At 36.7% G+C, this 57,671-nt stretch carries 46 protein-coding genes, 5 rRNA genes and 1 other annotated feature (2 of these 52 running past the window's edge); of the genes, 4 read left to right on the forward strand and 47 right to left on the reverse strand.

What is annotated here, in order from left to right:
* From JN168_RS11860 to JN168_RS11910, 11 genes are all read right to left on the reverse strand, one after another.
* Window positions 1-914: the 5' portion of a nucleotide sugar dehydrogenase gene (locus JN168_RS11860; RefSeq protein WP_279525924.1), read on the reverse strand. It extends 361 nt beyond the left edge of the window; 914 of the gene's 1,275 nt are visible here — the first part of the coding sequence; it begins with the start codon at window positions 912-914; its stop codon lies beyond the left edge, outside the window.
* A gap of 19 nt (window positions 915-933) precedes the next feature.
* Window positions 934-1,935, reverse strand: a complete 1,002-nt coding sequence (locus JN168_RS11865) for an NAD-dependent epimerase (RefSeq protein WP_279525925.1) — start codon at window positions 1,933-1,935, stop codon at window positions 934-936.
* 3 nt (window positions 1,936-1,938) lie between these two features.
* Entirely contained in the window at window positions 1,939-2,496 is a 558-nt protein-coding gene (locus JN168_RS11870) for an acyltransferase (RefSeq protein WP_042737981.1), read from the reverse strand.
* Window positions 2,486-3,703 (reverse strand): glycosyltransferase family protein, encoded by a 1,218-nt coding sequence (locus JN168_RS11875; protein WP_279525926.1) that lies wholly within the window; start codon window positions 3,701-3,703, stop codon window positions 2,486-2,488. Before JN168_RS11875 ends, JN168_RS11870 begins: the two co-directional genes overlap by 11 nt.
* Window positions 3,693-4,886, reverse strand: coding sequence for a lipopolysaccharide biosynthesis protein (locus tag JN168_RS11880; protein WP_232165286.1), 1,194 nt, complete (start codon window positions 4,884-4,886; stop codon window positions 3,693-3,695). Before JN168_RS11880 ends, JN168_RS11875 begins: the two co-directional genes overlap by 11 nt.
* The gene (locus tag JN168_RS11885) at window positions 4,876-6,690 is read right to left on the reverse strand and encodes a polysaccharide biosynthesis protein (RefSeq protein ID WP_279525927.1); all 1,815 of its coding nucleotides are present in this window, start codon (window positions 6,688-6,690) and stop codon (window positions 4,876-4,878) included. The genes JN168_RS11880 and JN168_RS11885 overlap by 11 nt, the downstream gene beginning before the upstream one ends.
* Before the next feature lie 28 nt (window positions 6,691-6,718).
* Entirely contained in the window at window positions 6,719-7,486 is a 768-nt protein-coding gene (locus tag JN168_RS11890; protein WP_107641624.1) for a tyrosine-protein phosphatase, read from the reverse strand.
* Complete coding sequence (locus JN168_RS11895; RefSeq protein WP_229366925.1) at window positions 7,479-8,183, reverse strand: polysaccharide biosynthesis tyrosine autokinase; 705 nt, start codon at window positions 8,181-8,183, stop codon at window positions 7,479-7,481. The genes JN168_RS11890 and JN168_RS11895 overlap by 8 nt, the downstream gene beginning before the upstream one ends.
* A 14-nt stretch (window positions 8,184-8,197) precedes the next feature.
* Window positions 8,198-8,863 (reverse strand): Wzz/FepE/Etk N-terminal domain-containing protein, encoded by a 666-nt coding sequence (locus JN168_RS11900; protein ID WP_107589876.1) that lies wholly within the window; start codon window positions 8,861-8,863, stop codon window positions 8,198-8,200.
* A 231-nt stretch (window positions 8,864-9,094) separates the two neighbouring features.
* Entirely contained in the window at window positions 9,095-9,601 is a 507-nt protein-coding gene (locus tag JN168_RS11905; RefSeq protein ID WP_042737976.1) for a GNAT family N-acetyltransferase, read from the reverse strand.
* A gap of 22 nt (window positions 9,602-9,623) precedes the next feature.
* On the reverse strand, window positions 9,624-10,199 hold the full coding sequence (locus tag JN168_RS11910; protein WP_279525928.1) for a GNAT family N-acetyltransferase: 576 nt from the start codon (window positions 10,197-10,199) through the stop codon (window positions 9,624-9,626).
* A 268-nt stretch (window positions 10,200-10,467) separates the two neighbouring features.
* On the opposite strand from JN168_RS11910, the gene JN168_RS11915 reads away from it, so the two are divergent.
* Window positions 10,468-10,929, forward strand: coding sequence for a hypothetical protein (locus JN168_RS11915; RefSeq protein ID WP_232154755.1), 462 nt, complete (start codon window positions 10,468-10,470; stop codon window positions 10,927-10,929).
* A gap of 98 nt (window positions 10,930-11,027) precedes the next feature.
* Here JN168_RS11915 and JN168_RS11920 read toward each other — a convergent pair whose 3' ends face one another.
* Window positions 11,028-12,218 (reverse strand): glycine C-acetyltransferase, encoded by a 1,191-nt coding sequence (locus JN168_RS11920; RefSeq protein WP_042737973.1) that lies wholly within the window; start codon window positions 12,216-12,218, stop codon window positions 11,028-11,030.
* A 187-nt stretch (window positions 12,219-12,405) separates the two neighbouring features.
* Between JN168_RS11920 and JN168_RS11925 the strand changes: the two genes are divergently transcribed.
* The gene (locus JN168_RS11925; RefSeq protein ID WP_042737972.1) at window positions 12,406-13,581 is read left to right on the forward strand and encodes a M20 family metallopeptidase; all 1,176 of its coding nucleotides are present in this window, start codon (window positions 12,406-12,408) and stop codon (window positions 13,579-13,581) included.
* A 171-nt stretch (window positions 13,582-13,752) separates the two neighbouring features.
* On the opposite strand, the gene tuf is transcribed toward JN168_RS11925, so the two are convergent.
* From tuf to JN168_RS12065, 28 genes are all read right to left on the reverse strand, one after another.
* Entirely contained in the window at window positions 13,753-14,940 is a 1,188-nt protein-coding gene (gene tuf, locus JN168_RS11930) for an elongation factor Tu (RefSeq protein WP_042737971.1), read from the reverse strand.
* Between the two features lie 223 nt (window positions 14,941-15,163).
* Window positions 15,164-17,254 (reverse strand): elongation factor G, encoded by a 2,091-nt coding sequence (fusA, locus tag JN168_RS11935; protein WP_042737970.1) that lies wholly within the window; start codon window positions 17,252-17,254, stop codon window positions 15,164-15,166.
* Between the two features lie 119 nt (window positions 17,255-17,373).
* Entirely contained in the window at window positions 17,374-17,844 is a 471-nt protein-coding gene (gene rpsG / locus JN168_RS11940; protein WP_042737969.1) for a 30S ribosomal protein S7, read from the reverse strand.
* 70 nt (window positions 17,845-17,914) lie between these two features.
* Window positions 17,915-18,328, reverse strand: a complete 414-nt coding sequence (rpsL, locus tag JN168_RS11945; protein WP_042737968.1) for a 30S ribosomal protein S12 — start codon at window positions 18,326-18,328, stop codon at window positions 17,915-17,917.
* 94 nt (window positions 18,329-18,422) lie between these two features.
* A complete protein-coding gene (locus JN168_RS11950; protein ID WP_042737967.1) occupies window positions 18,423-18,677 on the reverse strand; it encodes a ribosomal L7Ae/L30e/S12e/Gadd45 family protein in 255 nt (84 codons plus the stop codon).
* A gap of 162 nt (window positions 18,678-18,839) precedes the next feature.
* Window positions 18,840-22,436: a DNA-directed RNA polymerase subunit beta' gene (gene rpoC / locus JN168_RS11955; protein ID WP_229367372.1), complete on the reverse strand. Its 3,597-nt coding sequence runs from the start codon at window positions 22,434-22,436 to the stop codon at window positions 18,840-18,842.
* Window positions 22,437-22,596: 160 nt separating this feature from the next.
* The gene (gene rpoB / locus JN168_RS11960; protein WP_279525929.1) at window positions 22,597-26,148 is read right to left on the reverse strand and encodes a DNA-directed RNA polymerase subunit beta; all 3,552 of its coding nucleotides are present in this window, start codon (window positions 26,146-26,148) and stop codon (window positions 22,597-22,599) included.
* Window positions 26,149-26,347: 199 nt separating this feature from the next.
* Window positions 26,348-26,956 (reverse strand): class I SAM-dependent methyltransferase, encoded by a 609-nt coding sequence (locus JN168_RS11965; protein WP_042737964.1) that lies wholly within the window; start codon window positions 26,954-26,956, stop codon window positions 26,348-26,350.
* Window positions 26,957-27,214: 258 nt separating this feature from the next.
* On the reverse strand, window positions 27,215-27,583 hold the full coding sequence (gene rplL / locus JN168_RS11970; protein ID WP_042737963.1) for a 50S ribosomal protein L7/L12: 369 nt from the start codon (window positions 27,581-27,583) through the stop codon (window positions 27,215-27,217).
* A 37-nt stretch (window positions 27,584-27,620) separates the two neighbouring features.
* Window positions 27,621-28,127 (reverse strand): 50S ribosomal protein L10, encoded by a 507-nt coding sequence (gene rplJ / locus JN168_RS11975; protein WP_042737962.1) that lies wholly within the window; start codon window positions 28,125-28,127, stop codon window positions 27,621-27,623.
* Between the two features lie 70 nt (window positions 28,128-28,197).
* Window positions 28,198-28,345 (reverse strand) — a sequence feature (ribosomal protein L10 leader region).
* A gap of 98 nt (window positions 28,346-28,443) precedes the next feature.
* Entirely contained in the window at window positions 28,444-29,133 is a 690-nt protein-coding gene (rplA, locus tag JN168_RS11980) for a 50S ribosomal protein L1 (RefSeq protein ID WP_042737961.1), read from the reverse strand.
* A gap of 228 nt (window positions 29,134-29,361) precedes the next feature.
* The gene (gene rplK, locus JN168_RS11985) at window positions 29,362-29,784 is read right to left on the reverse strand and encodes a 50S ribosomal protein L11 (protein WP_042737960.1); all 423 of its coding nucleotides are present in this window, start codon (window positions 29,782-29,784) and stop codon (window positions 29,362-29,364) included.
* Window positions 29,785-30,012: 228 nt separating this feature from the next.
* Window positions 30,013-30,561: a transcription termination/antitermination protein NusG gene (gene nusG, locus JN168_RS11990; protein WP_042737959.1), complete on the reverse strand. Its 549-nt coding sequence runs from the start codon at window positions 30,559-30,561 to the stop codon at window positions 30,013-30,015.
* Window positions 30,562-30,575: 14 nt separating this feature from the next.
* Window positions 30,576-30,755 carry a preprotein translocase subunit SecE gene (gene secE / locus JN168_RS11995; protein ID WP_042737958.1) on the reverse strand — a complete coding sequence of 60 codons (180 nt, stop codon included), beginning with the start codon at window positions 30,753-30,755 and terminating at the stop codon, window positions 30,576-30,578.
* A 128-nt stretch (window positions 30,756-30,883) separates the two neighbouring features.
* The gene (gene rpmG / locus JN168_RS12000; protein ID WP_082039164.1) at window positions 30,884-31,027 is read right to left on the reverse strand and encodes a 50S ribosomal protein L33; all 144 of its coding nucleotides are present in this window, start codon (window positions 31,025-31,027) and stop codon (window positions 30,884-30,886) included.
* Window positions 31,028-31,161: 134 nt separating this feature from the next.
* The gene (locus JN168_RS12005; protein ID WP_232139112.1) at window positions 31,162-31,650 is read right to left on the reverse strand and encodes a sigma-70 family RNA polymerase sigma factor; all 489 of its coding nucleotides are present in this window, start codon (window positions 31,648-31,650) and stop codon (window positions 31,162-31,164) included.
* Window positions 31,651-31,802: 152 nt separating this feature from the next.
* Complete coding sequence (locus JN168_RS12010; RefSeq protein ID WP_107526762.1) at window positions 31,803-32,330, reverse strand: NYN domain-containing protein; 528 nt, start codon at window positions 32,328-32,330, stop codon at window positions 31,803-31,805.
* A complete protein-coding gene (gene rlmB / locus JN168_RS12015; RefSeq protein WP_042737956.1) occupies window positions 32,327-33,076 on the reverse strand; it encodes a 23S rRNA (guanosine(2251)-2'-O)-methyltransferase RlmB in 750 nt (249 codons plus the stop codon). Before rlmB ends, JN168_RS12010 begins: the two co-directional genes overlap by 4 nt.
* 4 nt (window positions 33,077-33,080) lie before the next feature.
* Window positions 33,081-33,470, reverse strand: coding sequence for a Mini-ribonuclease 3 (locus JN168_RS12020; protein ID WP_042737955.1), 390 nt, complete (start codon window positions 33,468-33,470; stop codon window positions 33,081-33,083).
* 1 nt (window position 33,471) lies between these two features.
* The gene (gene cysS / locus JN168_RS12025) at window positions 33,472-34,872 is read right to left on the reverse strand and encodes a cysteine--tRNA ligase (protein ID WP_042737954.1); all 1,401 of its coding nucleotides are present in this window, start codon (window positions 34,870-34,872) and stop codon (window positions 33,472-33,474) included.
* Entirely contained in the window at window positions 34,856-35,497 is a 642-nt protein-coding gene (gene cysE, locus JN168_RS12030) for a serine O-acetyltransferase (RefSeq protein ID WP_042738251.1), read from the reverse strand. The genes cysS and cysE overlap by 17 nt, the downstream gene beginning before the upstream one ends.
* 349 nt (window positions 35,498-35,846) lie before the next feature.
* A complete protein-coding gene (gene gltX / locus JN168_RS12035; protein ID WP_042737953.1) occupies window positions 35,847-37,301 on the reverse strand; it encodes a glutamate--tRNA ligase in 1,455 nt (484 codons plus the stop codon).
* Window positions 37,302-37,726: 425 nt separating this feature from the next.
* Window positions 37,727-38,785 (reverse strand): PIN/TRAM domain-containing protein, encoded by a 1,059-nt coding sequence (locus tag JN168_RS12040; RefSeq protein WP_042737952.1) that lies wholly within the window; start codon window positions 38,783-38,785, stop codon window positions 37,727-37,729.
* 67 nt (window positions 38,786-38,852) lie between these two features.
* Complete coding sequence (gene radA / locus JN168_RS12045) at window positions 38,853-40,223, reverse strand: DNA repair protein RadA (protein WP_042737951.1); 1,371 nt, start codon at window positions 40,221-40,223, stop codon at window positions 38,853-38,855.
* A 446-nt stretch (window positions 40,224-40,669) separates the two neighbouring features.
* Complete coding sequence (locus JN168_RS12050) at window positions 40,670-43,132, reverse strand: ATP-dependent Clp protease ATP-binding subunit (RefSeq protein WP_042737950.1); 2,463 nt, start codon at window positions 43,130-43,132, stop codon at window positions 40,670-40,672.
* A gap of 13 nt (window positions 43,133-43,145) precedes the next feature.
* Entirely contained in the window at window positions 43,146-44,156 is a 1,011-nt protein-coding gene (locus tag JN168_RS12055; protein WP_042737949.1) for a protein arginine kinase, read from the reverse strand.
* The gene (locus JN168_RS12060) at window positions 44,149-44,700 is read right to left on the reverse strand and encodes a UvrB/UvrC motif-containing protein (protein ID WP_042737948.1); all 552 of its coding nucleotides are present in this window, start codon (window positions 44,698-44,700) and stop codon (window positions 44,149-44,151) included. The genes JN168_RS12055 and JN168_RS12060 overlap by 8 nt, the downstream gene beginning before the upstream one ends.
* A 21-nt stretch (window positions 44,701-44,721) precedes the next feature.
* A complete protein-coding gene (locus tag JN168_RS12065) occupies window positions 44,722-45,183 on the reverse strand; it encodes a CtsR family transcriptional regulator (protein WP_042737947.1) in 462 nt (153 codons plus the stop codon).
* 157 nt (window positions 45,184-45,340) lie between these two features.
* Here JN168_RS12065 and JN168_RS12070 point away from each other — a divergent pair, with 157 nt between their 5' ends.
* Window positions 45,341-46,555, forward strand: a complete 1,215-nt coding sequence (locus JN168_RS12070) for a NupC/NupG family nucleoside CNT transporter (protein WP_042737946.1) — start codon at window positions 45,341-45,343, stop codon at window positions 46,553-46,555.
* 48 nt (window positions 46,556-46,603) lie between these two features.
* Here JN168_RS12070 and pdxT read toward each other — a convergent pair whose 3' ends face one another.
* Together pdxT and pdxS are read right to left on the reverse strand one after the other, a co-directional pair.
* Window positions 46,604-47,179, reverse strand: a complete 576-nt coding sequence (pdxT, locus tag JN168_RS12075) for a pyridoxal 5'-phosphate synthase glutaminase subunit PdxT (protein ID WP_042737945.1) — start codon at window positions 47,177-47,179, stop codon at window positions 46,604-46,606.
* Between the two features lies 1 nt (window position 47,180).
* A complete protein-coding gene (gene pdxS, locus JN168_RS12080; RefSeq protein ID WP_042737944.1) occupies window positions 47,181-48,068 on the reverse strand; it encodes a pyridoxal 5'-phosphate synthase lyase subunit PdxS in 888 nt (295 codons plus the stop codon).
* A gap of 99 nt (window positions 48,069-48,167) precedes the next feature.
* Between pdxS and pdxR the strand changes: the two genes are divergently transcribed.
* The gene (gene pdxR, locus JN168_RS12085) at window positions 48,168-49,565 is read left to right on the forward strand and encodes a MocR-like pyridoxine biosynthesis transcription factor PdxR (RefSeq protein ID WP_107641623.1); all 1,398 of its coding nucleotides are present in this window, start codon (window positions 48,168-48,170) and stop codon (window positions 49,563-49,565) included.
* Between the two features lie 836 nt (window positions 49,566-50,401).
* Here the strand turns inward: pdxR and rrf (JN168_RS12090) are convergent.
* From rrf (JN168_RS12090) to JN168_RS12110, 5 genes are all read right to left on the reverse strand, one after another.
* Window positions 50,402-50,516 (reverse strand): 5S ribosomal RNA (rrf, locus tag JN168_RS12090).
* A gap of 78 nt (window positions 50,517-50,594) precedes the next feature.
* Window positions 50,595-53,516, reverse strand: a 23S ribosomal RNA gene (locus tag JN168_RS12095).
* A gap of 281 nt (window positions 53,517-53,797) precedes the next feature.
* A 16S ribosomal RNA gene (locus tag JN168_RS12100) occupies window positions 53,798-55,350 on the reverse strand.
* Between the two features lie 249 nt (window positions 55,351-55,599).
* Window positions 55,600-55,714: ribosomal RNA gene (rrf, locus tag JN168_RS12105) — 5S ribosomal RNA — on the reverse strand.
* Between the two features lie 78 nt (window positions 55,715-55,792).
* Window positions 55,793-57,671, reverse strand: a 23S ribosomal RNA gene (locus JN168_RS12110); it runs 1,043 nt beyond the window's last position.
* The 16S, 23S and 5S rRNA genes sit together here, the layout of an rRNA operon.

The raw sequence follows: 57,671 nt of genomic DNA on the forward strand, positions 1-57,671 counted from the left end.
ATTCCATGTTTTAACATCTCTTTTATAACATTAGAAGCTATATGCTTTGCCATATTATCATTAATTCTTCTACCTGAGAGTATTACTTCTGGATGATGTCCTACCTCTTGTGCCTTATGAGTTAAATAATATGGATCAACTCCTATACAATGCCCACCTACTAATCCAGGCTTAAAGTTTAAGAAGTTCCATTTCGTACCTGAGGCTTTTAATACTTCGTTCGTATCAATGTTTAATTTATCAAAAATAATTGCTAATTCATTCATTAATGCAATATTTACATCTCTCTGTGTATTTTCAATTACCTTTGCAGCCTCTGCGACTTTAATTGATGAAGCTTTGTAAACACCCGCTTTAACTACTGAGTCATATACTTCAGCTACAATTTCTAGGACTTCTGGAGTTTGACCAGATACAACTTTTGTAATTGTTTCAAATGTATGTTCTTTATCACCAGGATTAATTCGCTCAGGTGAATAGCCAATAAAGAAATCCTTTCCACATTCTAGTCCTGAAAATTTCTCTAAGACAGGGACACACGCTTCTTCAGTTGCCCCAGGATAAACTGTTGATTCATAAACAATAATAGAGCCTTTTTTTAATGCACTACCAACTGTTTCACTTGCTTTAATCAGTGGTGTTAAGTTTGGCTTATTATGTTTATCAATTGGTGTTGGAACAGCCACAATAATAAAATCTGACTCACTTAATTTGTCTCTATCTGAAGTATATTCTACATTTGAAGCTTCAAGTTTTTCAGTTGTTACCTCATTCGTTCTATCATAATTATTTTTTAATTCGCTTATTCTACCTTCATTAATATCAAAACCGATAACCTTGTGTTTATTCCCAAATGATACAGCAACTGGTAAACCAACATATCCTAAACCTACAACAGCTATATTTCTATCCATTAATGATTTCTCCCTTATTTTATTTGTAATAATTTAAATACCAATCAATAAATTTGTTAACGCCATCTTGTATTGATGTTTCTGGTTTAAAATCAATATTATTGTATAAATCATCGACATTAGCATAAGTTTCAGGTACATCACCTGCTTGTAAATCCATATAATTCTTTTTAGCAGTTTTACCTAATTTATTTTCAATAGCCTCAACAAATTCCATTAATCTCACTGGACTGTTATTTCCGATATTATATACTTTGTATGGTGCATATGATGAAGATGGATCTGGATTAGCTCCTGACCATTCTGGGTTTGGTTCAGCTGGTTTCTCGATAAGTCTACTAATTGCTTCCACGATATCGTCCACATAGGTAAAATCACGCATCATATTTCCATGATTGTACACATCAATAGCTTCATCATTTACAATCGCTTTAGTAAATTTAAATAATGCCATATCAGGTCTACCCCATGGCCCATAAACTGTAAAGAATCTTAATCCTGTTGTTGGTAACTGATACAAGTGACTATATGTATGGGCCATAAGTTCATTTGATTTCTTCGTTGCAGCGTATAAACTTAATGGATGGTCAATATTGTCTGATGTACTAAATGGTTTAGATGTATTCGCACCATATACTGAACTTGAAGATGCATAAATTAAATGTTTCACGTCAAAGTGTCTTGAACATTCAAGTATATTCATAAACCCTACTACATTTGCATCAATGTATGCTCTTGGGTTTTCTAAGCTATATCTAACCCCTGCTTGTGCAGCTAAATTAACTACGACTTCTGGCTGTTCTTTAATAAATACTTCCTTCAAGTCTTCATAATCTTCTAAGTTCAATTTAAAAAATGTAAAGTTATTATCGCCTATTGACTTTAATCTATCTTCTTTCAACGACACAGAATAGTAGTCATTTATATTGTCTACACCGATAACTTCATGATGTTGTGCAATTAACTTTTTAGCTAAATGAGAGCCTATAAACCCAGCAGCACCTGTTATTAATATTTTCATAAATTATTCCTCCAATTTTTTAATCTTTTTCATTGGTACACCTGCACCTAACCATCCAGATTCCAAATCTTTCACAACAATCGAACCTGCTGCCACAACAGATCTTTGTTTGATAGTCACATTACTTAAAACTCTGACCCCACAACCAATCCAAACATCATCTTTAATAACAATTTTCCCTTTAGATACCTCATTATATTTAATTGGTATTGTAGTGTCGTTCCATGTATGGTTCGTTGTAATTAATGTAGAACTGTGCGCTATAGATACATTATCCCCAATTTCTAGTCCTCCATAGCCATCTATATAGCACATGTCATGGATACTGACGTTATCTCCAATAATCGTATTTTTCATATTTTTAAGGCTTACATTTTTACCAATATACACATTATTCCCAATTTGTTTTGCTATACTAGCCAAAATGATATAACGTATTGCAAGTTGAATTTTAAAATTAGTCCTCGTATTTATTTCATATAACGAAGTCCTTAACCTATATGGGAAAAAACGTAAAATTTTGCTAAATTTCTTCATTAAAGTATAAATTTTATTGTTCATTTAATTTTTTCCTCCCAAAATAATATTGGCAGATAAACATAATCAGTAATAATGATGTTTTATCGCGATGTCTTAATGCAGAACCATAGTTATAGGTACCTAAAGCGAACACCATAAATGATAATGCCACAATAATTAAGATGATTAAGACTTTTTGGTTCTTAGTTTTCCTATAAATTTTAATACCTAAAATAAATGAGATAACTATTAACAGAATATTAATAAATCCAATCATATCGGAGGCAGTTCTTACTTCCCACGGAAACGGTTTGAAGGCAAAGAATACTTCTTGCTTAACTTTAGTACTCAATCCGCCCCTTTCAGCAGGACTAATGTAGTCAGCTCTTGAACCTGTCATCTCATTTACTTCCACTGTTTCTCCTGTACCAAGACTATTCTGTATTTTTGTATTGTCTGTTTTTGTAATAAATAGTAGAAGTGCCAAAAGCGATACGATAACTACTATCGACTTAAATAAGAAATTCTGTTTTGAAAACAAACAAAAATAAACACCTAGTACAGCTAGAAGTCCTACCATACCCACATGGAAAACGCTACCTAAAACAATCGCCAATATACTGATAAATAGATATAAAATCCTTTTGCTATCATGATATTTTAAAATTGCTAAAGTAAAAATTAAGACAAATAATATTACATATATCTCTCTTAAAGTAATAACAGTGTTAATAAGTGTCAGTGGATATAAAACAAATAAATATGAACTAATAATTGCTACTTTTTGATTTCCAAATACATTCACAACAATTTTGTATAACAAAATAACACAAATTGTATGTACGGTGATATTGACTAATCCAGGCAAAATTTCAAAAGGTTTGCCTAGAAAATAAACAAAGGATAGCAATTTAGAGTAGGCAGTCGAGCTTTGAAATACATTCACATTCATGTTTAATGCCAAATGGTTATAATAGCCTATGGCCAATTTTTCAAATCTGACATCATCGTTACCAGAACCAGGCAGTTCAATAAAATATTTATGAGTAATTAATGCTGTAAGATAAATCAACCATTGAATTATTATTAATAAAAATAGTTTTATATTTAACTTACTAATTAATAAATACATTAAGATTAATAGATTTATAATCACAATTAAAAATATGTTAAACCACCCATACCAAAGCGCTAAAGCAAATAATAAAATTAAGGGGATGATTAATAAGAGCTCTTTCTTAAATTTCATTTTTTACTCCTTTGATTATTTTAAGACTCAAGATCAATTTCATAACAAATATGGAAATTGCAAAAATAGTGAATGTATATGTGGCGCCTAAAATCCCAAATAAATTAATCAGTATCAAACTTGATAATAAGACGATGACTACGCTTATCACCTGTATTCTAGTGTTATATTTATATTTATTATGCGCATTGATATAAAGGTCAAATAGAATACTCATATAAACCAATATTGCACTGAAAATAATAATTAAAATTTGTGATTTATAAGCTAAAAACTTTTGATTAAACATAATAACTATAATGTTATCTAGAATAGTAAAACTGACAATAATCACAATAATGTATGAAAAAATGCCACCTATAATAATTCCAACAAACAATTTTTTCAAATAATTAAAATTAAATTTATTTTCAACAGTCTTGGGTAACACGTAGTTGTATATCGAAAAGAAGAACGTATTACCCGCAGAATAAATTGTTAAAATACTACTAAATATACCAACTGCTGCAATACTTGAAGCATATTCTAAGACATACTTTGGTATATTGGTGTTTAATGATGATAAAAATAATGTAATGGATAATGGAATACCCAATGAAATTAACTTTTTATATTCACTTATGTTTAGTTTTTCTAAAACAAATGCCTGTTTATTAATAATAAAGAAGCAAACTATTGTTAGTAGACTGTATATAGTAAAAGGTAAAACTAAATTTCCTATTGTATAATATAAAGCTATAATTAACCCCATTTGTAAAAAAGATAATCCAAGTTTGAAATATCCAACAAATCTGTGCTTTTGTTCTTTTATATAATAAGCAAAATTAATATCTAATAAATTTTCAGCAACTTTACTTAATCCAACCATAAATAGTAAAAGGTACTGATTTGAATTTATGCTTGTAAAAAGCATGATAATAATCATATAGATAAGTAAAATAAGAACAGACATAATGAATCTTGCTTTAAAATAACGTTCTCTTTTGAATTCATCCGTTGTGACAATCAATGTATTAAATCCAAAAGATAGCAATAATACTAATGGAGCAATTAATGCCACACCATATGTGTATGCACCTAAATCATTTTGTGTACCTAGTTTTAAAATCAATAAAATAACTATCCATTGCATAAAGCCGAAGACAATATTCCCTAGAAGGTATACTAAAAAATTATGCTTCAAAGTAACTATCACTCCGATTTACAAAGTCTACAACGTCTATTTCTCCATTTGTTATTCTATTGACTTTTAGCAATAACTCGCTATTGGTATATACTTTCGATTTACCTCTATAAATTTTTTCATATACTTGATCAGGATGTATTTCATCTTCGTTAAGTAGTTCTTCAAATAATTTCTCTCCTGGTCTCACTCCCGAGAATTCAATACCAATATCTTCTTCTTTTTTACCACTTAGATGGATTAAATTTTTAGCTAAATCTACAATTTTAACTGGTTCACCCATGTCTAATACAAATATTTCTCCACCTTTTGCTAAGGCACCAGCTTGTAATACCAATCTAGAAGCTTCAGGTATCGTCATAAAGTAACGCGTCATATCAGGATGTGTAACAGTAACAGGTCCTCCCGCTTCAATTTGTTTCTTAAACAATGGAATCACTGATCCTCTTGAACCCAGTACATTACCAAAACGTACTGCTACAAAGCTTGTCTTACTTGATTCATCATTTAAACTCTGAATAATCATCTCAGCTACACGTTTAGTAGCACCCATTACGTTTGGTGGGTTAACTGCTTTGTCAGTAGAAATCATTACAAATTTATTTACGTTAGCTTCCCTTGCAGATTCTGCTGTATTTTTTGTTCCTAATATATTATTTCTAATAGCTTCTTTCGGATTATATTCCATCAACGGTACATGTTTATGCGCTGCCGCGTGGTATACCGCATATGGTTTATGTTCTTGCATAACTTCTAACATTCTTTGCTTATTTTGAATATCTGCTATTACTGGTACAATATCAATTTGATCTTTATATTTTTTTGTTAATTCCTGATGTATCAAGTAAATACTATTTTCACCGTGGCCTAATAATATAATGCGCTTTGGATTAAACTTACATACCTGTCGACAAATTTCTGATCCAATGGAACCACCTGCGCCCGTTACTAAAATGGTTTGATTCGTCAATTGTCTTGATATCATAGCCATATCCAGCTCTACAGGTTCTCTACCAAGTAAGTCCTCAATTTTGACTTTCTTTAATTGATTAACTTCAAGTGCACCTGAAAGTACATCATCAATATTAGGCATTTTAAAGATTTCAACGCCTTCAATATTACAAATATCATTAATTTCCTTCATTCGACCTGATGATAAAGTAGGTATTGCTATAATAATTTTTTTGATTTTATACTTGTTTACTAAATGTGGCACGTCCTTTATGTATCCTTGAACTTTCACACCTTCAGTAATTACAATTTTTTGCTTATTAATATCATCGTCAACTGCCAGTACAGGTTCCATGCCCATATTTGGACTTCTTAACATTTGTCTAATTAGTAATGAACCGCCCTGACCTGCACCAACAATTAATGTTGGTTTTTTCTTAACTGCTTTACCTACTACATATTTTCTATAAACTCTCCAAAATATTCTGGATCCCCCAATTAGTATGATGTGCATCATCCACGTAATAAAATATAATCTTAAGAATGGTGCTTGCCATGTAATTAGTGGTACAACAACAATTGTTGCTAATATAGAACATGTCACAGATTGAACAACAAGTAGCAATTCACTGACACTCGCATATTCCCATGCACGATGATATAAATTAAATATTGCTGCAAAGAGATGGTGAAATATCAATAAACTAATTGCTGAAATCATTAAAATTCTTATTGAATAACTCTCAAAAAACGGTTCTAAAATTAAATAGCCCAAAAAAACTGAAAATGTTACGATTAATGAATCTATAAATATGAGCAACATTAATCGCACTCTGATAGAAAGATGTGTCACCTAATCCCCTCATTCACTATAATTTATTCTAAAAAATGCCAAACCATTTCTTTTGTTTATAATCTTTAGTTGGACGTCCTTTTATAATCTTTTCATTCTTAATCAATTTTTCAGCATTGATAAAATAGCCTTCTATTTCATCTCTGTAATTTTTCAAACTTTTATCTTGCAATAATATATCCATTAAAAATGGCCTTTGGTCAACACTATGCGCATCTGATGCTATAAAATGGACTAAATCATTTTCAATCATTTTGAGCGAAGTCTTTTTAATATTCTTTCCAGAATCGCCTGCTAACGATCCAGAGGTCAATTGCGCCAAAGCACCACCATCGACCAACTCAAAAAGCACATCCAAATCTTGTACAATAGCTTTGTTTCTCTCTGGATGCGCGATGATTGGTATGTATCCCATTGTTTGAATTTCATAAAATAATTTATTCGTATAAACTGGTACTTCATTTGAAGGAAACTCAATTAATAAATAATTTGACCCATTTATTCCTGTTATTTTTCCTGCTTCAATATCTGTTAAAATTTGATCAGTAATCCTAATTTCTTGTCCATAATATAAATCAATATTCAACTCTTGATGTTTCAGTGCAGTATCCAATACAATAAGCTTTTCTTGAATACTATTGATATCATTTGAAAAGTTAGGGTGTAAATGATGTGGAGTTGCCACAATACCTGTTACACCCTCTGATATTGCCTGTCTAATAAGTTCAATGGCATCTTCAAGTGATTTTGGTCCATCATCGATGCCATATAAAATATGGTTATGTATATCAATCATCATTTCCATCCCCATAATAGTTGTAATAACTTGAAGAATTATCTTTAGCTGCTTTGTTTAAAACTGCACCAATAACTTTGCCGTTTGATTGTTCAATGAGTTCTTTTGCCTTTTTCACTTCATTTTTATCACTTTTTTCACTATCAATAACTAGAATGCAATCTCTCACAATTTGTGCATATAATTGTGCATCAGTCACTGTATTAACTGGTGGTGTATCAATAATGATAAAGTCATATTCAGTAGCTAATTTTTGATATAATTCACGGAACTTTCTAGTTGTTATCAATTCTGACGGGTTTGGTGGTACCGGTCCTGAAGTTAATACGTCAAGGTTTTCAATATGTGTCTCTTTAACTGCATCTATTTCTAGTGTTTTACCAATAATCAAATTTGAAAGACCACTATTGTTAGTTAAATTGAATACATAATGTTGAGTTGCTCTACGCATGTCTCCGTCAATAATTAAGGTTCTATAACCAGCTTGAGCATATGTAATTGCAATATTTGCAGAAATGGTACTTTTACCAGATGAAGCCTTTTCTGAAGTAATCAATATGCTACTGATTTCTTTATCTGCATTTGAAAACATAATATTCGAACGGATACCTCTGAATTTCTCACTTATAATGGACTTTGGTTTGTCATACGTAAAAAGTGGCGATATTTTTGATGCACCCTTATTCTTCTTTGCCATAATAAATTCCTTTCTTATTCAAATTTTTGAATTGATCCTAATACTGGAATATTAAACTCTTCTTTCACCTGTTCTTCGGTACGAATACGTTTATCGAATAGTTCTTTAAATATAATAATTAAAAATGCAATGAATAATCCTGCTAATAATCCAAGACCTAAATTAACGATTGTCTTCGGTTCAACTTTTGATGCAGTGCCATCTGCACTAGATAAAATAGATACATTATCGACACTCATAATATCTGGTACTTCTTTACTAAATACTTTTGCAATTTTATTAGCTACAATTTCAGAATCTCTCCTGCTATTACTTGTAACCCCTATTTCTAGTATTTGAGATCGATCTTGATTTGTAACAGTTAACATACTAGAAATTTCACTTGATGAATATTGATGTTTTACAGACTTAGAAACCTTATCTATAATTCGTGGACTCTTGATGATTTCAGAATATGTATTAACAAGCTCTATGTTACTTTGTACTTCTTGAGCCATCATTTGTTGATCTTTATTTTTTTCATTAACAAGAACCTGAGTGGTTGCTTGATATTTAGGCGTCATAAAAAAGAAAGTAATAATAGCACTAACTATTAAACAAATTAATGGTAACAAGATAAGTAACTTTAAATTCTTTTTGATAATACGTGTGATTTTAGATAAATCAAATGTATTTTCCATATAAACCTCCCAAAAAACAAAATTTAATTCTATTAAACCAAACATTTCTGTTTTGCACAATAGTCTTTTGTGCATTGATTAATTTACATTAATTAATTTTACAAAACTTTAAAATATTATTAATATCTATACATCTATAAAAAAGGCACAAAAAAAGCCTTTCAACATAAACACAGTTTTGCATTTATGCCCAAAGGCTTGAGTAAATTATTTTATATAGTAAGAATGACCTTAACTAATTTCAATTTGAAATCGACGTATGACTGTCCCATCATCTAACAATGCAGGTTCAATTTCTTCGCCACCATTATGCTTTATCACAGCAGCAGACGCTTTATTGGATTCGTCGCATGTCACTAATGCTTCTTGAACACCAATACGTGACAAATAATCTAATGATTTCTTTAATATCTTATTTCCATACCCTTTACCACGATGTTTCTTACGTACTCCATATCCAATATGACCGCCAACACGCTTCAAGTGATCGTTTAAATCATGACGAATATTTGCTGCTCCAATAATTTCATTTTCATCAATCAAAAATAAGGTCGTATTATCAATTTCTGAATTACGTGATTTATTATCTGCCAACTCATGAACTAATGTCTCAAAGTTATCATATTTAACAATATTCGTTGCTGCTGGCACAACTTGTTCGTCATGGTCAATCCATTCACTCATATAATCACAATACAAAGATTCATCACTCATTGTTAACTCTCTAAATTCCATCATGTCAACGCTCCTTTCTATTTCCTTAAATATTTATTGGATCATCGTGTAAATTCTGATAATAAACGTGTTGATCCGTCCATGCGCCATCTTGGAAAATAAATCCCTTTCTTAAACATTCATAGTGAAATCCTAGCTTTTCAATTAAATGTTGCGATGGTTTATTTCCAATATCAATATGTGCTTCTAGTCGGTGAAACTTAAAATTATCTTTAGCTTGTATAATTAATTCCGATATCGCTTCAAAGGCATAGCCTTGACGCCAATATTGATTATGAATAAAATAACCAATCTCTGCCCATTGAAATGCATCTCTACTCAAATTCTTCAAATCTAGCATGCCAATATGAGCAGCACTCACCTTATCGAAAATTGCAAAAATATATAAATCATCATCATTTCTCGCCTGGCGTTGACGTTCAACCAACTCAGCAAACCAGGGTTGAGTCGCATCAGACATATCAACTTGTCCCTCATCAAATTGATGTTGTGATGGTTTACGATTTATAAATCCAGAAAGCCAAATTTCATAGTCATTTTCTTCCAACGGTCTTATGATAAGCCGTTGAGTACTGAATTGCAACCTTAAATTTTGTTTCAATGATTAACAACCTTTATCTAATTTTATAGTGTAATTACGTTCAATTATCCAAATTAATGATAATGACTTTATACCTATCATAATACATCTGATACGCAAAGAGAAATAAAGCTATCTAAGCACTTTATCTGCGTTAAAATTTTATATTTTGGGTATATAATATAATGAAAACGCTAACATGATTTGCACAAAAAATGTCCCTTTAGCATACAACGACTGTCGCTTAAATTGTATACATGTGGTTGGTAGATAAAGGAGGGTGTTACTTATGAACAGTAATACATCTAAAATATTTTTCGTGTTTTTCGGCATATTATCTTGGTTATCTACGATGTTTTTATTTATTTTACCTATGTTGACGCCTTATCAAAAATATATTGAAAATCAAAATGGTATTTCAGCAGGATGGATTATTACGCTACTAGCCATTATTACGTTATTCTATATTGGTATATTGATATTAGATATATTTAGTACGACTGCTACACAAGTATTACAATTTGTACTACTCACTGTAGTTGTTGTTTCCGCTTTACCATCTATTACAGCATTTGTAATTGTTTCATTTATCGTAGATATAAGTATTATTGAAATATTTATACCGATTATTTTAATTATTTTGGCCAGTATGTTGCATATTTTATGGTTTGCTATCCCATTCTTACAAAATAAGCAACGCCGTGAAGAATTACTAGAAAAAAACAAAGCGATCTATGATAAATATAAATAGTAGCTAAAAAGCAACTTGTAACATCTAAAATGTGATGTACAAGTTGCTTCTTTCATTGAGACATGATATTAAATCAATCTTAATGTAAATTGACTATATTATTTAATAATACCGATTTCTTTGCCTACCTTTTCAAATGCAGCTAATGCATCATCTAGCATTTCCTTTGTATGGGCAGCTGTTGGCATGTTACGTACACGTCCAGTGCCTTTAGGAACAGTTGGGAAGACAATTGATTTAACATATACGCCTTCTTCTTTCAAACGACTACTGAATGCTTGTGTTTCCTTTTCATCACCGATAATAACAGGTGTAATAGGCGTTTCAGAATCCCCGATATTAAAGCCTAATTCCTTCAATCCTGCTTTTAGATAATTTCCATTATCCCAAAGTTTATCATGTAATTCAGTTGACGCCATTAACTTCTTCACAGCTTCAGTAATTGCTTTCGTGTCTCCAGGAGCTAATGATGTTGAGAATAAGAATGGTCTTGATTGAGCTTTCAACCAATCAATAAGCGATTGTGTCCCAGCAACATAACCACCGACTACACCAATAGCCTTTGATAATGTACCAATTTGGAAGTCAATCTTATCTTGTAAACCAAAGTGTTTCACAGTACCAGCACCGTTACCCATTACACCAGAACCATGTGCATCATCAACATAAGTAATCAAGCCGAATTCTTCAGCAATTTCCACAATTTCTGGCAATTTTGCAACATCGCCATCCATACTAAACACACCATCAGTAATATACATTACTTTATTATATTGACCAGATTCGACTGCTTCTTTTGCTTTAGCTCTTAAATCATCCATATCTGAATGATTAACGCGGATAATCTTTGCCTTAGATAAACGACAACCATCAATAATAGAAGCATGGTTTAATTCATCCGATAAAATCGCGTCATTTTTATTCATAACGGCAGAGATTGCTGCCATATTACAGTTAAATCCTGATTGGTACGCAACTGCAGCTTCTGTACCTTTAAACTTAGCTAACGTTGTTTCTAGCTCATCATGTAAATCTAACGTACCGTTGATTGAACGCACTGCACCTGCACCAACACCATGTGTATCAATTGCATCCTTTGCCGCTTGTTTCAAATCTGCGTCTGTTGCTAGTCCTAAATAGTTATTTGAAGACAAGTTAATATATGATTTCCCGTTGATCTTAATTTCAGGTCCATTTGCACCTTCAATTGTATCAATTTCATTATACAAACCGTTATCTTTCAAATACTGAATATTTTCATCTAAAAAGCCATGTAGTGACTGTACCACTGCAAGTCCCCCTTTGAATTGTCTTTGTGTTAAGTTAATCATAACCTATTTTAAAGTTTGAGGGAAGTAGAACAATGCCCACGACAACTGTGTTTTAAGCAATATACTTTACATTAATTAATTGTACCTATTGATTATCGTGTTGAAATGGTATACTAGATAAAAAGTTATGGAAGAAGGGTTGAAGTTGTTTGATTGGTTTCAACTAGCAAATGAAAAAGAAAATAGAATGGTTCAAGTACGTCGCTATCTCCATCAGTACCCTGAATTATCTTTTGAGGAATATCACACGCATGATTTCATTATGAATCAATTAAGCCAATTATCTTGTGAAATTCAAACACCTGTAGGACGCAATGGCATTGTTGCTCGCTTTAAAGGAAATGGTGACGGTCCTACAATCGCTCTAAGAGCAGACTTTGATGCTTTGCCGATTGATGAATTAACGGATGTCGATTATAAGTCAAAGAATCCAGGTGCAATGCATGCATGTGGCCATGATGGTCATACAGCAATATTACTGGCTGTTGCTGAAATATTAGAGAGTCATTTAAATCAATTAAATGGTACAGTTGTCTTAATTTTTCAATATGGTGAAGAAATTATGCCGGGTGGATCTCAAGAGATGATTGATGATGGATGCTTGCAAGGTGTCGATAGAATTTATGGTAACCATCTTTGGAGTGGTTATCCTACAGGTACGATATATTCACGTCCAGGCGCTATGATGGCATCTCCTGATGAATTTAATATTACAATTCATGGTAGAGGCGGACATGGTGCCAAGCCACATGAAACAATTGATCCTGTAGTAATTATGGCTGAATTTATTATGAGTTCACAAAAAATAATCTCTCGTACAATTGACCCTGTAAAGCAAGCAGTACTTAGCTTTGGCATGATTCAAGCTGGCTCAGCCGATAATGTCATACCCGATTCAGCATACTGCAGAGGTACCGTTCGCACATTTGATACAGATATTCAAGATCACGTTATTAATAAAATGGACAAATTATTACAGGGATTAGCTGTTGCAAATGATATAGAATATTCATTAGATTATATTAAAGGATACTTACCTGTTCATAATAATGCAAATTGCTACGAAGTTGTTAAACAGGCCGCTAATGATATTAATTTAAGATACAATGAATCTGATTTAATGATGGTCGGAGAGGACTTTTCACACTATTTAAAAGTACGTCCAGGCGCTTTCTTTTTAACTGGATGTGGTAACCCAGAAAAGAACTCTGATTACCCTCATCATAGCCCATATTTTAATATTGATGAAAAGGCCATGAAATATGCAGTAAGTGAGTTTTTAAAAATTCTAGAATTAGAAAATATATTTAAACAACTATAAATCATCTTATGTAAAAAGCGCTATTAATAGCGCTTTTTTTATAACCCATTGTCTCTTTTGCTATTACATCTAATAATACTTATAGCATTTATTTTTTATAAAAAGCTATATATTATGCCACAAAAAAAGAGAGTCTCCCTAAGGAGACTCTCAAATCATTATAAATAATGATTATTCGTTAATTTCAGTAACAACGCCTGATCCTACAGTACGTCCACCTTCACGGATAGAGAAACGAGTACCGTCTTCGATAGCGATTGGAGAAATTAATTCAACGATCATTTCAACGTTATCGCCAGGCATAACCATTTCAGTACCTTCTGGTAAGTTAACAACACCAGTTACGTCAGTAGTACGGAAATAGAATTGTGGGCGGTAGTTAGTGAAGAATGGAGTATGACGTCCACCTTCGTCTTTAGATAAAACGTAAACTTCCGCTTTGAATTTTGTATGTGGTGTAATAGTACCAGGAGCAGCTAAAACTTGACCACGTTGAACATCTTCACGTGAAACACCACGTAATAATGCACCAATGTTGTCACCAGCTTCAGCGTAGTCTAATAACTTACGGAACATTTCTACACCAGTAACAGTTGTTTTGCTTGATTCTTCTTGCATACCGATGATTTCGATTTCTTCACCGACTTTGATTTGACCACGTTCAACACGGCCTGTAGCAACAGTACCACGACCAGTGATTGAGAATACGTCCTCAACTGGCATCATGAATGGTTTGTCAGAATCACGTTCTGGAGTTGGAATGTAAGTGTCAACAGCTTCCATTAGGTCTAAGATTTTTTGCTCATAGTCAGCGTCGCCTTCTAAAGCTTTTAATGCTGAACCAGAGATAACTGGTACATCGTCACCAGGGAAGTCGTATTCGCTTAATAAGTCACGAACTTCCATTTCAACTAATTCTAATAATTCTTCATCGTCAACCATGTCAACTTTGTTTAAGAATACAACTAATGCTGGAACACCAACGTTACGTGATAAAAGAATGTGTTCACGAGTTTGTGGCATTGGACCGTCAGCAGCAGATACTACTAAGATAGCTCCGTCCATTTGTGCAGCACCAGTGATCATGTTTTTAACATAGTCAGCGTGTCCTGGGCAGTCAACGTGAGCATAGTGACGTTTTTCAGTAGTGTACTCGATGTGTGCAGTATTGATTGTAATACCACGTTCTTTTTCTTCTGGAGCATTGTCAATCATGTCGTATGATTGTGCAATAGTGTCACCATTTTTTGCTAATACAGTTGCGATAGCAGCTGTTAAAGTTGTTTTACCATGGTCAACGTGACCGATAGTACCAATATTGGCATGTTCTTTTGAGCGATCAAATTTTTCTTTAGCCATTATAAAATCTCTCCTATTCTGTTAGAAAATTAATATTAAAATTTATCTCTCATGACAGTTTCTCACCATCATGAGAAGACAATTTATCTTTTAGGGATAAGTACTATCCATATAGTACCTTTATAATGCATTTTTCCCAAAAAATCAATTGATAAAACCATAGGGTACGAATTGCACCTTAATTAGTCAAAGTGACTATAAAAGACACTTATAAACTAATCAATTATTCAGCGTTGTTACCACTGTTTTTCTTGATGATTTCTTCAGCGATTGATTTAGGAACTTCTGCATAGTGATCGAAGTACATAGTGTAAGTACCGCGACCTTGAGTGTTTGAACGTAATGATGTTGCATAACCGAACATTTCTGAAAGTGGTACATAAGCATTAACAACTTGTGCATTACCACGAGGTTCCATACCATCAACACGTCCACGACGAGATGTTACGTCACCCATGATGTCACCCATGTATTCTTCAGGCATTTCGATTGTTACTTTCATCATTGGTTCTAAGATAACTGGATCACATTTTTTAGCAGCTTCTTTAAGTGCTAAAGATGCAGCGATTTTGAAGGCCATTTCAGATGAATCGACATCATGGTATGAACCGTCAAATAATTTCGCTTTAACGTCGATTAATGGGTAACCAGCTAATACACCGTTATCCATTGCATCAACAAGACCAGCTTCTACTGATGGAATGTATTCACGAGGAACTACACCACCAACGATAGCGTTTTCGAATTCAAATCCAGCACCAGTTTCGTTTGGTGAGAATTCAATCTTAACGTCACCGTATTGTCCACGTCCACCTGATTGACGAGCGAATTTACCTTGAACTTGAGCTGATGTTTTGAAAGTTTCACGATAAGAAACCATTGGTGCACCAACATTACATTCAACGTTAAATTCTTTCTTCATACGGTCAACAAGGATATCTAAGTGAAGTTCACCCATACCACCGATGATAACTTGTCCAGTTTCTTCGTTAGTAGAAGCATGGAAAGTTGGGTCTTCTTCTTGTAACTTAACTAAAGCTGTAGTCATTTTATCTTGGTCAGCTTTAGATTTAGGTTCTACTGATAAGTGAATAACTGGTTCTGGGAATTCCATTGATTCCAAGATGATGTCATTCTTCTCACCACATAGAGTATCACCTGTACCAGTGTCTTTAAGACCAACTGCTGCAGCGATATCTCCAGCGTATACAGTGTTAAGCTCTTCACGAGAGTTAGCGTGCATTTGTAGTAAACGACCTACACGTTCACGCTTACCTTTAGTAGAGTTCTTAACGTAAGAACCTGAAGTTAATGTACCAGAATAAACACGGAAGAAAGTTAATTTACCAACATAAGGGTCAGTCATAACTTTAAATGCTAAAGCAGCAAACTCAGCATTGTCATCAGCTTTTGCAATAACTTCTTCGTCTGGTGTGTCAGCACGGTGACCAACAATAGGCTTAACATCTAATGGAGATGGTAAGTAGTCAATTACTGCGTTAAGCATTAATTGAACACCTTTGTTTTTGAATGCTGTACCAACAAGTACTGGGTAGAATTCTACGTCAGTAGTTGCTTGACGGATTGCAGCTTTCAATTCGTCGTTACTGATTTCTTCATCACCAAGATATTTTTCCATTAATTCGTCGTTTGTTTCAGCAACAGCTTCGATTAATGTTGAACGAGCTTCTTCAGCTCTTTCTTGATGATCTGCAGGAATTTCAATTTCTTCAATTTCAGTTCCTAAGTCATTTGTATATTTGAAACATTTCATTTCAACTAAGTCAATGATTGCTTCAAATTCATCTTCTGCACCAATTGGTAATTGGATTGGTTGCGCGTTTGCTTGTAAACGGTCATGAATAGTACTTACTGAATATTCAAAGTTAGCACCTAATTTGTCCATTTTGTTTACAAATACAATACGAGGAACACCATATGTTGTAGCTTGACGCCAAACTGTTTCAGTTTGTGGTTCAACACCTGATTGAGCATCAAGTACTGTTACCGCACCGTCAAGTACACGTAATGAACGTTCAACTTCTACTGTGAAGTCTACGTGTCCTGGTGTATCGATAATGTTAACACGGTGGTCATTCCATTGAGCTGTTGTTGCAGCTGATGTAATTGTGATACCACGATCTTGCTCTTGTTCCATCCAGTCCATTTGTGAAGCACCTTCGTGAGTTTCACCAATTTTATGGATACGTCCAGTATAGTAAAGAATACGTTCAGTCGTAGTTGTTTTACCAGCGTCGATATGAGCCATGATACCAATATTACGAGTTTTTTCTAAACTAAAATCTCTAGCCATGTATTTTTCTCCTTCCAGTATTACTGCGAATAAATACTATAAATATGGCGATGCCCTAAGCACGCACCACTGATGGTAAACCATCCTTTTGGAACATACTCAGGGAGAAAGCTTCTATCCTACCAACGATAGTGAGCGAATGCTTTGTTTGCTTCAGCCATTTTGTGAGTGTCTTCACGTTTCTTAACTGCGCCACCTGTGTTGTTAGCTGCATCTAAGATTTCGTTAGCTAAACGCTCTTCCATAGTTTTTTCACCACGAAGACGTGCATAGTTTACTAACCAACGTAAACCTAAAGTAGTACGACGTTCTGGACGAACTTCTACTGGTACTTGATAGTTAGAACCACCAACACGACGAGCTTTAACTTCTAATACAGGCATGATGTTGTCGATAGCTTCTTCGAATACTTCAACAGCTTCACGACCACTACGTTCTTGAACTAGGTCGAAAGCAGAATAAAGAATTCTTTGAGCTGTTCCACGTTTACCATCTAACATGATTTTGTTGATCAATTTTGTAACTAATTTTGAGTTATGAATTGGATCTGGTAATACGTCTCTTTTTGGTACTGATCCTTTACGAGGCATAATGTAAGTCCTCCCTTCCTATTATAGTATATTTTCAAATTGTGTTGCGAAAATTTACGCAATCTTAAAATTAATTTTTAGGTTTTTTAGTTCCGTATAATGAACGTCCTTGTCTACGTCCATCAACACCTGAAGTATCAAGTGCACCACGAACGATGTGGTAACGTACACCAGGTAAGTCTTTTACTCGTCCACCACGTACAAGTACTACACTGTGTTCTTGTAAGTTATGTCCGATACCAGGGATATACGCATTGATTTCGATGTTGTTAGATAAACGAACACGAGCATATTTACGTAACGCTGAGTTAGGTTTTTTAGGTGTCATTGTACCTACACGAGTACAAACGCCACGTTTTTGTGGAGAATTTAAGTCAGTAAATTTCTTTTGTTTACTGTTAAAGTTTCTGTTTAATGCTGGTGAATCAGATTTCTTTGATTTACTTTGTCTTGGTTTGCGTACCAATTGATTAATAGTTGGCATTGAATGTTTCCTCCTCTCCTGTTTTATAATCCCACACATCCAGGTGGTTCATTTTAAGGGTAAATAAAATTTAGTAAGATAAATCTTACTAATCTCATTTCAGACATGCAACAATCGTTGCACTCACACTGATACCTACATATTCTCCTAAAGCACGTTTGCCTTCGAAAAATGAGACAGGTATTGATTTGTGATTGATTTGGCTTAACACGCGAGTCAATAAATGAACTTCTACGTCTTGAGCAATTATCAATGATGTAACTTGATCTTTATTCAAAGCTTTAAGCGTTTGTTTAAGACCAACAACATATTGTTGTTTGTTAAAGCGTGCAACTTTTTCATTAGACATTTAGATATCCTCCAAAGTTCTGCTTGCATCAACCTTTACAATAATAACATCTCCTATATGATTCAGTCAACGTTTTATCGCATAATTTATTAAAAAAATAAATAAAAAACAAGTGACCGAAATAAAGAATTCCGATCACCTTGTTTATATTAAATCAGTGAATTAAATTTCAGTAGTTTGAACTTCTTCCACTTCTTCTTGTGCTGGTACAGCTTTGTCATATTGAACATCTCTATAACGTCTCATACCAGTACCTGCTGGAATTAATTTACCGATGATAACATTCTCTTTAAGACCAAGTAAGTTATCACGTTTACCTTTAATTGCAGCATCTGTAAGTACACGAGTTGTTTCTTGGAATGAAGCTGCTGATAAGAAGCTTTCAGTTTCAAGAGACGCTTTAGTGATACCTAATAATACTGGTTTAGCTGTTGCAGGTCGTTTACGCTCTTTAAATGCGTCACGGTTAGCATCAGTAAAGTTGTGAATATCAACTAATGAACCTGGTAATAACTTAGTATCTCCAGCTTCGATGATACGTACTTTACGCAACATTTGTCTTACCATAACCTCAACGTGTTTATCATCAATTTCTACACCTTGCATACGGTAAACTTTTTGAACTTCTTTTAATAAGTAGCTCTCAGTTGCATTTAAACCTGATACTGATAAGTAGTTCTTAGGCTCGATAGAACCTTCTGTTAATACTTCACCGCGTTCAACGCTTTGACCGATTTCAACTTTCAATCTAGATGTACCTGATGCAAGATAAGATCTTGTTTCATTTGCACCTTTAATTACGATTTCTTGTTGACGGTCCTTAGCAAGTTTGATGTCATCCACAACACCTTCGATTTCCGTAATAATCGCTTGTCCTTTTGGATTACGCGCTTCGAAAATCTCTTGGATACGAGGAAGACCTTGTGTAATATCACTACCTGCTACCCCACCTGTATGGAATGTACGCATTGTAAGCTGTGTACCTGGCTCACCGATAGATTGGGCTGCAATTGTACCAACTGCTTCACCAACTTCAACTTTTTCACCAGTAGCAAGGTTTTTACCGTAACATTTTTCACATACACCGTGACGTGTGTTACAAGTAAATGCAGAACGGATATACATTTTTTCAAATCCAGCGTCTACGATTTGTTTTGCGATATCTGCAGTAATTAATTCGTCTGGACGGATAATAATCTCATCTGTTTCTGGGTGACGAACTGTTTCTTTAGAATAACGACCTTCTATACGCTCGATAAATGGTTCAATCATTTCTGTACCTTCTTTAATATCAGAAACAAGTAAACCTCTGTCCGTACCACAATCTTCTTCACGAACGATAACATCTTGTGCAACGTCAACAAGACGACGAGTAAGATAACCTGAATCGGCAGTCTTAAGTGCTGTATCGGCAAGTCCTTTACGCGCACCGTGTGTAGAGATAAAGTACTCTAATACTGTTAAACCTTCACGGAATGAAGATGTGATCGGTAACTCGATAATCTTACCTGATGGAGCGGCCATTAATCCACGCATACCGGCTAACTGTGTAAAGTTAGACGCGTTACCACGGGCACCAGAGTCACTCATCATAAAGATTGGGTTAGTCTTATCAAGTGATTGCATTAATTCACCTTGAATTTGATCTTTAGCATCTGTCCAAATTTCAACGACAGAATTATAACGTTCATATTCAGTGATTAAACCACGGTTGAATTGTTTTGTAACTCTTTCAACTAATTTTTCATGCTCATCTAAGATATCTTTCTTGTCTGGTAATACCACGATGTCTGATACACCAACTGTGATACCTGCTTTAGAAGAGAATTTGAAACCTAAGTCTTTCATTCTATCTAACATCATAGATGTGTCTGTAATGCTGAAACGGTTGAACACTTCTGCGATGATGTTACCTAAGAATTTTTTATTGAAAGGTTCAATTAATTCTTCATTTTCAAAGTAAGCTTTTAGTCCACCTTCACCTAATTCAGTTGCTGACACGAAATATTTATTAGGTGTTTCACCTTCTAAATTGGCTTGTGATGGTTCATTGATGTAAGCAAATGAATCCGGAATAATTTCATTGAAGATTACCTTACCAACAGAAGTTGTTAAGATTTTATTATTTTGCTCTTCAGTGAATGTTGGATTGTTAAATGATTTAGCGTGAACACCAATACGCGTGTGTAGGTGTACGTAACCATTAGCATAAGCTTTTAATACTTCATTTGTATCATTGTAGATTGTACCTGTATTCACAGCATCTTTACGTTCTAAAGTTAGGTAATAGTTACCTAATACCATATCTTGAGATGGTGTAACAACTGGTTTACCATCTTTAGGGTTCAAGATATTTTGTGCAGCAAGCATTAACATACGTGCTTCTGCTTGTGCTTCTTTAGATAAAGGTACGTGAACAGCCATTTGGTCACCATCAAAGTCGGCGTTATATGCTGTCGTTACAAGTGGATGTAAACGAATCGCACGGCCTTCTACTAATGTTGGTTCAAATGCTTGGATACCTAGTCTGTGAAGTGTAGGTGCACGGTTAAGTAGTACTGGGTGTTCTTTAATTACATCTTCTAAAACATCCCATACTTCGTCATCCATGCGCTCAATCTTGCTCTTAGCATTTTTAATGTTTGTAGCAATCTCACGTTGTACTAATTCTTTCATAATGAAAGGCTTGAACAATTCAAGTGCCATTTCTTTCGGTAGACCACATTGATACATTTTCAAGCTTGGTCCAACTGCGATAACTGAACGACCTGAATAGTCAACACGTTTACCTAATAAGTTCTGACGGAAACGACCTTGCTTACCTTTAAGCATATGAGAAAGTGATTTCAATGGACGGTTACCTGGTCCAGTAACTGGACGGCCACGACGACCATTATCGATTAACGCATCTACAGCTTCTTGTAACATACGTTTTTCGTTTTGTACGATGATACCAGGCGCACCTAAATCTAATAAACGTTTCAAACGGTTATTACGGTTAATAACACGACGGTATAAATCATTCAAATCACTTGTAGCAAAACGTCCACCATCTAATTGAACCATTGGTCTGATTTCAGGTGGGATAATTGGAAGTACGTCTAAGATCATCCACGCTGGGTTGTTACCAGAATGTCTAAATGATTCAACAACTTCCAAACGTTTAATAGCACGTGTAAGTCTTTGACCAGTAGCTGATTCTAACTCATCACGTAATAATTTTAATTCAGAATCTAAATCGATTTCTTCAAGTAGTTCTTTGATTCCTTCGGCACCCATCTTAGCAGTGAATTGTCCTGGGAATTTATCATAGTACTCTCTGAATTCAGCTTCAGATAGTAATGTCTTTTTCTCAAGACCAGTTGGTCCTGGATTAACAACAACATAAGATGCAAAGTAAATTACTTCTTCTAATGCTCTTGGTGACATGTCTAATAATAGACCCATACGACTTGGAATACCTTTGAAGTACCAAATGTGAGATACAGGAGCAGCAAGTTCAATGTGACCCATTCTTTCACGGCGCACTTTTGATTTTGTTACTTCTACACCACATCTGTCACAAACCATACCTTTATAGCGTACGCGTTTGTATTTACCACAACTACATTCCCAATCTTTTGTAGGTCCGAATATTCTTTCACAGAAAAGACCATCTTTTTCTGGTTTTAAAGTACGGTAATTTATTGTTTCTGGCTTTTTAACCTCACCAAAAGACCATGAACGGATTTTTTCAGGTGAAGCAAGTCCTATTTTCATATAATGGAAATTATTTACATCAATCAAGGAGCCTACCTCCTTCAATTTAGATTAGCTGTGCAAATTGATTGATTGCTCTATATTGATAAATGGCAAGACCACTATCGAGTGCCGAAGTGGCTACTCGATATGGAATATACCTTTATAAACTTAAATGCGATTAGTCAGTGATTTCTTTTTGTGATTCTGGAGCATCTTTTTGTTGAAGATCAACTTTACGCTCAACAACATCTTCATCTTCAGTGTCATGCATGTCAATTTCATTGTCATGCTCGTCCATAATCTTAACGTCTAATCCTAAACTTTGTAACTCTTTCATCAATACTCGGAATGATTCAGGAACACTTGGTTTAGAAATATTTTCACCTTTAACAATAGATTCGTATGTTTTAACACGACCTACTGTGTCATCTGATTTGTAAGTTAAGATTTCTTGAAGTGTATATGCAGCACCGTATGCTTCAAGTGCCCATACCTCCATCTCACCGAAACGTTGTCCACCGAATTGTGCTTTACCACCAAGTGGTTGTTGTGTAACAAGTGAGTATGGTCCAGTTGAACGTGCGTGTAATTTGTCGTCAACCATGTGTGCAAGTTTCAACATGTACATTACGCCGACAGAAATACGGTTATCAAATGGTTCACCTGTACGTCCATCATAAAGTACAGTCTTACCGTCACGTGCCATACCGGCCTCTTCAATTGTAGACCAAACATCTTCATCATTGGCACCATCGAATACAGGTGACGCAACATGAATACCTAAGTTTTTAGCAGCCATACCTAAGTGCAACTCTAATACTTGTCCGATATTCATACGTGATGGTACACCTAATGGGTTTAACATGATATCGATAGGTGTTCCGTCTGGTAAATAAGGCATGTCTTCTTCTGGAACAATCTTAGAAATAACACCTTTGTTACCGTGACGTCCACACATCTTATCACCAACGTGAATCTTACGTTTTTGAACGATATAAACACGTACTAATTGGTTTACACCAGGAGATAATGTGTCGTCTCCTTCTTCACGGTTAAAGACTTTAACATCTAGAACAATACCACCAGCACCATGAGGCACACGTAATGATGTATCACGTACTTCACGTGCTTTTTCACCGAAGATTGCATGTAACAAGCGTTCTTCTGCAGTTAATTCAGTTACACCTTTAGGCGTTACTTTACCTACTAGGATATCACCATCATTAACTTCAGCACCTACGTATACAATACCGCGGTCATCTAAGTTTTTAAGTGCACTTTCAGAAACGTTCGGAATATCACGAGTGATTTCTTCAGGTCCTAATTTTGTATCACGTGCTTCTGATTCATACTCTTCAATATGAATTGAAGTATAAACGTCATCCTTAACAAGACGTTCACTCATGATTACAGCATCCTCATAGTTATAACCGTCCCAAGTCATGAAACCTACAACTACGTTTCTACCAAGTGCCATCTCACCTAATTCCATTGAAGGACCATCAGCTAAGATTTCACCTTTAGTCACAACGTCACCTGAGCTAACAATAGGACGTTGGTTATAACATGTACCTGTGTTTGAACGTTTGAATTTAGCTAATGGATAGCGATCTAATTCGCCTTCGTATTCTTGGCCATCCTCTTCAATAAGTTGACGAACAAGAATTTCATTAGATTCAACATGCTCAACGCGACCTTTACGTTTAGCAACAACTGCAGCACCAGAGTCACGTGCAGCTACGTGTTCCATACCTGTACCAACAAATGGTGATTCAGGATTCATCAAAGGTACAGCTTGACGTTGCATGTTCGCACCCATCAATGCACGGTTAGAGTCATCGTTTTCTAAGAAAGGAATACATGCTGTCGCAGCAGATACAACCTGTTTAGGTGATACATCCATGTAGTCCATTTTTTCTTTTGCCATTACAGTGTTGTTACCACGGAAACGACAAACGACTTCATCTTCTACGAAACGACCATTTTCATCTAATACAGAGTTTGCTTGTGCTACTACATAGCTGTCTTCTTCATCAGCTGTTAAGTAGTCAATTTGATCTGTAATAGATTGTGTTTCAATATCAACTTTACGATATGGTGTTTCAATGAAACCAAATTCATTTACACGCGCATAACTTGATAATGAGTTGATAAGTCCGATGTTTGGACCCTCAGGTGTTTCGATTGGACACATACGACCATAGTGAGAATAGTGAACGTCACGTACTTCCATTTGAGCACGTTCACGAGTTAAACCACCAGGTCCTAATGCTGATAGACGACGTTTATGCGTCAACTCAGCTAATGGGTTTGCTTGGTCCATGAACTGTGATAATTGTGAACTACCAAAGAATTCTTTGATAGATGCAATTACAGGGCGAATGTTGATTAATTGTTGTGGTGTGATTGAATCTGTGTCTTGAATAGACATTCTTTCACGTACTACACGTTCCATTCTTGATAAACCGATACGGAATTGGTTTTGTAATAATTCCCCTACTGAACGTAGACGACGGTTTCCTAAATGGTCGATATCATCAGTGAAGCCAATACCACTTAGTAAGTTAAAGAAGTATGACATAGATGCAATAATATCAGCAGGTGTAATACATTTCACTTCTGAATCTGGGAACGCGTTACCAATCACTGTCGTTGTACGACCTTCTTCATCATTAGGTACGTAAACTTTGATTGATTGAATTTCTACAGGCTCATCAATGATGCTTCCTTCTAATTCAAACACTTCGCTGTTTGCATTTGATTCCAATACATCCATGATTTCGTCTAAATTACGACGATCAAGTACTGTACCTTCTTCAGCAACAATTTCACCAGTTTCTGCATTAACAATTGGTTCAGCTAATTTTTGATTGAATAAGCGATGCTTTAAGTGAAGTTTCTTATTCGCTTTGTAACGACCCACACTAGCTAAATCATAGCGTTTTGGATCGAAGAAACGTGAATATAATAAACTTTTAGCATTTTCTACTGTTGGTGGTTCACCAGGACGTAGACGCTCATAAATTTCAAGCAATGCTTGATCAGTATTTTCAGTTCCATCTTTTTCTAATGTATTACGCAAGTATTCACTTTCACCAAACAAATCAACAATTTCTTGATCCGTTGAGAAACCTAAAGCTCTTAATAATACTGTTAATGGTAACTTTCTAGTTCTGTCAATACGTACATAAACAATATCTTTGGCATCAGTTTCATATTCTAACCATGCACCACGGTTAGGAATAATTGTTGCGTCAAAGTTTGTGTTGCCGTTTTTGTCTAGCTTTTCATTGAAGTAAACGGATGGTGAACGAACTAATTGTGATACGATTACACGTTCAGCACCGTTGATTACGAATGTACCTGTATCTGTCATTAATGGGAAATCGCCCATAAACACTTCTTGCTCTTTTACTTCGCCAGTTTCTTTAATGATTAGACGTACTTTAACACGAAGAGGTGCTGCATACGTTGTATCACGGTTTTTAGATTCTTCTAAATCATATTTTGGTTCACCAAGTCTATAATCTACAAATTCTAATGATAGATTTCCTGTGAAATCTTCAATTGGAGAAATGTCTCTAAACATTTCTAATAAACCTTCTTCTAAGAACCAATCGTAAGACTTAGTTTGAATCTCAATTAAATTTGGTAATTCTAATACCTCTGAAATTCTCGCATAGTTTCTACGTTTACGATGTCTTCCATATTGGACAAATTGACCTGCCAAACAGATTCACCCCTCAAAAATTGTGTGTTTACTTTTAGAAAAATAGCAAATATAATAAGACAAAAAGAAAACGGTAGCACTCCTGATGACACCATTTTCTATTTCATATTATATACAATGTTATTTTGAACGTAAAAGTACACACTTATTGAACATAAATTTTTACATTCTATAACTATATCAGAAGCAGACATTTTAATCAACCTTTTACACTTCTTAAAATGTAATAACCTTTACTTTTTTCTACTACTTCAACATTATCGAATGTTTCTTGCATTTTCTTTTTTGCTGATGGCATACCTTGCTTTTTTTGTATAACTACATAAAGCTCGCCATCTTGTTTCAATTTACTATAAGCGTCATTTAAAATACCATGGACCACTGATTTCCCAGCTCTTATCGGCGGATTCGTTAAGATAAAGTCAAATGCTTGATCTTCAACTTGGGATAACCCATCACTTTCTGCTATCTCCACATTATCAATATGATTTTTCTGTTGATTTCTTTTCGCTAATGCTAGCGCGCGTCGATTAACATCTACCATCGTAATTTCATGATGCGGGGATACCTTTGCAATCATTAAACCAATTGGGCCATAACCGCAACCAACATCTAATATATGTTTTGTAGGTCCTGGGGGATGTGCATTTAAAAAAGTGCTTACCAATAAGTCAGATCCAAAGTCGATTTTCCCTTTTGAAAAAACACCTGCATCTGTAATTAGCTCAATGTCATGGTTGTTGTAGGAGTATGTAAAAAGTGATTCATCACTTTCTACTTCAGGATTTTCATCATAATAATGACTCATGACTACACCTCATTTAATCTTTTATTCTTAGATTAATACTATACCCATTTCGCTGAGTATAAAAGTCATTACTGAATTATCCTCAAATCATAGATATAGACAAAATAAGACAAAACCCCGTTATTACAATAACGGGGTTTTCATTTCTCAAAGATTTCAAGTTTCAACGTAACTTAAATCTCGTCACTTTAGTTAGTGATAAACTAAGCAACATTATAAACTTGCAATATATAATTATTAACTGTTAGCCAGCAAGAATTATTTTAATTCTACTGTAGCGCCAACTTCTTCTAAAGCTTCTTTAAGTTTTTCAGCTTCTTCTTTAGCTAAACCTTCTTTAACAACTTTAGGAGCTCCGTCAACTAATTCTTTAGCGTCTTTTAATCCTAAGCCAGTTGCTTCTTTAACAGCTTTAACAACTTTGATTTTAGATGAACCAGCAGAAGTTAATTCTACGTCGAATTCTGTTTTCTCTGCTGCTGCGTCTGCGCCGCCTGCTGCACCTGCTGCTGCTACTGGAGCTGCTGCAGTTACACCAAATTCTTCTTCGATTGCTTTAACTAAGTCGTTTAATTCTAAAACTGACATTTCTTTAATTGCTTCAATGATTTGTTCTTGATTAGCCATTTTAATATTCCTCCGTTTTTTTAATTATTATGCGCAATTATTCAGCGCTTTCTTCGTTTTCTTTGTTTTCTCCAACAGCTTTAACTGCATATGCGAAGTTGCGGACTGGAGCTTGTAATACAGATAATAGCATAGAAACAAGTCCTTCGTGTGATGGTAATGTACCAACTGTGTTAACTTCTTCAGCTGAAATAACTGCACCTTCCATAACACCAACTTTAATTTCTAAAGCTTCATGTTCTTTTGCGAATTTAGCAAGTACTTTAGCTGGAGCAACTACATCTTCAGTTGAAGTAGCAACCGCTGTAGGACCTACTAAGTGCTCATCTAAACCTTCGATACCAGCTTGTACAGCTGCACGACGAACCATAGTGTTTTTCAATACTTTGTATTCAACACCAGCTTCACGTAATTGTGAACGTAATTCAGTTACTTCAGCAACGCTAAGACCACGATAGTCAACGATTACTGTTGATACTGAATTTTTAAGTTGTTCAGCAATTGTATCAACTTGTTGTTTTTTTGATTCGATGATAGCAGACATTTAGACACCTCCATAAATTTTATTTGGTGCTTTTAATCTTGAGTCGACTAAGATGTATTATCTCGTCTATCCCTCAATAAAAAAAGCACTTTCTACCCATGGCAAAAAGTGCTTGAAAGTTCTAAAATAATCACGTTCAAGTCAATTTTAGCCTCGGTAGGATCGTGTTTTAAGTTATTACTAACTCCTACTGTCTTAGGTAAAATAATACATACATCAATATAAACCTTATATTGTGTTATGTCAATATTAAATTTCAAGACTACTGCAAAATTGCCTTAGTCTTGAAATTTATTTTTATAGCATGAGGTGGATATTAGAAAGTTGAAGCGTCAACTTTAACTCCAGGTCCCATTGTTGTAGTAACTGTGATTGATTTGAAGTAAGTACCTTTAGCAGAAGATGGTTTAGCTTTAGCTAATACATCTTGTAAAGTCTTCAAGTTTTCAACAAGTTTGTCAGTATCAAATGATGTTTTACCAATTGATGCATGAACAATACCTGATTTTTCAGCGCGGTATTCAACTTTACCAGCTTTGATTTCTTCAACAGCTTTTTTAACGTCCATTGTAACTGTTCCAGTTTTAGGGTTTGGCATTAAACCTTTAGGTCCTAATACACGACCTAATTTACCAACTTCACCCATCATATCTGGTGTAGCTACTACTACGTCAAAGTCGAACCAACCTTGTTGGATTTTTTCTACATATTCACCTTCGCCAACGAAGTCTGCACCAGCAGCTTCAGCTTCAGATGCTTTATCACCTTTTGCGAATACTAATACACTTTGTGACTTACCAGTACCATTTGGTAATACTACTGCGCCACGGATTTGTTGATCATTTTTACGAGTATCGATACCTAAACGGAATGCAACTTCAACAGATGCATCAAAGTTAGCGATACTTGTTTCTTTAGCTAGTTCAACAGCTTCTTCAACAGAATATTGTTTTTGGCGGTCGATTTTGCTAGCTACTTCTTGATATCTTTTGCTTTTTTTAGCCATTTCATGTTCCTCCTTTAGTGGTTTTAGCGGAATTTCCTCCCACGTTTACTTGCTTTTGCAAGTTAAGAGCAGATAACAGTGAGGTTTAAAAGTGTTATTTTATCGTAGGAATTGCTTCCATAATAAATGACATTTCACCTCATATTACGACAATATTGAACGCTGTCATCATGTTTGTCATTATCTGTCATCTGCTTCTATACGTCTATCTATAAATCATTACTTTAATTATTGAACTGTGATACCCATGCTGCGTGCAGTACCTTCGATAATACGCATAGCTGCTTCTTCGTCAGCAGCATTTAAATCTTGCATTTTTGAGTTAGCAATTTCACGTACTTGATCTTTAGTTACTGTAGCAACTTTGTTTTTGTTTGGTTCGCCAGAACCTTTTTCAATACCAGCTGCTTTTTTAAGTAATACTGGAGCTGGTGGTGTTTTAGTTACGAATGTAAATGAACGATCTTCATATACACTGATTTCAACTGGGATGATTAAACCTGCATCCTCTTGCGTACGTGCGTTGAATTCCTTACAGAATCCCATAATGTTCACACCTGCTTGACCTAATGCCGGACCAACTGGTGGTGCTGGATTTGCTTTACCTGCAGGAATTTGTAATTTAACTACTTTTTCTACTTTTTTAGCCACGATGTGCACCTCCTTGATATCGTGATGTGGTCACAGGACTAAGTTTTGCCCTCCCACTCTTCTACATTTCGTGACGAAATGAACGCTCTAAAAGCGCGACCACAGTATTATAACATCAAACTATATATTAAATCAATAGTTAATTTTTAGAACACCTTAGACATTTTATGGCTTAGGTGTTCTTATGCAAGAGTTTACTCTTGTTTTCCTTTTTCTACCTTAGCTATTTTATAGCTTTTCTATTTGATCAAATTCAACTTCTACTGGTGTTTCTCTACCGAACATGTCTACAAGTACTGTTAATTTATACTTTTCAACTTCAATTTCTTGAACTTCACCGACTTGGTTCGCAAATGGTCCTGATTTAATTCTCACTTGTTCACCTAAATCAATTTGTACATCAACAGTTTTTTCTTTCATGCCCATTTGTTTTAAGATGAAACGCGCTTCCTCTGGTAACAGTGGGTTTGGCTTAGAACCAGCACCTGCCGAACCAACAAAGCCAGTAACACCTGGCGTATTTCTAACGATATACCATGATTCATCAGTCATAACAAGTTCGACTAATACATAACCAGGGAATGTTTTTTTAGTAAGTGTTTTTGCTTTACCTTCTTTTACTTGTGTTTCTTCTTCTTCCGGTATCACAACTCTGAATATTTGCTCTGTCATATTCATAGATTCAACACGTTTTTCTAAATTTTGCTTAACTTTATTTTCATACCCAGAATAAGTATGCACAGCATACCAACGCTTTGCGCCAACTTCTTCAGACATGTCGTCACTCCTATCTATTTGATTAACTCTATAATTTTACCAATTCCTAAGTCTAAGGCATAGAAGAACACTAAGAAAAATACTACTGTAGCTACAACAATGACTGTGTACTTAAACAATTCTTCTTTGGTTGGCCAACTTGTCTTTTCCATTTCTGACTTAACGCCTTGGAAGAAATTTTCTTTTTTAGCCATTTATAAGACCTCCGTGTGATTTCTTTATTCCTTATTTGCTTATTTCCTTACTACAAAACCAAGCAAACATAACACCTTATCTTAGTCGGTATTTATTCACTCGATTAACTTTCATCACATTGCTAACTTTACTTTGATTCCTTATGCAAGGTATGTGCATTACACCTTGGACAATACTTTTTCAATTCCAATCTAGATGTAAGATTACTCTGCTTTGGAACATTATAATTTCTGTTTCCACAAACTTCACAACTTAGTGGTACTTTTTTCATTTTACTCACCCAACTCATTATAATACCAATCTACTATACATAACATACAAGTCAATTGTCAATTGTCATCACAATAGGTCAAGCACATACTCATTGCCTATTTTCACCTTTAAAATATATACATATTTACAAATTCAAACTTGTAAATATGGCTTGAGTTTCATTTTACAACGTTGAATTGCATTGTAAACTACTTTAACTTCAATATTTAAAATGTGAGCAATTTCTTTAGGCTTATAGTCTCGAAATGCAAGTTGCATAATTTTTCGTTCTAGCGTTGTACAATCAGCTAAACGTTTGTGTAGCATGCATATACTATCTTTAGTTATTAAATCCAACTCTAGTTTAGAACTTGCTGCGGGCGTACCATACTTTACGATGTGTTCTCGAACAAGAGATTCTTGTCGTTTCAATCGTTTCACTTTGTCTCGGATATAGTCACATTTAGCATGCTTTATAATACGATTAATATAGTGCTCTAGTGGTATATTACGTTCAAAATCAAAACAATTCAGGGCAAGGAATACTTTCAAAAGTATTTCCTGGCATATATCTTCACGATCGTTTGGATGAATAGAAAAATGATTTACTCTTTGAATAATATGCGTTCTCGTTTGTTCCAAAATACAATTCACCGAATGGATAGTTAAATTAACATTTTCGTATTGTACACACTTATTAACATTGGTGTTCTCTTGCATTCATGTATCCTTTCTTAACTTAAATGATTAAGCATAGGATACAGCGGACAAATAATAAAAAGCAACTTGCCATATTATTCTTTATTATTATTGCCTCGTCTTAGTTTTTCAAATTCTTCTAATATTTCATTTGAAAGTTCAATTCGAGTTCGTGGCTTTTGCTCATTGAACCCTTCAAGTTCCTTCGAGACAGTGATTTCGTTTTCCTTTAAATCTCGCCACATTTCTCTTGAAGAAATTCGGTATGCACCAGTACCAAATATAGCGTGTTGTTCGCTCATATCACTGGTTACAACAGTGATATGACGTGTGTGTTTATCATATAAATCATACACATATCGCTCAATATAACTATCTGCGGTTTCCTTTTCCTTCGTAAAAATCACTTTAACCCCATGATACATATATTCAGAATGTGCACCTGCTTGTTCATAAGCATCAAAGACACATACTACTTCGTCAGCAATCACCGCATTATAATTAGCAATTGCAGTTAACAACTGTTCTCGCGCTTCTTCTAAATTTTCTTTCGATAATCGGCTAAGTTCTTGAGACTGCCCAATCATATTGTAACCATCGACAATCAAGTAGCGATCCTTCATGTCTGATCTCCAATCTGATTTCGCTTACGATATACCTCATACATCATTAAGCTAGCGGCTACTGAGGCATTCAAACTATTGACGTGACCTACCATTGGAATTTTAATATAAAAATCGCATTTATCTTTTACAAGTCGACTCATTCCTTGTCCTTCACTACCAATCACAATAGCTAAAGGCATTGCCGCATCCATCTCTCTATAATCTGTAGCATTCTCCGCTTCTGTACCAACGACCCAATAACCATTTTCCTTCAATGTTTCAATCGTCTGCGCTAAATTTGTCACCCTCATGACCGGGACATGTTGAATGGCACCTGTTGACGCCTTTGCTACCGTTTGAGTTAACGCTACCGAACGCCTTTTAGGTATAATCACACCGTCGACACCTGAGGCATCAGCCGTTCTTAAAATAGACCCTAAGTTGTGCGGATCTTCTAAACCATCCAATATTAATACTGTAGATAATGTTTCTTTGTTCTTTTGTTCTGATAAAAATGCATCAAAATCAGCATACTCGTATGGTGCAATATAAGCTGCTACACCTTGGTGAGGTGCATCAGATAAGTTGTCAATTTTAGACTTCGGTACACTTTGGACAATAATTTTCTTATTATTCGCTTGTTTTAAAATCTCATTTATTTGTCCTTTTTTAATCGTATCTTGTATTAATATTTTATTAATTGTATGACCAGATACGATTGCTTCCTTTACCGCATGGCGTCCTACTATTACGATATCTTCCACAGTATCACTTCCTTTCATCTACACATTGAACAATATATTGCAACAATGCTTGTAATCTATCGTGTTCCTTTTCCAAATACAAATAACCAATGACCGCTTCTAGACCTGAACTTTTTCTATATGTTTGAATATCTGTATTTTTAGCCTTGGTATAACTTTTAGCATTTCTACCTCTGCGCACAACATCAAGCTCTACGTCAGTAAACCAGTCAGCTTCAGTCAGTTGTTCTAATGTTTGCGCCTGACTTTTAGCAGAAACATAACGTTTTGCTTCTTGGTGTAAACGATTGGGTTTAGCTTTAAGTTTCAATACAATATACTCTCTTACATGCTGATCTAACACTGCGTCACCCATATATGCTAATGTAAGTGGATTTAATAATTTATTATCCATGTTAGCCTCGCTTAAATCTCACACCTTGTGCAGTATCTTCTAAAATGATATTTTGCGCTTTTAATTCATCACGAATTTCATCTGCACGTGCAAAGTCTTTATTTTTTCTCGCAGTATTACGCTCTTCAATCAATGCTTCTATGTCAGCATCTAATAATACATCTGATTCTTTTCCTTTAAGTGGTACACCTAATACATCACTAAATATTTGGTATACTTCTTTAAAACGATTTAATACAGTGCTAGAAGTAGTGTTTTCTAATACATATTTGTTTGCTAATTTTGCTAAATCATACCATGCTGTGATTGCATTAGCCGTATTGAAATCATCATTCATAACTGTTTCAAATTGTTCAAGCACTTTATCGATTGCTTCGCTATATTCTGATTGCTCGATAACATCTGTTGCAATTGCTTCTCTTTCCACTATAGCTTCATAGCTATTTCTGATACGTTCCAAACCACTTTTCGCTGCTTCTACAAGTTCCATATTATAATTAATTGGACTTCTGTAATGGACACTAATCATAAAGAAACGTAGCACATCAGGATCAATTTGTTTGATGATGTCATGTACTAACACGAAATTACCTAATGATTTACTCATTTTCTCATTATCAATATTTATAAAGCCATTATGCATCCAATATGTTGCAAATGGGGCATGGTTGTGTGCTTCTGATTGTGCTATTTCATTCTCATGGTGTGGGAATTGTAAATCACTACCGCCAGCATGAATATCAATAGTAGCACCTAATTCGTGATAAGCCATAACTGAACATTCAATATGCCATCCTGGTCTTCCTTCACCAAACGGACTATCCCAACTGATTTCACCTGGCTTCGCTTTCTTCCATAACGTAAAGTCTAAGGCATCCTCTTTCTGTTCACCTTGTTCAATACGAGCGCCAACTTTCAGATCATTTAATGACTGATGACTTAATTTACCATAACCTTCAAACTTTCTTGTTCTAAAGTAAACGTCTCCTCCACTTTCATATGCATAACCTTCATCAACTAACTCTTTAATAAATTGAATAATATCGTCCATGTGATTCATTACACGTGGATTAGAAGTGGCTTGTTTAACATTTAATGCCCCTACATCTTCATGGAATGCTTTGATATAACGGTCAGCAATATCTGGTACTGGTTCGTTTAATTCTTGCGAACGTTTGATTAACTTATCATCAACATCAGTGAAGTTTGAGACATATATCACTTCATACCCTTGATATTCAAAGTATCTTCTTACTACATCATAATTGATAGCTGGTCTTGCATTCCCAATGTGAATATAGTTATAGACAGTAGGTCCACAAACATACATTTTAACCTTACCTGGTTCAATAGGCTTAAACGTCTCTTTTTGACGTGTGAGCGTATTATATAATGTAATCATCTTGTATCTCTCCATTTCTCGTTTTCTCAAGTTGTTTCTCTAATTCTTTTAATTGCTCGTAAATTGGATCTGGTAAATTTCTATGGTCAAATGTTTTACCAATACGTTTACCATCTTGCTTTACAATATGTCCTGGTATACCAACTACAGTAGAATAGCTTGGTACAGATTCTAACACAACTGAATTGGCACCAATATTTACGTCAGATTCAATCTTGATATTACCTAACACTTTAGCACCAGCTGCAATTAATACATTATCTCCAATGTCTGGATGACGCTTACCTTTTTCTTTACCCGTACCACCTAATGTCACACCTTGATATATAGTAACATTATCTCCAATACGACAAGTCTCTCCAATGACTACCCCCATACCGTGGTCGATAAATAATCGTTTACCTATTTGTGCGCCTGGGTGAATTTCTATCCCTGTAAAAAATCGTGCTACTTGTGAAATCAATCTCGCTGTAACAAATTTTTTCCTTTTATATAATTCATGTGCGATTAAATGACTCCAAACTGCATGTATGCCCGCATAAGAAGTAACAACTTCTAATGTACTACGTGCTGCTGGATCTTGTTCAAACACCATATTTATATCATCTTTTATCCGTTTCAAAATCTTAAACAAGATTGCTACCTCCCTATCAAAAAAGCACCTCTAACACATTTGTTAGAGGCGCTTTTGCACGGTTCCACTCTCATTTTCTATAAGCTAACGCCTTATATTGTGTAAATACTACAATAATTATAGACTACTTATATTCTCGTCAATGCTAATTCAATTCTAAACACAAAGGTGCATTCAATAATTACAATGATGTGCTCACAGCAACCGCACACTCTCTGTACATTGATGGTTATCTACTAATCCTTCGCTAATTCAATTCTAATCATATGCCGTTTAGTGTTATTTTTCAAGTAAAATTTTACTACTATACGATGTTTACACAGCTAAAAAATGCTTTGACTTAAACGTATTTCTTTAATCGTGATAACACTTTGTCTTTACCTAGCACTTCAATCGTGTTTGGTAATTCAGGTCCATGCATTTGTCCAGTAACAGCAACACGGATTGGCATAAATAATTGCTTACCTTTAATACCTGTTTCCTTTTGAACAGCTTTGATTGTTTGTTTAATTTCTGCTGCTTCAAATGGCTCAAGCGCCTCAAGTTTACTGTATAAGTGCGACATTAATTCAGGAACTTGTTCACCATCGATAACTTCTTGCTCATCTGCACCTAATACTTGTTCATCACGGAAGAACAGTTCAGATAATGGTACAATTTCACCTGCGTAGCTCATTTCTTTTTGATAAAGTGCAACTAATTTACGTCCCCAAGCTAATTCTGACTCACTTGGATTTTCAGGAAGTAATTCTGCTTTAATCAAATGAGGTAGAGCAAGTTCGAATACTGTATTAGTATCCTTTTGTTTCATATATTGATTGTTAACCCATGCTAATTTCTGTTTGTCGAAAAATGCTGGAGATTTTGATAAACGCTTTTCATCAAATATCTTAATAAACTCTTCTGGTGAATAAATTTCATCTTCACCTTCTGGAGACCAACCTAATAATGTAATAAAGTTGAATAACGCTTCTGGTAAATATCCAAGATCACGATACTGCTCAATAAATTGTAAGATTTGACCGTCTCTCTTACTTAATTTTTTGCGCTCTTCATTTACAATTAATGACATATGTGCAAAACGTGGTGCTTCCCAACCGAATGTTTCATAAATCATCAATTGCTTTGGTGTATTTGAAATGTGGTCATCCCCACGAATCACGTCAGAGATTTCCATATAGTGGTCGTCTACTGCAACTGCAAAGTTATATGTTGGCACGCCATCTTTTTTGACGATAACCCAATCTCCAATATTATTTGAATCAAATGAAATTTCACCTTTAACCATGTCATCAAATGAGAAAGTTGTGTCCTTTGGTACACGGAAACGAATTGATGGCTTACGACCTTCTGCTTCAAATTGTTGGCGCTCTTCTTCAGTTAAGTGGGCATGTTTACCACCGTAACGAGGCATTTCACCACGTTCAATTTGTTGTTGACGCTCTTCTTCTAACTCTTCTTCCGTCATGTAACATTTATACGCCTTATCTTCATCTAACAGTTGTTGAATAAGTGGATTGTAAATTTCAGCACGCTCAGATTGGCGATATGGCCCATATCCTTTGTCTTTATCTATAGACTCATCCCATTCAATACCTAACCATTTTAAATTTTCAAATTGAGATGATTCACCATCAGTAAGGTTACGCTTACTATCTGTATCTTCAATTCGAATCACAAAATCTCCATCATAATGTTTAGCAAATAGATAGTTAAATAATGCAGTTCTTGCATTACCAATATGCAAATAACCTGTCGGACTTGGTGCATATCTGACTCTTACACGATCACTCATTATGTTCACTCCTGTTTAATAATTTAGTATTTGTTAATACTCACTTGTATTCTAAAATTTATTCTGAACACACATTAAAAATAGTTAAACGCAACAGAAGACTAGTAACATTTACTTCTACAACACGTTCAACCATTATCAATTTGTTTATTCATTCGCTTAATTATCATAGCATGATGAATTTCAAAGTGCCACTATACACTTAATACTAAGTTCTAATTTAGAAACACAACGCTACTACGATACATAACAATACAATTTCGCTATCTATTGTAGCACTTTCAAGGTTATTATGGTATCACTCTGCTTAAATTCCCTTGTAATTCCTCTTACAAGTAGCAATAATAGGACACAATAACAATAAAAGGTTTGATGTGAAATTGTAACAACCTATGCTACACTTTCACATCAAACCTTCAAGAAAATTAAGCCAGTTTTTTTGCAAAGATAATTCTTCCAGAAGAAGTTTGCAATAAACTAATGACTTCTATATTTATATGTTCACCAACATGTTTTTTAGCATTATCAACAACAACCATCGTACCATCATCTAAATAACCTACAGCTTGTCCAGCTTCTTTTCCCATCTTGGTTAACAACAAACTGAATTGATCTCCCTGATGTACAGAAGGTTTTATCGCTTCTGATAAGTCATTGACATTTAATGCTTGAATCCCATGGACATGACATACTTTATTTAAATTGAAATCTGTCGTAATAATATGCGCTCTATAATGTTGTGCTAACTTTATCAACATAGCATCGATATCACTGTGAGATTTAGTTGGGTGAATGATTCGAGTCGGATATTTAGTATCATACAAACTATTTAAAATATCTAAACCACGTTGTCCTTTTTCCCTTTTCACACTATCGTTTGCGTCTGCAATTACTTGCAACTCATTAATCACACCTTGAGGAATTAAGATTTCCCCATCAATAAAACCACATTCAATAATATCTAGTATTCTACCATCGATGATTGCACTTGTATCAATCACTTTAGGTACAGCATTGCGTGCATTGATTGACATTGAACGCGCCATATTTTCCGGTAAAAACAATAGCATTTCATCACGCTTTCTAAGTCCAAACTGAAATCCTAAATAACCCAGAATAATTGTCACAATGACAGGCACAAAATGATTTAATACTGTATTTCCAATAATTTGGAAAATAAATGAAATCATTACTGAAATTAATAAACCGATAATTAATCCGATTGTTGCAAATAGAATTTCAATGGCACTTCTACGCATAATAGCCTGTTCAAGCTCTTTCATAGCTAGTGTTGCTTTACCAATAAACCATCCAAATATTAAAAAGAATATAACTATCCCTAACAAACCATTAAAATAGTTGTTAGTGAGTAGTGTGAATTTACTCAAACCTGCATCAACAATGATTTCTGGTATGAGATACACACCTAAACTTGCACCGAGTATAACGTAGCACAAGATAATAATGAGTCTTAACACGTTCAAGTTTAACTCTCCTCTCTCAAGAAAATCATACAGATTCCAATAATGGTTATCTGTATGTTTTAGAAATTTACTGTTTGTTAATAGCATACTTCAATGCTTCATGTACACTTTTAACACCTATTACCTTTATGCCTTCTGGGAATTGCCAACCGCCAATATTCGTTTCCGGAATAATAACTCTTTTAAATCCGAGTTTAGCCGCTTCTTGAACACGCTGTTCTATACGCGATACTCTTCTCACTTCGCCAGTCAAACCTACTTCACCTATAAAGCAATCTAAACCATCAACAGCCAAATCTTTAAAGCTCGACGCTGTTGCAACGATTATCCCTAAATCGACGGCAGGTTCAGTCAATCGAACACCGCCTGCAACTTTAATATATGCATCTTGTTGCTGTAAAAGATAATTCTCCTTTTTTTCTAGCACTGCCATAAGGAGGCTAAGTCTATTATGGTCTATCCCTGTTGCCATTCTTCTAGGGTTATTAAATGTTGTAGGCGTCACTAACGCCTGCACTTCAATTAATAATGGTCTAGTGCCTTCCATTGTAGAAACTATGGTCGAACCTGGAACATTGGTAGAACGTTCCTCTAAAAACATTTCTGAAGGATTCTTAACACCTTTCAACCCACTTTGCTTCATTTCAAAAATACCCATCTCATTTGTCGAACCGAATCTATTTTTCACAGCTCGCAATATGCGGTACGCGTGATGTTCATCACCTTCGAAATAAAGCACCGTATCCACCATATGCTCTAGCAAACGAGGTCCAGCAATTTGCCCTTCCTTCGTCACATGTCCAACGATAAAAGTCGCGATATTCATCTGCTTTGCGATATTCATCAAACTTTGTGTACTTTCTCTGACTTGGGATACCGAACCTGGTGCCGAATTAATTTCAGGATGGAATATTGTTTGAATTGAATCCACAACGAGCAAATCCGGTTTCAATTGTTTAACAGTTTCGTGAATGACTTCTAAATCTGTTTCAGCAAATACATTGAGCTGGCTTGAATCTTCATCTAATCTTTCAGCTCTTAATTTAGTTTGGTTGAGTGATTCCTCACCTGTTATATAGAGTACATTATAGGATTGCGATAAAGCCGCACATACTTGTAGTAACAATGTTGACTTCCCAATACCTGGATCCCCACCGATGAGCACTAAAGAACCATTAACGATTCCACCACCAAGCACTCTGTTAAATTCAGCTGATTTGCTGATAATTCTAGGTGTATTCTCGTGTTGAATATCATTTAATTTTTGTACCTTTGCAACATTATCACGGCTACGCACGCCATGTTTAGGACTCGCTGCCTTTTGTTCAACGATTTCCTCCATCTGATTCCAGCCACCACAATTCGGACATTTCCCCATCCATTTAGGCGACTGATACCCACATGCCATACATTCAAAAATCACTTTCTTTTTGGCCAAATTCGCACCTCCAACTTTCTATGAACAAATCTATTTTAAACCTCTACTTGCTTAATGACAAACTTTATTCTCATTCCATTTATTTTTTGAACAATTACTATATTATTTATAGTATTTCTATTTATGATATTCATTTTCGCAGAAAGTTATTTTAATAAGTTACCACGTTATCGCGTGTTGTGCCAACTATATATAAGTTCTTTGCATTAATTAATTTCACTCATGTTGATAATAAGTCTATATTAATTGCCTAGTTTCATGTCAAGGCAACATCGACAAAGCTTCATCGATGACTTAAATCTTTCACCATTTTGTGCATTTTAAATTTTAAAAAAAGAAAAGTGACTAACCAATTTCATAATCACAGGAAATTAGCTAGTCACTTCTTTAGTATATCGTACAGCTAAATTATAGTCATTCACTATAATTGTACTGCACATTAAGCTTTACGATTCAGTTGTTTCTTTATCTTGTTCTGTTGGAACTCTATCAGTTATATCATACTTATATTCTTTTCCATCGTAATCAATATTTACGTTTTTACCTTCAATTTGATTACCGTCTAAGATTAATTCACTCAAATTATCTTCAACTGTTTTTTGAATTGCACGAATTAGAGGTCTTGCACCATATTCTGGATCATAACCTTCTTCAGCAATTTTTTCTTTCGCAGCTTCAGTTACGTGAATATTGATATCTTGTTCAGACAAACGATTTGTCAATTTATTCACCATCATTGTAACGATTTCTTTTAATTCGTCTTTAGATAGTTTATGGAATACGATAATATCATCAACACGGTTTAAGAATTCTGGACGGAAAGCATTTTTTAATTCTTTCATCATCGTCTTGCGAATTGTTTCATAGTCTTCACCTTCTGATGCGCCACCAAAACCAGCAAAGCGTTGATCTTGTAATTCTTGTGCACCGACGTTTGAAGTCATAATGATTACCGTATTTCGGAAGTCAACACGACGACCTTTAGTATCTGTTAAATGTCCATCATCTAATACTTGTAATAAGATATTGAAGACATCAGGATGTGCTTTTTCAATTTCATCGAATAAGATAACTGAATAAGGTTTACGTCTTACTTTTTCTGTTAATTGACCACCATCATCATGACCTACATAGCCTGGAGGTGCTCCGACTAAACGACTCACAGCATGTTTCTCCATGAACTCACTCATATCAACACGAATCATCGCGTCATCTTCACCAAACATTGACTCAGCCAATGCTCGAGCAAGTTCTGTCTTACCTACACCCGTTGGTCCTAAGAAGATAAAGCTACCAATTGGACGTTTAGGATCTTTCAATCCTGCACGAGCACGTCTCACAGCTTTACTAATAGAATTAACAGCGTCTTTTTGACCGATAACTCTTTCATGAAGCGTACCTTCTAAGTTTAATAGGCGATCAGATTCAGTTTCGTTAATTTTTGTTAATGGAATACCAGTCCAACCAGCGATAACTTCACCGATATCATCTTCTGAAAGTGAAGTATTTTCACCGTTTTGTGTGTTTTTCCATTTATTCTTAGCATCTTCATATTGTTTTTCTAATTTAGTTTGTTTATCGCGAAGATTAGCTGCATTTTCAAATTCTTGAGCATGAACAGCTGCATCTTTTTCATTTTTCACTTGTTCAATTTCTTGCTCGATTTCTTTTAAGTTAGGTGGTGTTGTATGACTTTTAAGTCTAACTTTTGAACTTGCTTCATCAATTAAGTCAATTGCTTTATCTGGTAAGAAACGATCAGATACATAACGGTCACTTAATTTAGCAGCTGATACAAGTGCTTGATCTGAAATCGTAATGCGGTGATGCGCTTCATAGCGATCACGTAAACCTTTTAAGATTTCAATTGTATCTTCTACTGTTGGCTCATCAACTTGCACAGGTTGGAAACGACGTTCTAGCGCAGCATCCTTTTCAATGTTCTTACGATATTCGTCTAATGTTGTCGCACCGATACATTGTAGTTCTCCACGTGCAAGTGCTGGTTTTAAGATGTTTGATGCATCAATTGCACCTTCTGCACCACCTGCACCTACTAGTGTATGCAACTCATCGATGAATAAGATAACATTACCAGCTTGATGGATTTCTTCCATAACTTTTTTCAAGCGCTCTTCAAATTCACCACGGTATTTTGTTCCGGCAACAACTGTACCCATATCTAGTGACATGACACGTTTGCCTTTCAATGTTTCAGGGACTTCATTGTTAACGATTGCTTGAGCTAAACCTTCTGCAATTGCAGTTTTACCTACACCTGGTTCCCCGATTAATACTGGGTTATTCTTTGTACGACGACTTAATACTTCAATAACTCTAGTGATTTCTTTATCTCTACCAATAACAGGATCTAATGTACCATCCTTTGCAATTACTGTTAAGTCACGTGCAAGTCCATCGAGTGTTGGTGTGTTATTTGATTTATTTGCTTGTGCATTTTTATTACTCATTTCTGGACTACCTAAAGCTTTCACAACTTGCGCGCGTGCTTTTGTAATATTTAAATCTAAGTTTGCAAATACGCGAGCAGCGACACCTTCATTTTCACGAATTAAACCAAGTAAAATATGTTCAGTGCCAACAAAGTTATGATGTAACTTTCTAGCTTCATCCATTGATAATTCAATTACTTTCTTCGCTCTTGGTGTGTAATGTAACGCACCCATTTGCTCTTGTCCTTGACCTATAAGCTTTTCAACTTCTTCTACTACCTTTTCTTCAGTAATATCAAAGGATTCTAAAACTTTAGCAGCAATACCTTCCGGCTCTTTCATTAAACCTAAAAGTAAGTGCTCTGTTCCAATATTTGAATGATTTAATCGAATTGCTTCCTCTTGGGCGTGTGCTAATACGCGTTGCGCACGCTCTGTCAATCTACCAAATAGCATATAACATGACCTCCTAAACGATATGTTCTCTCAATATATCCGCTCTTTTTTCATTCACGGTTCTCTCGTCTTCTTCATCTAATAAGAATGGTGATTGTATCGCAATCATCAACTCATTAAATTTGAAGTCTTTCAATTCAATATAGCCTAAATCAATGCCAAGTTTCACTTCACTTAATCTTAACGAAGCTTCCTCCATTGATATGAGTCTACTATATTTCAAAATTCCTAACGATCGATAAACTCTATCTAACGTTTCCGTATGATTATGTTCATTTAATCGTTCACGAATCTGTAATTCTTCATTTATAATTTGTTGAACCACTTCAGTTAAACTCTCAATTATTGCTTCTTCATTTTTACCTAATGTCAATTGATTCGAAATTTGGTATATATGACCATAAACTTGAGAGCCTTCCCCATATATACCCCTAATCGTAAAACCAAATCTATTAATCGTTTGAGCAATACGATTCATTCGTTTCATTATCGATAATCCTGGTAAATGCAACATCACACTTGCTCTCATACCCGTTCCGATATTTGTAGGACAAGTTGTGAGATAACCTAGGTGTTCATCAAAGCTAATATCAACTGCCTTATCAAGTTCGTCATCTAGATGAGATGCTTTCTCGAAAAGTGATTTCAATGATAAATCATTACCCATTGCTTGTATACGAATATGATCTTCTTCGTTTACCATTACACTAAGTGACTCATCATCATTGAGTAATACCGCTGAAGCTGGCTGTCTTATTAACTCTGGACTTATAAGATGTTTCGCAACAAGTTTATACTTGCTCTGTTGATCCATCGTATCCAAACGTTGAATCGACAAATCTGGAAGCGCATCTTGTACTTCATTTATCACTCTAAATCCATCTTGTTCTGATGGAAACATAAGTGGGTGCACATGATTCTCTAAATTTCTTGCCAAACGAATCCTCGATGACATGACAACTGGACTTTCCTCTTTATCACGCATCCATTCACTCATATAAGGACTAATATAATCTTTACTCATCGCGGCTCACCTCACTGTCCGCTTTTAGTGCCTTGATCTCATCTCGAACAACAGCTGCTTCTTCAAAGTTTTGCTCTTCGATTAACTTATTGAGGTGTTCTGACTTTTCCTCAATTTGTTTCTTTAATGCTAACTTTCTATATGATGAACGAGGTGTTTTCCCAGTGTGTTCAAATTGGCCACCTTGTACTCGTCGCACTATATCAACAATGTCATCTTTGAAAGTTGCATAGCAGTCTGCACAACCAAATTTACCGACATGTGCGATATCTTTAAGTGTCATGCGACAAGTTGGACATCGTTTTGCTTCTTTAAAAGCTACTTCATCAAATTCAATTCCGTGTTTAGCTGCTAAATGCTGTAAAATTTGTTTAACAACAAATGCACCTTCAATATCATCTTGAGACTGAAGTTGTTGATTCTGCGTCCATGGATTTCCTCCCTGAGCACAAGTTGAACAAACCCATTTCTCATTCACGCCATCTTGTCCTTTAACTGCTAACTTAACTTCCGCTTCATTTAAATGACAATTCTCACATAGCACGACCAAACACCTCACTTTACTTTAATAATAATTAATCACAGGTAATAAACGTTTAAGAATATTTGCTCTGATAATATCTCTAGCAATTACATCCATCTTCAACGTTTCCCTATCAATAACTGCTTGAATCATTTTTGCTTCTCTCTCGTTGATATAAGATTTGTCTAACAAACCATCTATAATATAATACGCTTGTTGTTGTGAAATTGAAGGTCCAATTAATTGAAGTAGATGGTTAATATACCCAGTTTCATCTTTGTTTTCAATTTTAGTGATTCGGATATAACCACCGCCACCTCGTTTACTTTCAATTTCATAACCATGTTCATTAGTAAAACGTGTTTTGATTACATAATTTAATTGCGAAGGCACACAGTCGAAACGTTGTGCAATATTTGCACGTTGGATTTCCACCACGTCTTCATTGGCGTCTTCAAATAATTTTTTAATGTACTGTTCTATGATGTCGGACATGTTGTGCATGATTATCACCTCTTTTGACCTTCTTTGACTATATTATATGACCAACTTTGACCTTTTTCAACCAATATGTTTGAAAAATTTTTGATTAATGATGTTCAGAGACTGATATTTTATTGTATTATAGGTATTAAGAAAAAATAAAAGGGATGAAAAAATTATGCACATTATCATTGGATTAATTGGAATTGCTGTATTTTTAGGACTAGCTTTCCTTTTTAGTTCTGACAAAAAGAAAGTACGTTGGCAATACGTTGGTCTGTTACTTGTTATTCAACTTGTATTTGCGTTTATTTTACTTAAAACTAAATTCGGTATTACAGTTATCGGCGCTATATCTGATGGATTCAATTATCTATTAGCTAAAGCTGCAGAAGGGGTTAATTTCGTTTTTGGCGGATTTGAATTCGTAGATCCTAAAAACCCACCTTTCTTCTTTAACGTGTTATTACCAATTGTATTTATTTCGGCACTAATCGGTATCTTACAATATACGAGAATCTTACCTTGGATTATTAATGTTTTAGGCTTAGCTATTTCTAAGATTAATGGAATGGGACGCTTAGAATCTTATAATGCAGTAGCTGCAGCAATCCTTGGGCAATCAGAAGTGTTTATTTCACTGAAAAAGGAACTGGCACACATTCCAAGTCAACGTTTATATACATTGACTGCTTCAGCAATGTCGACAGTTTCTGCTTCAATCATCGGCGCATATTTCACATTAATTGAACCACGCTATGTCGTTACTGCTGTTGTATTAAACTTATTTGGTGGTTTCATTATCGCTTCAATCATCAATCCTTACAAAGTTGATGCAAAGGAAGATAAATTAATCGTAGAAGAAAGTGAAGCTGGGAAACAATCTTTCTTCGAGATGCTAGGTGAATATATCCTTGATGGATTTAAAGTCGCAATTATCGTAGGTGCAATGTTAATTGGGTACATTGCTATCATTGCATTATTAAATGGCGTTGTTAGTGCTATCTTCACTGCAGTTAGCGGTGGTAGTATCACATGGGATTTCCAAACATTAATTGGGTTTGTTTTTGCACCATTTGCATTCTTAATTGGCGTACCTTGGCACGATGCTGTACAAGCTGGTTCAATTATGGCAACTAAATTATTATCAAATGAATTCGTTGCAATGCAAAGCTTAAGTAAGACAAAGGAAATTAGTGATCACGCTAAAGGTGTAATCTCTGTATTCGTTGTTTCTTTTGCTAACTTCAGTTCAATTGGAATTATTTCTGGAGCTATAAAATCACTTAACAGTGAAAAAGGTGACGTAGTTGCACGTTTTGGCTTAAAATTACTTTTCGGTGCAACATTAGTATCATTTATTTCTGCAGCAATTGCAGGATTCTTCATTTAATAAACAACAAAAAAGCAGTTTGGTTATTTAACCAAACTGCTTTTTTTATTATACTTTTTCAACAGTAGTAGGTGCTACGATGTGATCAATAAAATATTGCGTGACTCTATAATCATCAGTTAATTCTGGATGGAATGAAACACCCAAATAACGTCCCTCTTGAACTGCCACAATCTTCTCACCCACAACACTTAACACTTTCGTTTCACCGTGAGCTTCTACAATATGAGGCGCTCTTATAAATACACCTTCAATATCTTTCGCAATCCCAGCTACATCTAACTCACTTTCAAAACTATCTACTTGTCTGCCAAATGAATTACGTTCAACTGTGATATCTAATTTATTTAGGTAACCTTCCTCGCCTACAATATCTTGTGCTAACACAATTAAACCTGCACATGTGCCAAACATAGGTAAAGTAGATTGTTGTAACGCTTCTTTAAAACCGTATAAGTTCATCAATCGACGCAATGTAGTAGATTCGCCACCTGGTAAAATCAATCCGTCAATTTCTGCTAATTGCTCTACACGCTTTACAGCTACACCTTCATGTCCACTGAGTTCAATATGTCTGATATGCTCTCGCACAGCACCTTGCAATGCTAGTACACCAATTTTCATATTACCATCCACGCTCTTGCATACGTTCTTCTAATGATAATTCATTGATGTCTAAACCTTTCATTGCTGTGCCTAATTCTTTAGCTAGACGACCAATTAATTCATAATCTTGATAATGCGTTGTAGCTTGAACAATTGCTTTTGCAAATTTTTCAGGATCTTCTGATTTGAAAATACCAGAACCAACGAACACGCCATCCGCACCTAATTCCATCATTAATGCAGCATCTTGAGGAGTTGCTACACCACCTGCAGCAAAGTTAACTACTGGTAAACGACCATTGTCTTTAATTGCTTTTAAAACATCATATGGTGCTCCAATGTTTTTAGCCTCAGTCATAATTTCATCATCGTTCATTACAGTTAAACGACTAACTTCCGCATTTACTTGACGCATGTGTCTCACTGCTTCAACGATATTTCCTGTACCTGGCTCACCTTTAGTACGTAACATCGCAGAACCTTCACCAATTCTTCTAGCAGCTTCTCCTAAATTACGGCAACCACATACAAATGGTACAGTGAATGCATCTTTACGTAAATGATACTCTTCGTCAGCTGGCGTTAAAACTTCAGATTCGTCGATATAGTCAACACCCATAGATTCTAATACACGTGCTTCAGTAATATGACCGATACGTGCTTTTGCCATAACAGGAATTGAAACAGCATTCATAACTTCCTCTACAATTTTAGGATTAGCCATACGTGCTACACCACCTGCAGCTCTTATATCAGAAGGTACACGTTCTAATGCCATTACCGCAACGGCACCTGCTTCTTCTGCAATTTTAGCTTGTTCTGCATTAACAACGTCCATAATAACGCCGCCTTTTTGCATTTCAGCCATTCCTCTTTTTACTCTTTCTGATCCAGTAACTTTAGACATGAATAAATTACCCCTTTACTTAGTTGATTAAATTCATTTTAAAAGATAAACTGGTATTTAAAAAGGTACAATTTTAAAATATTTCAAGGGGTCAGTTAAATGCCTAATAAACATCTTTATCTCAATTTATATGAAAATTTAAAACAGCAAATCATCGAAGGCCAATACCAATCTGATGATAAATTTCCATCTAAGAGAGCTTTGAGCCAGCATCTATCAATCAGTCATACAACAATAGAACATGCATATCAACTACTTTTAGATGAAGGCTATATTTATTCCAAGCCACGATCAGGATACTTCGTGTCCGACATTGAAACCTTACCTATTGTTAATCGCAATGCTACACATTTAAATGAATCACCAAATCAAACTATCGCATATAGCTCTAATGAAGTTAGTAATAATGAAAATAACAATGAAACTTTGGCGTTTAACTTATCAGAAATAGATGCAGAATATTTTCCAATGAAACAATTTAGAAAATATGCTAGAGACGCCTTCGAAGATGATCAACTATCACTATTACAACGTACAAACCCAAAAGGAGAATGGCAATTGAGACAAGAAATTGCACATTACCTTTTTAATAGTCGTGGGGTAACGTGTCATCCAGAACAAATAATAATTGGTTCTTCAACTGAACAACTGATTAATTTAGTGACAGACATTCTAAATAAACCACAATTTTATATTGAAAATCCGAGTTATCCTCCAATTAAAAAAATACTAGATAAAAAACAAATCAAGTATAAACAAATTACAGTAGAAAAAACTGGTATTGCTTTAGAGGCATTTAAGAAATTCAATCACAATGTTGCATATGTCACTCCATCACATCAATTCCCTACTGGGTATGTAATGAATTTAAAAAAGCGTACCCAACTCATTCAATGGGCACAACAAAGTGAACAGCGTTATATAATTGAAGATGATTATGACTCGGAATTTCGTTACTTCGGCAAACCCATCCCTGCATTACAAAGTTTAGATACTAAAGACAAAGTGATATATATCAGTACCTTTTCAAAATCTCTTTATCCAAGTTGTCGAATGGCTTATTTAGTACTCCCCAAAAATCTTTGTTCAAGATACGATACACTTTCCAATAAAGAAAGTAATACCGTCCCAACTCATTTGCAAAAAATGGTAGCCAGCTTTATGGAATCAGGTAGTTTTGAACGCCATTTAAATAAAATGAGGAAAGTATATAAGGCTAAATTGAAATTCATAATTGATGCACTCACACCTTACCAAGAACAATTAGAAGTCAACGGTGCATTTGCTGGCATGCATTTCACCTTAACAGTAAGAAATGGTCTTACATTAGAAGAGTGCTTAAAGAGAGCAAAACAAAATAACCTAAAAATCATACCATTTAATGAATATGATCAAAACTTACAAGATGTAAAATTTATATTAGGATTCGGTGGAATTCCATTTTCAAAACTTGAAATTCATACACAAGCTTTAATTAAGACTTTAATTAAGAAATGATTAAAATAATAAAATAAATTGAGGTTAGTAATACTTAAGTTAAGCGCTTAGGATATAAAAAAAGAGACATGACGGTCTCGGCTCATCGCATCTCTGCTTGCCTGTATAGTACCACTTATTACAGCTTTTTTTACATCATATCTATTAGTCTATGTACTAAGATTTCTATTTTCTATCTTTTTAGTTTAGTGGTACTTATATAAGCGCTTTAGCTCTTATATTCCACTTATCCTACTCTTGCGGAACGTAAGTCTGCTACCATCGGCGCTATGGAGCTTTTCTGACATGTAGTCAAGCGCTCGCATCTTTCCTCATTTTCTCTTTCTCCTCTTTCATTTACCACTTGTAAGTTCAAATCGTCGTTCGCTCAATTCGTCAGCTTCAAACGCTTTCTACTTGTCAGTGTGATTCAGAAGTTAAGCTCCTTGGATATAAAAAAAAGAGACCTTACGGTCTCTACTTGCCTGTATAGTACCACTTATTACAGCTTTTTTTACATCATATAGATTAATCTATATATTAATCTATATATTAAACTTTTCTTTTATTTCGTTTTTAGTTTAGTGGTACTTATATAAGCGCTTTAGCTCTTATATTCCACTTACCCTACTCTTGCGGAACGTAAGTCTGCTACCATCGGCGCTATGGAGCTTTTCTGACATGTAGCCAAGCGCTCGCATCTTTCCTCATTTTCTCTTTCTCCTCTTTCACTTACCACGTGTAAGTTCAAGTCGTCGTTCGCTCAATTCGTCAGCTTCAAACGCTTTCTACTTGTCAGTGTGATTCAGAAGTTAAGCTCCTTGGATATAAAAAAAGAGACCTTACGGTCTCTGCTTGCCTGGCAACGTCCTACTCTTGCGGAACGTAAGTCCGACTACCATCGGCGCTAAGGAGCTTAACTTCTGTGTTCGGCATGGGAACAGGTGTGACCTCCTTGCCATTGTCACCAGACAATGAAATGTATTAAATTATACATTCAAAACTAGATAGTAAGTAAAATATAATTACCAATCAAAACGGTTTATAAAATTGATTAAGTCTTCGATCGATTAGTATTCGTCAGCTCCACGTATCGCTACGCTTCCACCTCGAACCTATTAACCTCATCATCTTTGAGGGATCTTATAACCGAAGTTGGGAAATCTCATCTTGAGGGGGGCTTCATGCTTAGATGCTTTCAGCACTTATCCCGTCCATACATAGCTACCCAGCGATGCCGTTGGCACGACAACTGGTACACCAGAGGTATGTCCATCCCGGTCCTCTCGTACTAAGGACAGCTCCTCTCAAATTTCCTACGCCCACGACGGATAGGGACCGAACTGTCTCACGACGTTCTGAACCCAGCTCGCGTACCGCTTTAATGGGCGAACAGCCCAACCCTTGGGACCGACTACAGCCCCAGGATGCGATGAGCCGACATCGAGGTGCCAAACCTCCCCGTCGATGTGAACTCTTGGGGGAGATAAGCCTGTTATCCCCGGGGTAGCTTTTATCCGTTGAGCGATGGCCCTTCCATGCGGAACCACCGGATCACTAAGTCCGTCTTTCGACCCTGCTCGACTTGTAGGTCTCGCAGTCAAGCTTCCTTATGCCTTTACACTCTATGAATGATTTCCAACCATTCTGAGGAAACCTTTGAGCGCCTCCGTTACTCTTTAGGAGGCGACCGCCCCAGTCAAACTGCCCATCTGACACTGTCTCCCACCATGATAAATGGTGCGGGTTAGAAATCCAACACAGCGAGGGTAGTATCCCACCAACGCCTCCACGTAAGCTAGCGCTCACGTATCAACGGCTCCTACCTATCCTGTACAAGCTGTGACGAATTTCAATATCAGACTACAGTAAAGCTCCACGGGGTCTTTCCGTCCTGTCGCGGGTAACCTGCATCTTCACAGGTACTATGATTTCACCGAGTCTCTCGTTGAGACAGTGCCCAAATCGTTACGCCTTTCGTGCGGGTCGGAACTTACCCGACAAGGAATTTCGCTACCTTAGGACCGTTATAGTTACGGCCGCCGTTTACTGGGGCTTCGATTCGTAGCTTCGCAGAAGCTAACCACTCCTCTTAACCTTCCAGCACCGGGCAGGCGTCAGCCCCTATACATCACCTTACGGTTTAGCAGAGACCTGTGTTTTTGATAAACAGTCGCTTGGGCCTATTCACTGCGGCTCTCCTGGGCGTTAACCCTAAAGAGCACCCCTTCTCCCGAAGTTACGGGGTCATTTTGCCGAGTTCCTTAACGAGAGTTCGCTCGCTCACCTTAGAATTCTCATCTTGACTACCTGTGTCGGTTTGCGGTACGGGCACCACACTTCTAGCTAGAGGCTTTTCTTGGCAGTGTGAAATCAACGACTCGAGGAAACAATTTCCTCTCCCCATCACAACTTGACCTTAAGAGTACCGGATTTGCCTAATACTCAGTCTCATTGCTTGGACGTGCACTCCAACAGCACGCTTCGCCTATCCTACTGCGTCCCCCCATCGCTTAAAACGAATTATGGTGGTACAGGAATATCAACCTGTTATCCATCGCCTACGCCTGTCGGCCTCAGCTTAGGACCCGACTAACCCAGAGCGGACGAGCCTTCCTCTGGAAACCTTAGTCAATCGGTGGACGGGATTCTCACCCGTCTTTCGCTACTCACACCGGCATTCTCACTTCTAAGCGCTCCACATGTCCTTGCGATCATGCTTCAACGCCCTTAGAACGCTCTCCTACCATTGTCCTACGGACAATCCACAGCTTCGGTAATATGTTTAGCCCCGGTACATTTTCGGCGCAGTGTCACTCGACTAGTGAGCTATTACGCACTCTTTAAATGATGGCTGCTTCTAAGCCAACATCCTAGTTGTCTGGGCAACGCCACATCCTTTTCCACTTAACATATATTTTGGGACCTTAGCTGGTGGTCTGGGCTGTTTCCCTTTCGAACACGGACCTTATCACCCGCGTTCTGACTCCCAAGTTAAATTGATTGGCATTCGGAGTTTGTCTGAATTCGGTAACCCGAGAAGGGCCCCTCGTCCAAACAGTGCTCTACCTCCAATAATCATCACTTGAGGCTAGCCCTAAAGCTATTTCGGAGAGAACCAGCTATCTCCAGGTTCGATTGGAATTTCTCCGCTACCCACAACTCATCCGCTCACTTTTCAACGTAAGTCGGTTCGGCCCTCCATTCAGTGTTACCTGAACTTCAGCCTGGTCATGGGTAGATCACCTGGTTTCGGGTCTACGACCAAATACTCAACGCCCTATTCAGACTCGCTTTCGCTACGGCTCCACATTCACTGCTTAACCTTGCATCAAATCGTAACTCGCCGGTTCATTCTACAAAAGGCACGCCATCACCCATTAACGGGCTCTGACTACTTGTAAGCACACGGTTTCAAGTTCTATTTCACTCCCCTTCCGGGGTACTTTTCACCTTTCCCTCACGGTACTGGTTCACTATCGGTCACTAGAGAGTATTTAGCCTTAGGAGATGGTCCTCCCAGATTCCGACGGAATTTCACGTGCTCCGTCGTACTCAGGATCCACTCAAGAGAGAATAAACTTTCGACTACAGGATTATTACCTTCTATGATTCATCTTTCCAAATGATTCGTCTAATTTATTCCTTTGTAACTCCGTATAGAGTGTCCTACAACCCCAACAAGCAAGCTCGTTGGTTTGGGCTGTTCCCGTTTCGCTCGCCGCTACTCAGGGAATCGATTTTTCTTTCTCTTCCTGCGGGTACTAAGATGTTTCAGTTCTCCGCGTCTGCCTTCAGATATGCTATGTATTCACATATCGATAACACGACATAACTCGTGCTGGGTTTCCCCATTCGGAAATCTCTGGATCAAAGCTTACTTACAGCTCCCCAAAGCATATCGTCGTTAGTAACGTCCTTCATCGGCTTCTAGTGCCAAGGCATCCACCGTGCGCCCTTAATAACTTAATCTTTTTGTTTTCCAATACAACGTCGTTGTTTGAAAACCCAAAATGTTATTAATCTGTGAGTGTTCTTTCGAACACTAGCGATTATTTCTTTTTGAATTCAAGCTTTTTTAAAACTCTAATTCACTCGGTTTTGCTTGGTAAAATCTATATATTTTACTTACTTATCTAGTTTTCAATGTACAATCTTTGAATCCTCTAAATGAGCATTCAAAACTGAATACAATATGTCAATGTTATTCCTCTTATCATCTTCTAAAGAAGATGTTCCGAATATATCCTTAGAAAGGAGGTGATCCAGCCGCACCTTCCGATACGGCTACCTTGTTACGACTTCACCCCAATCATTTGTCCCACCTTCGACGGCTAGCTCCATAAATGGTTACTCCACCGGCTTCGGGTGTTACAAACTCTCGTGGTGTGACGGGCGGTGTGTACAAGACCCGGGAACGTATTCACCGTAGCATGCTGATCTACGATTACTAGCGATTCCAGCTTCATGTAGTCGAGTTGCAGACTACAATCCGAACTGAGAACAACTTTATGGGATTTGCATGACCTCGCGGTTTAGCTGCCCTTTGTATTGTCCATTGTAGCACGTGTGTAGCCCAAATCATAAGGGGCATGATGATTTGACGTCATCCCCACCTTCCTCCGGTTTGTCACCGGCAGTCAACCTAGAGTGCCCAACTTAATGATGGCAACTAAGCTTAAGGGTTGCGCTCGTTGCGGGACTTAACCCAACATCTCACGACACGAGCTGACGACAACCATGCACCACCTGTCACTTTGTCCCCCGAAGGGGAAAGCTCTATCTCTAGAGTGGTCAAAGGATGTCAAGATTTGGTAAGGTTCTTCGCGTTGCTTCGAATTAAACCACATGCTCCACCGCTTGTGCGGGTCCCCGTCAATTCCTTTGAGTTTCAACCTTGCGGTCGTACTCCCCAGGCGGAGTGCTTAATGCGTTAGCTGCAGCACTAAGGGGCGGAAACCCCCTAACACTTAGCACTCATCGTTTACGGCGTGGACTACCAGGGTATCTAATCCTGTTTGATCCCCACGCTTTCGCACATCAGCGTCAGTTACAGACCAGAAAGTCGCCTTCGCCACTGGTGTTCCTCCATATCTCTGCGCATTTCACCGCTACACATGGAATTCCACTTTCCTCTTCTGCACTCAAGTTTCCCAGTTTCCAATGACCCTCCACGGTTGAGCCGTGGGCTTTCACATCAGACTTAAGAAACCGCCTACGCGCGCTTTACGCCCAATAATTCCGGATAACGCTTGCCACCTACGTATTACCGCGGCTGCTGGCACGTAGTTAGCCGTGGCTTTCTGATTAGGTACCGTCAAGATGTGCACAGTTACTTACACATATGTTCTTCCCTAATAACAGAGTTTTACGAGCCGAAACCCTTCATCACTCACGCGGCGTTGCTCCGTCAGGCTTTCGCCCATTGCGGAAGATTCCCTACTGCTGCCTCCCGTAGGAGTCTGGACCGTGTCTCAGTTCCAGTGTGGCCGATCACCCTCTCAGGTCGGCTACGTATCGTCGCCTTGGTAAGCCATTACCTTACCAACTAGCTAATACGGCGCGGGTCCATCTATAAGTGATAGCAAAACCATCTTTCACTATAGAACCATGCGGTTCTATATGTTATCCGGCATTAGCCCCGGTTTCCCGGAGTTATTCCAGTCTTATAGGTAGGTTACCCACGTGTTACTCACCCGTCCGCCGCTAACGTCAAAGGAGCAAGCTCCTTATCTGTTCGCTCGACTTGCATGTATTAGGCACGCCGCCAGCGTTCATCCTGAGCCAGGATCAAACTCTCCATAAAAAATTATGATGTTTGATTAGCTCATAAAATACTAATTTGTGTTATCATTAACACGTTTTTGAACCAACGATTATCGTTGTGTTCGGAATTAACGTTGACATATTGCGATTCAGTTTTCAATGTTCATTTCTTCAACACAAGAATTAATTTTACAGGTTTTGACTTAGAAAGTCAATAACTTTTTGAAATTTAATTTTTGTTTTAGTTAAAACTTCCATAAAAAAACGACCCTAAGGTCAAAATGGAATTGCCTGGCAACGTCCTACTCTTGCGGAACGTAAGTCCGACTACCATCGGCGCTAAGGAGCTTAACTTCTGTGTTCGGCATGGGAACAGGTGTGACCTCCTTGCCATTGTCACCAGACAATGAAATGTATTAAATTATACATTCAAAACTAGATAGTAAGTAAAATATAATTACCAATCAAAACGGTTTATAAAATTGATTAAGTCTTCGATCGATTAGTATTCGTCAGCTCCACGTATCGCTACGCTTCCACCTCGAACCTATTAACCTCATCATCTTTGAGGGATCTTATAACCGAAGTTGGGAAATCTCATCTTGAGGGGGGCTTCATGCTTAGATGCTTTCAGCACTTATCCCGTCCATACATAGCTACCCAGCGATGCCGTTGGCACGACAACTGGTACACCAGAGGTATGTCCATCCCGGTCCTCTCGTACTAAGGACAGCTCCTCTCAAATTTCCTACGCCCACGACGGATAGGGACCGAACTGTCTCACGACGTTCTGAACCCAGCTCGCGTACCGCTTTAATGGGCGAACAGCCCAACCCTTGGGACCGACTACAGCCCCAGGATGCGATGAGCCGACATCGAGGTGCCAAACCTCCCCGTCGATGTGAACTCTTGGGGGAGATAAGCCTGTTATCCCCGGGGTAGCTTTTATCCGTTGAGCGATGGCCCTTCCATGCGGAACCACCGGATCACTAAGTCCGTCTTTCGACCCTGCTCGACTTGTAGGTCTCGCAGTCAAGCTTCCTTATGCCTTTACACTCTATGAATGATTTCCAACCATTCTGAGGAAACCTTTGAGCGCCTCCGTTACTCTTTAGGAGGCGACCGCCCCAGTCAAACTGCCCATCTGACACTGTCTCCCACCATGATAAATGGTGCGGGTTAGAAATCCAACACAGCGAGGGTAGTATCCCACCAACGCCTCCACGTAAGCTAGCGCTCACGTATCAACGGCTCCTACCTATCCTGTACAAGCTGTGACGAATTTCAATATCAGACTACAGTAAAGCTCCACGGGGTCTTTCCGTCCTGTCGCGGGTAACCTGCATCTTCACAGGTACTATGATTTCACCGAGTCTCTCGTTGAGACAGTGCCCAAATCGTTACGCCTTTCGTGCGGGTCGGAACTTACCCGACAAGGAATTTCGCTACCTTAGGACCGTTATAGTTACGGCCGCCGTTTACTGGGGCTTCGATTCGTAGCTTCGCAGAAGCTAACCACTCCTCTTAACCTTCCAGCACCGGGCAGGCGTCAGCCCCTATACATCACCTTACGGTTTAGCAGAGACCTGTGTTTTTGATAAACAGTCGCTTGGGCCTATTCACTGCGGCTCTCCTGGGCGTTAACCCTAAAGAGCACCCCTTCTCCCGAAGTTACGGGGTCATTTTGCCGAGTTCCTTAACGAGAGTTCGCTCGCTCACCTTAGAATTCTCATCTTGACTACCTGTGTCGGTTTGCGGTACGGGCACCACACTTCTAGCTAGAGGCTTTTCTTGGCAGTGTGAAATCAACGACTCGAGGAAACAATTTCCTCTCCCCATCACAACTTGACCTTAAGAGTACCGGATTTGCCTAATACTCAGTCTCATTGCTTGGACGTGCACTCCAACAGCACGCTTCGCCTATCCTACTGCGTCCCCCCATCGCTTAAAACGAATTATGGTGGTACAGGAATATCAACCTGTTATCCATCGCCTACGCCTGTCGGCCTCAGCTTAGGACCCGACTAACCCAGAGCGGACGAGCCTTCCTCTGGAAACCTTAGTCAATCGGTGGACGGGATTCTCACCCGTCTTTCGCTACTCACACCGGCATTCTCACTTCTAAGCGCTCCACATGTCCTTGCGATCATGCTTCAACGCCCTTAGAACGCTCTCCTACCATTGTCCTACGGACAATCCACAGCTTCGGTAATATGTTTAGCCCCGGTACATTTTCGGCGCAGTGTCACTCGACTAGTGAGCTATTACGCACTCTTTAAATGATGGCTGCTTCTAAGCCAACATCCTAGTTGTCTGGGCAACGCCACATCCTTTTCCACTTAACATATATTTTGGGACCTT

This window comes from Staphylococcus gallinarum, assembly GCF_029774255.1.
Taxonomy (GTDB): Bacteria; Bacillota; Bacilli; order Staphylococcales; family Staphylococcaceae; genus Staphylococcus; species Staphylococcus gallinarum.

Excerpts from the sequence above, each read along its gene's own strand:
- fusA (WP_042737970.1), bottom strand. The coding sequence starts at position 17,254 with ATGGCTAGAGATTTTAGTTTAGAAAAAACTCGTAATATTGGTATCATG.
- JN168_RS11905 (WP_042737976.1), bottom strand. The coding sequence starts at position 9,601 with ATGATGGAATTTAGAGAGTTAACAATGAGTGATGAATCTTTGTATTGT.
- rpoC (WP_229367372.1), bottom strand. The coding sequence starts at position 22,436 with ATGAAAATAGGACTTGCTTCACCTGAAAAAATCCGTTCATGGTCTTTT.
- nusG (WP_042737959.1), bottom strand. The coding sequence starts at position 30,561 with ATGTCTGAAGAAGTTGGCGCAAAGCGTTGGTATGCTGTGCATACTTAT.
- gltX (WP_042737953.1), bottom strand. The coding sequence starts at position 37,301 with ATGAGTGATCGTGTAAGAGTCAGATATGCACCAAGTCCGACAGGTTAT.
- JN168_RS11890 (WP_107641624.1), bottom strand. The coding sequence starts at position 7,486 with ATGATTGATATACATAACCATATTTTATATGGCATCGATGATGGACCA.
- secE (WP_042737958.1), bottom strand. The coding sequence starts at position 30,755 with ATGGCTAAAAAAGAAAATTTCTTCCAAGGCGTTAAGTCAGAAATGGAA.
- pdxT (WP_042737945.1), bottom strand. The coding sequence starts at position 47,179 with ATGAAAATTGGTGTACTAGCATTGCAAGGTGCTGTGCGAGAGCATATC.
- JN168_RS11865 (WP_279525925.1), bottom strand. The coding sequence starts at position 1,935 with ATGAAAATATTAATAACAGGTGCTGCTGGGTTTATAGGCTCTCATTTA.
- rpmG (WP_082039164.1), bottom strand. The coding sequence starts at position 31,027 with ATGAAAAAAGTACCACTAAGTTGTGAAGTTTGTGGAAACAGAAATTAT.
- cysS (WP_042737954.1), bottom strand. The coding sequence starts at position 34,872 with ATGATTACATTATATAATACGCTCACACGTCAAAAAGAGACGTTTAAG.
- rplL (WP_042737963.1), bottom strand. The coding sequence starts at position 27,583 with ATGGCTAATCAAGAACAAATCATTGAAGCAATTAAAGAAATGTCAGTT.
- JN168_RS12065 (WP_042737947.1), bottom strand. The coding sequence starts at position 45,183 with ATGCACAACATGTCCGACATCATAGAACAGTACATTAAAAAATTATTT.
- JN168_RS12070 (WP_042737946.1), top strand. The coding sequence starts at position 45,341 with ATGCACATTATCATTGGATTAATTGGAATTGCTGTATTTTTAGGACTA.
- rpsL (WP_042737968.1), bottom strand. The coding sequence starts at position 18,328 with ATGCCAACTATTAATCAATTGGTACGCAAACCAAGACAAAGTAAATCA.
- JN168_RS11900 (WP_107589876.1), bottom strand. The coding sequence starts at position 8,863 with ATGGAAAATACATTTGATTTATCTAAAATCACACGTATTATCAAAAAG.
- rplJ (WP_042737962.1), bottom strand. The coding sequence starts at position 28,127 with ATGTCTGCTATCATCGAATCAAAAAAACAACAAGTTGATACAATTGCT.
- JN168_RS11965 (WP_042737964.1), bottom strand. The coding sequence starts at position 26,956 with ATGAGTCATTATTATGATGAAAATCCTGAAGTAGAAAGTGATGAATCA.
- JN168_RS12010 (WP_107526762.1), bottom strand. The coding sequence starts at position 32,330 with ATGAAGGATCGCTACTTGATTGTCGATGGTTACAATATGATTGGGCAG.
- JN168_RS11950 (WP_042737967.1), bottom strand. The coding sequence starts at position 18,677 with ATGTCTAATGAAAAAGTTGCACGCTTTAACAAACAACAATATGTTGTT.
- JN168_RS11870 (WP_042737981.1), bottom strand. The coding sequence starts at position 2,496 with ATGAACAATAAAATTTATACTTTAATGAAGAAATTTAGCAAAATTTTA.
- JN168_RS11895 (WP_229366925.1), bottom strand. The coding sequence starts at position 8,183 with ATGGCAAAGAAGAATAAGGGTGCATCAAAAATATCGCCACTTTTTACG.
- JN168_RS11875 (WP_279525926.1), bottom strand. The coding sequence starts at position 3,703 with ATGAAATTTAAGAAAGAGCTCTTATTAATCATCCCCTTAATTTTATTA.
- JN168_RS11915 (WP_232154755.1), top strand. The coding sequence starts at position 10,468 with ATGAACAGTAATACATCTAAAATATTTTTCGTGTTTTTCGGCATATTA.
- JN168_RS12050 (WP_042737950.1), bottom strand. The coding sequence starts at position 43,132 with ATGCTATTTGGTAGATTGACAGAGCGTGCGCAACGCGTATTAGCACAC.
- rplA (WP_042737961.1), bottom strand. The coding sequence starts at position 29,133 with ATGGCTAAAAAAAGCAAAAGATATCAAGAAGTAGCTAGCAAAATCGAC.
- rpsG (WP_042737969.1), bottom strand. The coding sequence starts at position 17,844 with ATGCCTCGTAAAGGATCAGTACCAAAAAGAGACGTATTACCAGATCCA.
- JN168_RS12020 (WP_042737955.1), bottom strand. The coding sequence starts at position 33,470 with ATGGATAATAAATTATTAAATCCACTTACATTAGCATATATGGGTGAC.
- JN168_RS12055 (WP_042737949.1), bottom strand. The coding sequence starts at position 44,156 with ATGAGTAAAGATTATATTAGTCCTTATATGAGTGAATGGATGCGTGAT.
- pdxS (WP_042737944.1), bottom strand. The coding sequence starts at position 48,068 with ATGTCTAAAGTTACTGGATCAGAAAGAGTAAAAAGAGGAATGGCTGAA.
- tuf (WP_042737971.1), bottom strand. The coding sequence starts at position 14,940 with ATGGCTAAAGAAAAATTTGATCGCTCAAAAGAACATGCCAATATTGGT.
- pdxR (WP_107641623.1), top strand. The coding sequence starts at position 48,168 with ATGCCTAATAAACATCTTTATCTCAATTTATATGAAAATTTAAAACAG.